The following is a 57,671-nucleotide window of genomic DNA, read 5'->3' as shown; positions in this document are numbered from 1 at the left end:
GCGCACGAAGAACTCGAGCTGCGCCTTGGTGCTCTGGCCGCGCGGCATGCCTTCTTCCACCGCCGCGATGATCTCGTCGTACCAGTCTTCGATCACCCGCACGCAAAGCTCGCGCTTGCCGTGGAAATAGGTGAACACCGTGGCTTCGGAGATGCCCAGGCGCTGAGCGATCTCGGTGGTGGTGGCGCGCTCGTAGCCCATCTCGGCAAAGACTTCGCGGGCCACGCGCAGGATGTCGCGGATGCGTTGCTCCGCCTTGGCGCTCGCGGGGACGCGGCGCCGCACCATGATGTCGTCCATCGACGTGTTACCTCGCTTGCCGGAAGCCGGCGATTATAGTGCGGCGCAGCATAAAACAGATGCCCGGGCACGCCTTGGGGCGCTGCTCGCCTCCGTCACGGGATTGTAATTGATCTTTACTCAACTCATGGTTGCAATTTTTCGGGTCTGCGTGTACTTTTCCAGTCAACGCCACTGCCCCGATGCTAGATAGGACGGGACGAGGGCCAGAATATATGCGCACTCCCCGACTTGAGCCACACTCAACAAAGTTGAACAAACCTCAAAAACGGGATACGGACAATATTGCGACAGCGCTTTGGAGACGAGTATGACGATGCAGGGTGCGGCTAGCCCAACGATCTTGCCCATTGGCGGGCTCTCCCACGTCAGGGGCAGTACCGACATTCCCTTGTCCGAGCTGACGGTGCCGGCGCTGCTAGCCGAAACCGTAGCGCGTTTCCCGGATCGCGAGGCGGTGGTGTTTCGCGAGCAGGGCATCCGCTGGAGCTGGCGGGAATTTGCACAGGTGGTGGATGCCATGGCCGGGGGCTTGCGCCTGCTGGGCCTGGAGCGCGGGGACCGCATCGGCATCTGGTCGCCGAACCGGGTGGAGTGGCTGGTGACGCAGTTCGCCACCGCACGCCTTGGGCTGGTGCTGGTGAACATCAATCCGGCTTACCGCCTGGCGGAGCTGGAATACGCGCTGAACAAGGTGGGCTGCAAGGCGATCGTGGCGGCGGAGTCGTTCAAGACGTCGCGCTACCTGGAAATGCTGCAGACGCTGGCGCCGGAGTTGCAAAGCTGCGAGCCGGGCGCGCTGCAGGCAGCGCGCTTGCCCGCGCTGCGCTGGGTGATCCGCATGGGCGGCGAGCGCACGCCGGGCATGCTGAACTACGATGCGCTGCTCGCCCATGGCACGCATGCCCTCACCGGCGAACTGGACGCGCTCACCGCGCAACTGGACCGCTACGACCCGATCAATATCCAGTTCACCAGCGGCACCACCGGCGCACCCAAGGGCGCCACGCTGACGCACCGGAACATCGTCAATAACGCGCGCTTCATCGCCATGGCGATGCGCTTCTCCGAGCAGGACAAGCTGTGCATCCCGGTGCCGTTCTATCACTGCTTCGGCATGGTGCTGGCCGTGCTGGCCTGCGTATCCACCGGCGCCTGCATGGTGTTCCCCGGTGAGGCGTTCGAGCCGGCGGCAACCATGGCGGCGGTCAGCGAAGAGCGCTGCACGGCCTTGCACGGCGTGCCGACCATGTTTATCGCCCAGCTGGATCATCCGGATTTTGCCAAGTACGACTTCTCCACGCTGCGCACCGGGATCATGGCGGGCTCGCCCTGCCCCATCGAGACGATGAAACGCGTGATCTCGCAGATGCACATGGCGGAAGTAACGATCGCCTATGGCATGACCGAGACCAGCCCGGTTTCCTTCCAGAGTTCCACCACCGACCCGCTCGACAAGCGCGTGACCACCGTGGGGCTGATCCAGCCGCATCTTGAGGTCAAGCTGGTGGACGGCACCGGCGAGATCGTGCCCGTTGGCGAAAAGGGCGAGCTGTGCACGCGCGGCTACTCGGTGATGCAAGGCTATTGGGACGACGAGCCTCGCACCCGCGAGGCGATCCGCGATGGCTGGATGCACACGGGCGACCTCGCCACCATCGACGCCGAGGGTTACTGCAACATCGTCGGCCGCGTGAAGGACATGCTGATCCGCGGCGGCGAGAACGTCTACCCCCGCGAAATCGAGGAATTCCTGTTCCGCCACCCGAAGGTGCAGGCGGTGCAGGTGTTTGGCGTGCCGGACCCCAAGTACGGCGAGGAAGTCTGCGCATGGATCGTGCTCAAGCCGGGCGATACGGCCACCGAGGACGATATCCGCGCCTTCTGCCGCGACCAGATCGCGCACTACAAGATTCCGCGCTACATCCGCTTTGTCGACGAAATGCCCATGACCATTACCGGCAAGGTGCAGAAGTTCGTGATGCGCGAGCGCATGACGCTGGAACTGGGGCTTGGCGACAAGACCACGTGACGACCCAACCGAATCCCATCTGACATCGGGCCGCCGTCTGCCGCGGCCGTACTCCACTAGATAGCGAGCACTCAACCATGAACGAACTCCCCGGCCTCAATTTCCACCTCGGCGAAGACATCGACATGCTGCGCGAAACCGTGCGCAACTGGGCGCAGGCCGAACTGGCGCCGCGCGCCGCAGAGATCGACCGCACCGACCAGTTCCCGATGGACGCCTGGAAGAAGATGGGCGACCTTGGCGTGCTCGGCATCACGGTGGCGGAAGAATACGGCGGCGCCAATATGGGCTACCTGGCCCACATGATCGCCATGGAAGAAATCAGCCGCGCCTCGGCATCGGTCGGCTTGTCGTACGGCGCGCACTCCAACCTGTGCGTCAACCAGATCCACCGCAACGGCACCGCCGCGCAAAAGGCCAGATACCTGCCCAAGCTGGTCTCCGGCGACTGGATCGGCGCATTGGCCATGAGCGAGCCCAACGCCGGCTCCGACGTGGTGAGCATGAAGCTGCGCGCGGACTTCAAGGGCGACCACTACGTGCTCAACGGCACCAAGATGTGGATCACCAACGGCCCGGATTGCGATGTGCTGGTGGTCTACGCCAAGACCGAGCCGGACCTTGGCGCGCGCGGCATGACCGCCTTTATCGTCGAGAAGGGCATGAAGGGTTTCTCGGTGGCGCAGAAGCTGGACAAGCTCGGCATGCGCGGCTCGCACACGGGCGAGCTGGTGTTCCAGGACGTGGAAGTGCCGGTGGAGAACATCCTCGGCGGCGAGAACCTGGGCGCCAAGGTGCTGATGAGCGGCCTGGACTATGAGCGCGCCGTGCTCTCCGGTGGCCCGGTGGGCATCATGCAAGCGTGCATGGATGTCATCACCCCCTATATCCACGACCGCAAGCAGTTCGGCCAGAGCATCGGCGAGTTCCAGCTGATCCAGGGCAAGGTGGCCGACATGTACACCACCTTGCAGGCAGCACGCAGCTACCTGTACACGGTGGGCAAGAACCTGGATTCCTTGGGCAAGGAACACGTGCGCCAGGTGCGCAAGGACTGCGCCGCGGTGATTCTCTATACCGCCGAGAAGGCCACCTGGATGGCCGGCGAATCCGTGCAGATCCTGGGCGGCAACGGCTATATCAACGAGTACCCGGTGGGCCGCCTGTGGCGCGACGCCAAGCTGTACGAGATCGGCGCCGGCACCTCGGAAATCCGCCGCATGCTGATCGGGCGCGAGCTCTACGCCGAAACGGCCTGAGCGTCCAGCCGACGCCCCCGCGCCCACAGCACAAGCCACAAGAACAAAGACCCGAGATCCGACACCTTATGCCCACGCTCGAAACCAAACTCAATGCGCGCTCGGAATCCTTCCGCGCCAATGCCGACGCCATGCAGGCGCTGGTCGCCGACCTCAAGGCGAAAATCGCCAAGCTGGCGGAAGGCGGCGGCGAGGAGGCCCGCGCCAAGCACCTTGGGCGCGGCAAGCTGCTGCCGCGCGAGCGTGTGCAGCAACTGCTGGATCCGGGCACACCGTTCCTGGAGCTGTCGCAGCTCGCCGCGTACGACATGTACGACAATGCGGCGCCCGGCGCAGGCATCATCACCGGCATCGGCAGCGTGGCCGGGCAGGAATGCGTGATCGTCTGCAACGACGCGACCGTCAAGGGCGGCACCTACTACCCGCTCACGGTGCGCAAGCACCTGCGCGCGCAAGAAATCGCAGAGCAGAACAACCTCCCCTGCATCTACCTGGTGGACTCGGGCGGCGCCAACCTGCCTAACCAGGATGACGTGTTTCCGGACCGCGACCACTTTGGCCGCATCTTCTACAACCAGGCCAACCTGTCCAAGCAAGGCATTCCGCAGATCGCGGTGGTGATGGGTTCGTGCACGGCCGGCGGCGCCTATGTGCCGGCCATGAGCGATGAATCGATCATCGTCAAGAACCAGGGCACCATCTTCCTGGGCGGCCCGCCGCTGGTGAAGGCCGCCACCGGCGAGGAGGTCACCGCCGAAGACCTGGGCGGCGCCGATGTGCACACGCGCCTGTCGGGCGTGGCCGATTACTTTGCGCAGAACGACGCGCATGCGCTGTCGCTGGCGCGCAATATCGTGCAGCACCTGAACCGCCGCAAGCCAGACCAGATCCGCCTGCACGAGCCGCTGCCCCCGCGCTATCCGGTGGAGGAGCTGTACGGCGTGATCCCGACCGACACGCGCAAGCCCTATGACGTGCGCGAGGTCATTGCGCGCATCGTGGACGACTCGGATTTCGACGAGTTCAAGGCGCGCTACGGCACCACGCTGGTGTGCGGCTTTGCGCGGATCTGGGGCTATCCGGTTGGCATCATCGCCAACAACGGCATCCTGTTCTCGGAGTCGGCGCTCAAGGGCGCGCACTTTATCGAACTGTGCTGCCAGCGCAAGATCCCGCTGGTGTTCCTGCAGAACATCACCGGCTTCATGGTGGGCCGCAAGTACGAGAACGAAGGCATCGCGCGCAATGGCGCCAAGATGGTGACGGCGGTGGCGACCGCGCAGGTGCCCAAGTTCACGGTGATCATCGGCGGCTCGTTTGGCGCCGGCAACTACGGCATGTGCGGGCGCGCTTACTCGCCGCGCTTCCTGTGGATGTGGCCAAACGCACGGATCTCGGTCATGGGCGGCGAGCAGGCGGCCAGCGTGCTGGCCACCGTGCGCCGCGACGGCATCGAGGCCAAGGGCGGCAGCTGGAGTGCGCAAGACGAGGACAAGTTCAAGCAACCGATCCGCGACCAGTACGAGCACCAGGGTCACCCGTATTACGCCAGCGCGCGGCTGTGGGACGACGGCGTGATCGATCCCGCGCAAACCCGCACGGTGCTGGGCCTGGGCCTGTCGGCGAGCCTCAACGCGCCCATCGGCGAGATGAAGTTCGGCGTGTTCCGCATGTGATGGCAAGCGCCCCGGATAACAGATCGCACCGCACCGTACAGGACACCAACATGGAATTCACCACGCTTACCGTCACGGCCGCGCAGCACGTGGCCACCGTCACGCTGAACCGGCCGGACGTGCGCAACGCCTTCAACGAAACCGTGATCGCCGAGCTGACCGGTGCGTTCCGCGCGCTCGGCAGCGAGCCCACGGTGCGCGCCATCGTGCTGGCTGGCAATGGCCCGGCCTTCTGCGCCGGCGCCGACCTGAACTGGATGAAGAAGATGGCCGGCTACTCGCACGACGAGAACCGGTCTGACGCGCTCACGCTGGCGCAGATGCTGCACACCATCTGGGCCTGCCCCAAGCCGGTGATCGCGCGCATCCACGGCGACACCTATGCGGGCGGCGTGGGCCTGGTTGCCGCCTGCGACATCGCCGTGGCCGCGGAGACGGTGAATTTCTGCCTGTCGGAAGCGCGCCTGGGCTTGCTGCCCGCCACCATCAGCCCCTACGTGATCCGCGCCATGGGCGAGCAAGCGGCACGCCGCTACTTCATCACGGCCGAGCGCTTCGGCGCGGCCGAGGCGCTGCGGCTGGGCTTTGTGCATGAGGTGGTGCCGGCCGACACGCTGGACGCCAAGGTGAGCGAGATCGCCGCCGCGCTGGTGGCCAACAGCCCCAATGCCGTGCGCGAGAGCAAGCGGCTGGTGCAGGAAGTGTCCGGGCGCGCCATCGACGATGCGCTGCTGGCCGATACCGCCGAGCGCATTGCCGCGATCCGCGCGTCGGACGAGGGCCGCGAAGGGGTGCGCTCCTTCCTGGAGAAGCGCTCTGCGTCCTGGCGTCCCGCCTGAGCCAACGCACCCAGCCAATCCTGCGCATCCGCCGCGCGGCCACCGCAGCCGCGCCGCCAGAACCAGAAAACTAGGAACAGTCATGTTCAACAAGATCCTGATCGCCAATCGCGGCGAAATCGCCTGCCGCGTGGCAGCCACCTGCCGCCGCCTCGGCATCCGCACGGTAGCCGTCTACTCCGACGCCGACGCCAACGCGCGCCACGTGGCCCTGTGCGACGAGGCCGTGCATATCGGCGGCGCGGCAGCGCGCGACAGTTACCTGCGCGGCGACCACATCATCGAGATGGCCAAGGCCACCGGCGCGCAGGCCATCCATCCCGGCTACGGCTTCCTCTCTGAAAACGACGGCTTCGCAGACGCTTGCGCCGAAGCCGGCCTCGTCTTTATCGGCCCGCCGGCATCCAGCATCCGCGCCATGGGCAGCAAAAGCGCGGCCAAGCGCCTGATGGAGGCGGCTGCGGTGCCGCTGGTGCCCGGCTACCACGGCGAAGATCAGGATCCCGCCCTGCTGCACCGCGAAGCCGACCGCATCGGCTACCCCGTGCTGCTCAAGGCCAGCGCCGGCGGCGGCGGCAAGGGCATGCGCGTGGTGGAAGCCAGCGAAGGCTTCGAAGCGGCGCTGGCGTCCGTGCAGCGCGAGGCCAGCGCCAGCTTCGGCGACGACCGCGTGCTGGTCGAGAAATACCTGACCCGCCCCCGCCATATCGAGATCCAGGTCTTTGCCGACACGCACGGCAACTGCGTCTACCTGTTCGAGCGCGACTGCTCGGTGCAGCGCCGCCACCAGAAGGTGCTGGAAGAAGCGCCGGCCCCCGGCATGAGCGAGGAACGCCGGCGCGCAATGGGCGAAGCCGCCGTTGCCGCCGCGCAGGCGGTGGGCTACGTCGGCGCCGGCACGGTGGAATTCATCGCCAACCAGGACGGCTCGTTCTACTTCATGGAGATGAACACCCGCCTGCAGGTGGAGCACCCGGTCACCGAGATGATCACCGGGCAGGACCTGGTGGAGTGGCAACTGCGCGTGGCCTCGGGCGAGCCGTTGCCGCTCAGGCAAGATCAGCTTCAAATCCACGGCCATGCACTGGAAGCCCGCGTCTACGCCGAAAACCCCGACAAGGGCTTCCTGCCCTCCACCGGCACGCTGCGCTACCTGCGCACACCGGCAGCGGTCACGTTCGCGCTGGGCCAGGACGGCAATGGCCCGGCCGGCGTGCGTATCGACTCCGGCGTGCGCGAGGGCGACACCATCAGCCCGTACTACGACCCCATGATCGCCAAGCTGATCGTGTGGGGCCGCGACCGCGAGGAAGCGCTGGCGCGCATGGCGCAGGCGCTGGCCGAGTATCACGTGGTGGGCCTGTCGACCAATATCGTCTTCCTGCAGCGGCTGGTGACGTCGCAGGCGTTCCGCACGGCGGACCTCGACACCGGCCTGATCGAGCGCAACCAGGCAGCACTATTCCCGCCGCCCGCGAAGGTGAGCACCGACGTCATTGCGCTGGCCGTGGCGGCGTTGGTGGATGCACAAACCCGCGCGCGCCGCGTGGACCCGGCCGACGCGCACTCGCCCTGGCAGAACGCCGGCGCATGGCGCCTGAACGCAGACGCCACCAGCCAGTTCCGCCTGCGCACCGGCGAAGGCGAAACGCTGGCCAGCCTGCGCAGCGATGGCGGCAAGCAATGGCTGAGGGTAGGCGAGCAGACCCTGCCCTTCCACGCCGCCAGCCTGGCCGGCAGCCACACACTCGACCTGGGCGAGCGCACGGTCAAGGGCAACACCCATATCGAAGGCGACGCGCTCTACGTGTTTAGCGGCAAGCAGCAAGCCCGGCTGGAAGTCATCGATCCGCTAGCCCATGCGGGCAGCGCCGACGCCGAAGGCGGCAAGCTGGTAGCGCCGATGCCAGGCCGCATCATCGCGGTGATGGTCAAGGCCGGCACCGTCATTGGCAAGGGCGATCCGCTGATCGTGATGGAAGCCATGAAAATGGAGCACACCCTGACCGCGCCGGCCGACGGCGTGGTGCAGGAGGTGCTTTATGGTATCGGCGACCAGGTGCAGGATGGCGCTCAGTTGGTCACGTTGGAAGATGGGGTGGTTTGAGTGAATGCGGGACTTTAGGGGGGGGGCAGTTTGTATCCCCGCTGACTGTGGCCCCGCTGACTGTGGCCCCGCTGACGCGGGGAGACAAGCAGCAAAATCGTACCCAGACCGAAACCCCTACCCCCGCCTCAAACCCTCGACAGGATCCGCTTCAAAAGCCTCCCATAGCGCATCGCGCCGTTGCAGCGCCTTGATGACGGCCGGCTGTCGCAACTGTGCAACCGCCGAGACCAGCGCATTACACAGGAAGAAAGCCGCCGTATAAGAGTCGAAAGGCGACGCATTGGCCGTGCGCACCAACAGATGGTGATCCGACAGCGGCACCAGTGGCGCGGCCGGACTGTCGCAAATCGCGATCACGCGCGCACCGCGCTCGCGGAAGGCGCGCGCGATGCTCACCGGTGCGCTGGAATACCGCCGGATACTGAAAGTCAGCAGCACATCTTCCGGCTCCACCCACAGCATGGCATCCGTGGCCGTCACCGCGCCCGCGCCCAGTTCCTGGACCTGTGGCCGGCACATATTCAGATGCAACGCCAGCCAGGCGCCCACGGGCGCGCTGTTTTTCTGCGCCAGCACGAACAGCCGCCCGCGCGGCTCTGCCAGCAGGCGCGCGATCGCCTCGAAGGCGGCCATGTCCAGCCCTTCGTGGGTGGCCGACAGGTTGTGTTGATCATGCAGCAGCGCATCGTCCACGCAAGCGCGCAGGGTGCGCTTGCCACCGATCGTGGCCGGCGCGCGCTGGCCGGCGGTGGGCAGCAGCGCCGTCACGCTGGCCCGCGCCTCGCGCTGGGCATCGCCATAGCTGGCATAGCCCAGCTTGGCGAACAGCCGCACCACCGTGGAAGCGCTCGTGCCGTGCTGGGCAGCCAGCGCGGTGGCCGATTCCAGCAGCGCATGCGGATAGTCGCGGCCCAGCGCATCGGCCAAGGTGCGCTCGCGGGCCGTCAGCGTGGCCGCCTCGCGCGCAAGGCGCTCGAGCAAGGTAGCGTCACGTGAGGGAGTCTCCTGGGCATGTTTCATGGTGTTGACACGTTGCAATGCGTATTGCATGATCATATCACTTTTGCAATGAACGATTCAGTCCTACATCAAGCAAGGAGCAAGCGGTATATGGCGGACAACGCAGCGGATAGCGACATGCATGCCCAGGCGGCAAGCGGGGTGATCGATTGGCTGGGCGGCCAGCAGGCTGAAATGCAGGCGCTCTTGCAGCGCATTGTCGACATCGACAGCGGCAGCCGGCAGGAAGCCGGCGTGACGGCCGTGGCAGAGGTCCTGCGCGCGCACCTGGAGGCCGCCGGCATTGCGGTCACGCTGCATGCCGTGCCCGGCTATGGCGTGTGCCTGGATGCGCTGGTGCCTGGTGCCGGCGATGGCGCGCCAATCCTGCTGATGGGCCATATGGACACCGTATTTCCGGCCGGCACGGCGGCGCGCCGTCCCTTCCGCGTGGAGGACGGGCTTGCCTACGGGCCCGGCGTGGCCGACATGAAGTCCGGCCTGGTGATGAATGTGTTCGTGGCCGAGGCCCTGGCGCGCTGCGGCGGCAACGCCTTGCCGGTGCGCCTGTTCTTTTCCTGCGACGAGGAGATCGGTTCCGGCGCCACCCGCGAACGGATCATGGACGTGGCGCGCGGCGCGCGCGCCGTGTTCAACGCCGAGCCCGGCCGCGTCAGCGGCAACCTGGTCACAGGGCGCAAGGGGTCGATGGTGGTGGAGTTCGAGGTGGAGGGCGTGGCCGCGCACGCCGGGGTCAACCATGCCCAGGGCGCCAGCGCGATCGACGCGCTCGCACGCAAGATCCTGGCGCTGCATGCGCTGACGGACGCCGAGCAGGGCATCACCACCAATGTGGGCTGTGTGAAGGGCGGCATCGTGCCCAATATGGTGGCGCCACTGGCGCAGGCCGAGCTCGACGTGCGCTTTACCACCGACACGGACATCGAAGCGCTGGTCGAGCAGGTGCGCGCGATCATCGAGGCCGAATCGTTGCCGCGCACCAAGGGCAGGATCACCGAGATGCGCCGCACCCGGCCGATGACTCAGACGCCCGCGGACCTGCTGGCGCTGTACCAGCGCGGCGCGCAGCGCCTGGGCTTCACGGTAGACGGCGAGTTCACCGGCGGTGCAGCCGATAGCGGGCTCACGTCCTCGGTGGGTACGCCCACGCTGTGTGGCACCGGCCCGGTGGGCGGCCATGCGCACACCGTGCGCGAGTACTCCGAGCTTGCCACCTTCGTGCCACGCGCGCAGGCGGTGGCGCTGGCCATCCTCGCCCTGCGCTGAGCCGGCGCACTGCGCCCGCACCCGATTTCTAACTACTGTCACCACACTGCCATGCCGAACGTGCCATTCTCTCGCCGCCATTTCCTCCGCACCGGCCTCAGCGTAGCCGCGCTCGCGTGTGCCGCGCCGCTGGCCGCGCAAGCGCAAGCGCAGGGCGCCTATCCGTCGCGCCCCATCACGCTGGTGGTGCCCTTCCCGCCCGGTGGTTCGGTGGACATCATGGCCCGCCAGTACTCGGAGCCGCTGTCGCGCATCCTCGGCGTGCCGGTGGTCGTCGACAACCGCCCGGGCGCGGGCGGCTCGGTCGCCACGCAATCGGTGGCGCGCAGCAAGCCCGATGGCTATACGCTGGTGGTGTCCTCCCAGAGCAGCCACCTGGCCAACCCGCTGACCCAGCCAAAGCTGGGCTATGACCCGATCAAGGATTTCGAGAACATCGCCATCCTGGGCCGCCAGCCCAACGCCCTGGTGGTGCATGCAAGCCTGCCGGTGCGGACTTTCGCGGAGTTCCTGGCCTACGCCAAGAAGAACCCGGGCAAGCTCGACTACGGCAGCGGCGGCGTTGGCAGCATGGGCCAGCTGAATGTGGAAATGCTCAAGGCCAGCACCGGCATCTACGCCACGCACATCCCCTATCGCGGCGGCACGCACCTGATCACGGCCGTGCTGAGCAATGAGGTCCAGTTCATCCTCGACAACCTGGTCATCATGCTGCCCTACATCAAGGAAGGAAAGGTGCGTGCGCTGGCGGTGGCTTCCGAGCAGCGCCTGCCGCAGCTGCCCGACGTGCCGACCATGGCCGAGCTGGGCTATCCGCAGCTCAACCTGAGCTCCTGGACAGGCATTGCCGCACCTGCCGGCACGCCCGAGCCGGTGGTGCAGAAGCTCTACCAGGCGGTGCGCCAGGCTGCCAGCGACCCCGCCATGCAGACGGCGCTGCGCGCGCGCGGCGTGTTCCCGCCCGAGGAGATGGCACCGGCCGCCTTCGAACGCATGATGGCCGACCGGATGGTCCGTTACGGCGAAGTGGTCCGCAAGGCCAAGATCTCCGCCGATTGAGGGCGCGGGATTGAGGGCGCGGGATTGAGGGCGCGGGACAGGGCTGGACTAAGGCTTGACGGTGGCCACCCCGCCCTTGTCTTCCATGCCGCCCGTTGCCGTCGCTCCGCCCGCGCGCAGCATGTCGATGACAAGCTGCATGGCAGGCGTGGGCGGACGGCTCTTGCGCAGCACCAGCCCGTAAGGCGCAAGCCGGCCATGCAACGCGACCGGCAGCGTGGCGATCATGTTCAGGTCTTCGTAGTAGCGGGCCACCGAGGTGGGCAGCACGGCGAGCATGTCGGATTCGCGCAGCACGGACAGCGTGGTGAGGATCGACGAGGTCTCCACCGTGCTCACCGGCGGCGGCACGCGATTCTCGCGGAAGGTCTGGTCGATGATCTGGCGCATCGGGCTAGGGTGCGGCTGGATGATCCACGCGTACTCCGTCAGCGCGGCCAGCTTCAGTTTGCCGCGCTCCGCCGCCGGATGCCCCACGCGGGTGACGATCGACAGCGCCTCTTCCCCCAGCGTCTCGAACGACAACTCCTCCGACGGCCAGCCATCGGGGATGCGGCCCAGCACGATATCGATCTGGTCCTGCTGCAGCGCGTGCACCAGCACGTCGCTGGTATCGATCTGCACGATGATGTGCAAGCGCGGATGCGCTTGCTTGAGCTTGACGATCACGTGGGTGAGCAGGTCCGGCGCCGGCGCCATCACCGCGCCCACGCGCACCTTGCCCACATCGCCGGCCTGGATGGCGACAAGCTCCTCGCGCAGTTCATCCATGTCGGCAAAGACCACCCGCGCGTAGCGCATCACCGCCTTGCCCGATACCGTCGGGTCCAGCCCGCGTGCGTGGCGCGTAAAGAGCGATACGCCGAGCACGTCTTCCAGCTCCTGAAGGGACTTGGTAGCGGCCGGCTGGGTCAGGGCCAGTCCTTCGGCCGCCTGGCGCAGCGAGGGCGACTCCGAGAGCGCCAGCATCAGTTGCAGGTGCCGCATGCGAAGGCGCTTGCGGATGGATGCGCTGGATGGGATCGATGGAATGCTCACCGCGATAATCTCCGAGAATAGGCGGATCGAGATTTCCGCTATTTTGCTTATCGCGAATTCTCGCACGGCGCGGGTGGCGGCAAGAACGGAGCGCCGCGTCAGGCGAATGCCGCACTTCCTGCCCGCGGCGGCGCCTGCCCAAGCCCTCTTCCTGGCGGTTTCGCTTCATTTCAACGCATTTAGCCTCAGATTCCAGGCTTGCGCAGGGGTTTTCGGGCATACTGGTCGATTCCCTCCTATTGCGAAGCCGGCGTTCTGGCTTCCCCCCTCGATGCCCGGCTACCAAACCAAGCAAGAGAGCATCGCCGTGACCGGCGTCGCCGACCTGGTCATTCGCTCCTTGCTGGACAAGCAGCAGTACTCCGACCCCCTCGGCGAAGCCGAACGCATGGGCATTTCTTCCGCCATGTGGCCGCTGTTCGGGCTGCTGTGGCCGTCCGGCGCGCACCTGGCCGCGCGCATGGCGCTGCGGCCGGTGGACCCCACCGAGCGGGTGCTGGAAATCGGCTGCGGGCTGGGGCTGGCCAGCCTGGTGGGGCACCGCAGGGGTGCCGACGTGACCGCCAGCGACTGCCATCCGATGGCCGCCGCCTTCCTCGCGGAGAACGTACGCCTGAATGACCTCGCGCCAATGAAGTACCGGCACGGGCACTGGAGCGCCGCGGAGCACGAGCAAGATACCCCTGCTGGCGCCGGCCCCTCCCCCGCCGGCGTCCACGGCCATTTCGACCTGATCATCGGCAGCGACCTGCTCTACGAGCGCGATGCCAATGCCAACCTCGCCCACTTTATCGGGCGCCATGCCAGCCCCACGGTCGAGATCTGGATCATCGACCCCGACCGCGGCAACCGGCCCGCCTTCAACCGGCAGATGGCCGAGCAGGGTTTCGCGATGCGCGAGGAAAAGCTCGACCGCGTGGCCGCGCCCGGCGTCGATGCCTACAAGGGCCGCCTGCTGGTCTACCGCTGGGCAGCGCCGATGCCGCCCGCGCCGTTGCTGGAAGCCGCACCCATCGCAACGATCGCCACCGTCGCCACCATCGCCCTACACTAGCTTCAACCCATCGGCAGGCACGTCGCACACCAGCATGTGCCCCGGCGCATGGGTGATGCACAGCGGCGGGCGCGCCATCATGGCCGCCGCCTGCGGCGTGACCCCGCACCCCCAGAACACCGGAATCTCCCCGGCCAGGATCGCGGTCGGCTCGCCTTCGTCCGGGCGGCCGATGTCCGCGATGCCGATCGCAGCGGGGTCGCCCATATGCACCGGCGCCCCGTGCGCCCCCGGCAACCGGGCGCACACGGCCGAAGCGATGGCTGCCTCTTCCGGCGTGTAAGGCCGCATCGACACCACCATCGGCCCATGGAAGGCGCCGACGCGCGTGGTCTGGATGCTGGTACGGTACATCGGCACGATCTTGCCTTCGTCCACGTGCCGCACGCGCAAGCCGGCGCGCTCCAGCGCGTCCTCGAACGACAGCGAGCAGCCCAGCACAAAGCCCACGAAATCGTCCTGCCAGAGCGTGCTGATATCGTCGCGCTCCTCCACCAGTTCGCCATGGCGCCACACGCGGTAGCGCGGCACATCGGTGCGCAGGTCGATATCGCCGCCGAGCATCGGCACCGCCGGGCTGCCCGCTTCGGTCATGCCGATCAGCGGGCATGGCACCGGGTTGGCCCGGCAGTACCCGAGAAAATCCCCGGCCCAGGCCTTGGGCAGGATCATCAGGTTGCCCTGTCCATGGCCGGGCGCCATGCCGCTGGTATTGCCGTTGTACCGGCCACTGCGGATGCCGGCGCGGGCGCCTTCCGGCGTGGCGGCCCAGCCGGAAGCAAGCCCGGCCGCGGCGTGGATACCTGCTTGCATCTCAATGCTCCGGTTGCGCTCCGTCATCAGTCGAGGGCCTGGCGAGCGGTTTCCTTCACGCCCAGCAGAGCCAGCAGGCTGACTGCCGCGCCACCCATGAGCAGGTAGGCCGGGCTGAGCAGGTTGCCGGTGCTGCCGATCAGCGCGGTGGCCACATACGGCGTAAGCCCGCCGCCGAGGATGGCGCCGATGTTGAAGCTGAATGCCATGCCGGTGTAGCGCACGCGAGTCGGGAACTGCTCGGCATAGGTCGGGTAGCCGACGGACTGCACGATGGGCATGGGCAGCGCCACCACCATCATGGCGAGGAAGGCCAGGCCGATGCTGTGATTGTCCATCAGCATCATCATCGGCAATACCAGCACCATGTAGGCACAAAAGCCGATGGCAAGCACCTTGCGCCGGCCGAGCCGGTCGGACAACCCGCCCCACAGCGGCATCAGCATGGCCATGGTCAGGCTGACGAAGGCCATGATCCAGTACACCGTTGCCTTGTCGTACTTGAGATAGGTGGTCATGTAGATGTTCATGAATACCAGCCCCACCCAGTAGCCCACGTTCTGGCCGAAGGACAGCAGCACCACTTTGACCACGGCGGGCATATGCGCGGTGAAGACTTCCCTGAGCGGCGCCTTGGGCGGCTCGCTGTGTTCCTGGAACTGCTTGAAGGCCACGGACTCTTCCACGCGCTTGCGCACCATCGACGAGATCACCACCATCGGGATCGCCATCAGGAACGGAATGCGCCAGCCCCATGCCTGCATCTGCGCGGGCTCCAGCAAGCCGGTGGTGATGCCGCACACGGTCGCGGCCAGCGCGCCGCCCACGGCCACGCCCACCGGCGTGAAGGCGCCGTAGAAGCCGCGCTTGCCCTTGGGCGCGGATTCGGCGACATAGGCGGCCGCACCGGTGACTTCGCCGCCGGCGAAGAAGCCCTGCGCAAGGCGGATGGCCAACAGCAGCAGCGGCGCGACGATGCCCGCGCTGGCGGCCACCGGCAGCAGGCCGATGATGCCGGTGGCAATGCCCATGCCAATCACGGTGACCAGCAGCACGGCACGGCGGCCAACGCGGTCACCCAGGCGCCCAAGCACGATGCCGCCGATCGGGCGCATCAGGAAGGCGCTGCCGAACACGGCCAGGATGGCCAGCAGCGAAGCCGTGGCGCTGTCGCTAGGGAAGAACAGCGGGCCGATGGTAGAGGCCATATAGCCGTACACGCCGAACTCGTAATACTCGATGGCGGTACCGGCCGCGGCGGCCATGGCAGCTTTGCGGGCGACGGCATTGCCGGTTGCCGGCGCCGTGGCAGGGGTGGATGCCGGCGCCGTGTCGGGCATCGGCAGGGATGAGGTGGGGGCGTTGGACATATTGTCAGTTTCCAGGATGCAACGGGGTAGAAAATCCAGTCCAGGCGTGGTGAAACCCCTGGATGAACCAGCGCTGAAGCACGAATACCTGCCGCGATGGCCGCCCTGTGCCTGAAACCTGCTGGCGCACAGGGCGGGCTCGCGTCTTGTTTTTATTTCCGGAGAGCTAACCACCTGCCGGGAATCTCGGGCCTTTAAAGGCCGCCGGGATTCATGCTTCATCGATTACACCGGATACTTTGCAACAAGCATGCCAGCGTCAATTTCGTTAAAAACACGGAATTCCGGGCGTTATGATTCCTGACTAAAAAAAGCCATCTGACTCGGGGATTCAGTGCGCCCCGCCGCACCACAACAATGAACCTATCGTCCCGCCTGGGGCATGGAACGCACCGAAACCGGCATCGTTCGCAGCCAGCTGGTGATTAACCTCCCAACCCACGGGATCATTGAGAAAAAGCCAGGCCGTGCGGCCCGGCCGACGCCACAAAATCAATGTCAGCGGCGAATTTACAGCTTTATCGACAGCGCGATTTCAATCAACAGGAATAAAGCTGCCCAATACCTGGCCTTCTTCCACCACTTCACCTTCGGCCACGCAATACGATTCGATATAGCCAGCCGATCCGGCCTCAAGCGGTATTTCCATTTTCATGGATTCGATAATCAGCAGCGTGGCATCCTTTACCTGCATCTCGCCGGGCTGCGCCACGAGCTTCCAGAGGGTGCCGGCGGTGTCTGCCACGACGGATATGGGGGATTTTGTGTGGGGCATATTCTGTTTTTCCGTAGCTATCGTGATTGCGGTGCGCGCACCGTGATGCCCTGCGCCTCCAGCGCGGCGCGGATGCGGCGGGCAAAACCCGCCGCGCCCGGCTGGTCGCCGTGGATGCAAAGCGTGTCCGCCCGGACCGGCACGTCCACGCCGCCGAGCGAGCGCACCACACCGTCGCGCACCATGCGCAATACCTGCGCGATGCAAGCCTCCACGTCGGTGATCATGGCGGCGGGATGGCTGCGCGGGGTCAGCGAGCCATCGTCCTGATACGTGCGGTCGGCAAAGACTTCCTGCGCCACCGCGAGCCCGGCCTCGCGCGCGGCCGTGACCAGCGCGGAGCCGGCCAGGCCGTAGAACACCAGCGACGGATCCACATCGCGCACCGCCTCGCACAGCGCGCGCGCCATGACGTCATCGCGCGCGGCCTGGTTGTACAGCGCGCCGTGCGGCTTCACATGCGCGAGCCGGCTGCCGGCCGCGGCGGCAAACGCCTGCAGGGCGCCAACCTGGCAGACCGTGATGTTGTAGATTTCCTCGCGGCCAAGCTGCATGGCGCGCCGTCCAAAGCCTTGCAGATCCGGAAAGCCCGGATGCGCGCCGAGCGAGACGCCGAGCGCAGTGGCGGCGCGCACGGTGGCTGCCATGGTCTGCGCATCACCCGCGTGAAAACCGCAGGCGATGTTGGCGGAGGTGACATGCGGCAGCACGGCCGCATCGTCGCCAAGGCGGTAGATGCCGAAGCTCTCGCCCATATCGCTGTTGAAATCGATCTCAGCCATGCGCGTGCTCCCCTGCCGTTGCCGTATCCATCGCTTCGAACACCGCGTCCTGCAGCATGGCAAGGCGCTGGGCTTCGCGCAGATCGATCAAGGCAAAGCGCACCGCCTCGCCCGGCATCTTTTGCGCCAGGCGCGGCAGGTCCACCGCGCACACATGGGCAATCTTGGGATAGCCGCCAGTGGTCTGGCGGTCCGCCATCAGCACGATGGGCTGACCGTCGGGCGGCACCTGGATCGTGCCGAAGGCCACGGCCTCGGACAGCATCTCGGCAGGCGCGGCCAGCGCGAGCGGCGAGCCTTCCAGGCGATAGCCCATGCGGTCCGATTGCGCGCCGATGCGAAACGGCTCGCTGACCAGCGCGTGCCTGGCGGCGTCGGAGAAGCACGCCCATTCGCGCCCGGCGACGATGCGCAGGGGCTGATCGGGTGCGGTGAGGACATCGGCCGGAAACGTCGAAAACGCCGGAAACGCCGGAAACGCCGGGGAACCGGCATCGCGGACCGGTGCGGGCACGCCGCCACGCAAGGCAATGCGCTCGCCCTTGCGCAACGGCTTGCCGGCCGCGCCGCCATAGCCGCCGCGCACAAAGGTGCTGCAACTGCCCATGACCGGCGTCAGCGCAAAGCCGCCCTGCACCGCAAGGTAAGCGCGCAAGCCGCTGCGGCGCTTGCCGAAGGCCAGCACCGCGCTTGCGGCGACGGGCACCGCACGGTTCATCGGCATGGGCGCGCCGTCCAGCGTGGCATCCAGATCCGCGCCGCACACCGCGATCACGGCCGGCACATGGAACCGCAGCGTGGGGCCCATCAGCGTGATCTCCAGCGTGGCTTGCGCCGCGGCGTTGCCGGCCAGCGCGTTCGCCAGCCGGTGGGCGCGCTCGTCCATGGCGCCATTGGCCGGCACGCCAAGTTGCTGGTAGCCGTTGCGGCCGAGATCCTGGAAGGTGCTCAACGCACCGGGCTTGATGACTTCGATGCTCATGGTTGCACGCCTGTGTCCGCCAGCATGGATTCAAATACGTCGGAAGAGATCGGCACGAAGCGCACACGATCTCCGGCTGCCAGCAGGCACGGCGACGCGCGATGTGGGTCAAACAGCGCCACGGGCGTACGCCCGATCAGGTTCCAGCCGCCCGGCAAGGTCATGGGATAGATCACGGTCTGCCGATTGGCCAGGCCAATCGAGCCCGCCGCCACCGCGGTACGCGGCGTGCTGCGGCGCGGCGGCGAAAGGCGCGCATCGAAGCGGCCCACATAGGGATGCCCCGGCGCGAAGCCCAGCATCAGCACATCGACCGGCTCGGCGCCATGCAGCGCGATGACCTGCTCGGGCGACAGGCCGCAGGTGGCGGCCACATCGTCCAGGTCGGGGCCGTGCTCGCCGCCATAGCAGACGGGAATATCGATCACCAGCGGCGCGCCCGCGTTTGACGACAGCCCTTCGCGCACGAGTTCGCCGATCATGGCCGAGAGCGCCTCGAACGGGGCGCTGGTCCCCGTCACGCGGGCCACGGCAATGGGCTGGTAGTGCACGCCCACGGTGGTCAGGGCGGGCACGATGTCGGTCACGCCGGGCAAGGCCGCAGCGGCGATCCGCACCGCTGCCGCGCAGGCTTGGCGGTTGATGGCGATATCCGCCACCGTGCCGAACTCGACAATCAGGCAGCGATCGCCGGACGGCGCGATCCGCCAGGACGCTTGCGCGGCCGGTGCGGCCGGTGCGGCGTGTTGCGTGTCCTGCGCGATCATGCCCGCACCTCCACGGCGGATGGAGCGGGCACAGCCACCGGCGCGGCGGACTCGCCCACCAGCACCGCCAGTTCGCGCTCCACAAAACCGGTATCGACGCGGCCGGCACGGAAGTCCGCATGGTCCAGCACGCGGCCAAGGAATACAGCGTTGTGCCGGATGCCTTCGATCACGGTTGCACCGAGCGCCGCCTGCATGGTGGCGATGGCGGCTTCGCGGTCGGTGCCATAGGCAATCAGCTTGGCGATCATTGGATCGTAGAACGGCGTAATGGCATCGCCCTCGCGCACCCCGGTGTCCACGCGCAGCCCGGCCATGCCCGCCGGAAGGCAAAAGCGCGCCAGCTTCCCCGGCGATGGCATGAAATGGCGCGCCGGGTTCTCGGCATACAGCCGGCACTCGATGGCCGCGCCGGTGCGCCGGATCGCATGCTGCGCGCAAGGCGCGAGCGTGCCGGCGGCGAGCCGGATCTGCGCCTGCACCAGGTCCCAGCCGGTGATGGCCTCGGTCACGCCGTGCTCCACCTGGATGCGCGTGTTCATCTCCAGGAAGAAGTACTCGCCGCTGTCCGCGTCGAGGATGAACTCGACCGTGCCCGCGCCGCTGTAGCGCTGGTGCGCGGCCAGCGCCACCGCCGCCACGCTCATGCTGGCCAGCACGGCGGCCGGCACATTGGGCGCCGGGCTTTCTTCAATGATCTTCTGGAAGCGGCGCTGCACCGAGCATTCGCGCTCGAACAGGTGCACCGCCGTGCCGTCACCGAAGCCAAACACCTGCACCTCGATATGCCGGGCGCGCGGCACGTAGCGCTCCAGGTAGATGCTGGCGTCGCCAAAGGCCTTCAGGGCCAGCGCCTGGGTGGACGCCACCGTGGCCGCCAGCGTGTCTGGCCCGTCAACGCGCTTCATGCCGATGCCGCCACCACCGCCGGCGGCTTTGACCAGCACGGGATAGCCAACGCGCTGGGCCTCGGCGTGCAAGCGCGACAGGTCGTCGGGCAGGAAGCGGATACTGCCGGGCAGCACCGGCACGCCGCACGCGGCGGCAATATCGCGGGCGCGGTTCTTGTCGCCCATGTTCTCGATCGACTCGACAGACGGGCCGATCCACCGCATGCCTTGCGCTTGCGCCGCACGGGCAAACGCGGTGTTCTCGGAGAGGAAACCATAGCCTGGGTGCACGCCATCGGCGCCATGCGCCGTGCCCGCGGCGAGCACCGCTTGCACATTCAGGTAGCTCTGCGCCGCCGGCGCGGGACCTACCGCGACAGCAACGTCGGCCATCTCGCAGTGCAACGCGCCGGCATCGGCGGCGGAATGCACGGCGACGGTTTCCATGCCGAGCGCCTGCGCGGCGCGGATGATGCGGCAGGCAATCTCGCCACGGTTGGCAACCAGGATTCTTCGCATATCGACTAACTCTTGCAGCTACTGCGTGGGGGCGATGCACGCGGGGCGGGCAAGCCCTGCCCCGCGTGCGGCGGCCGGCCTTGTGGCCGGTCTCACTCTGGTCTGACGTGGATCTGGTGCGGATCTGGCGCGGATCCGACGTTGGTGTTACTTGGCGAACAGCGAAGCGATATTGGCGAAGGCCTTGAGCTCCAGCGCATTGCCCGACGGGTCGAGGAAGAACATCGTGGCCTGCTCGCCTACCTCGCCCTTGAAGCGGATATGCGGCTCGATGATGAACGACAGGTTGGCGGCCTTGAGCCTGTCGGCGGCGACATGCCACTGGTCCATCGGCAGCACCACGCCAAAGTGGCGCACCGGCACGGCATCGCCGTCCACGGCGCTGGTATGGCGGTGGCCCGCTTCTTCCGGCGCCAGGTGGGCCACGATCTGGTGGCCGTAGAAGTTGAAGTCCACCCAGTCCGGCGCACTGCGCCCTTCGGGGCAGCCCAGCAGGTCGCCGTAGAACTCGCGTGCGGCGGCGATGCTGTGGACGGGGAAGGCAAGGTGGAACGGGGCGAGGACGGGAGTGATTTCGCTCATGGCGCTTGGGGATCGATGTGTCGTGTGTGGGTCGGATCTTGGCCCGCCGCCGGCAACGCGCCGGCCAGTGAACCAATGAGGGAAAGTCTAGGCATGGCAACCAATTAAAAAAAGCGATATATTTTTGACCTTAGCTACACGAAAATTGATGAATCGATCATGCTGCGCGAATTCAAGACCTTTATCGCCGTAGCCCGGCACGGCACCTTTGCCAGCGCGGGCGCGCGCATCGGGCTCACCCAGTCGGCGGTCAGCGCGCAGATCCACCGCCTCGAGCAAGAGCTTGGCTTCGCCTTGTTCGACCGCACGGGCCGCTCGGCGCGGCTGAACGCCGCCGGCCGGGAAACCCTCGCGCTGGCGGAGGAACTGATGGCGCTCTACGCGCGCATCGGCGAGCATGGCGGCGCCACGGAGCGCAGTGGCATGGTGCGGGTGGGCTCGATCGCCTCGGCCCAGGTGTCGTTCCTGATCGACGCCATGGCCGCCTTCCGCGCCGAGCTGCCCGGGTGCAGGATCCGCGTTGTGCCGGGCGTGTCCCTGAACCTGCTTGGCCAGGTGGATGCGGGCGAGATCGATATCGCGGTGATGATCCGGCCGCCCTTTGCGCTGCCGTCGGAGCTGGAGTGGCGCACGCTGGTGATGGAGCCGTTCGTGCTGCTGGCGCCGGCCGCGATGGCGGGCCAGGCGTGGAGCGACGCGCTGGAATCCGCGCCTTTTATCCGCTATGACCGCAGCTCGTTCGGTGGCCGGCTGGTCGACCAGTTTCTGCGACAGTCGCGGCTGGCGGTACAGGACGCCATCGAGCTGGACGAACTGCAGGGCATCGTGCAACTGGTCGCGCGCGGCCTTGGCGTGGCGCTGATTCCGCAAACGGCGGCGCAAGGCCCGTGGCCGCACGGCGTGACAGCCCTGCCGCTTGGCGACGATACCTTTCACCGCGAGATCGGCCTGGTGGAGCGGCCGCGCCATAGCCGTCAGCCGGTGGCAAGCCGGCTCGCCGAGTACATCAGCGAGGCGGCGTCGGGCTACAAGGTGTAGGCCGGCGCACATCCCGCCCGCCGCCTTGCACGCCGTCGCCACCCTCCAGCGCGGCCCGTGGCCGCCTGACACGCGAGGCGCAAGGTTGACCCCTCGTTAGGGGGATATGGGTTGCACCCGCATCCCGGCGTAATCTCTGCTCATGATTGGCACGCTGAATCCACCCGACGCGGCATGATGATGTCTCGCCCGGGTCATGCAGGCTTGCCTTATAAAAACAGAGAGGTACCAGGGAATGCATAACGATAGCGACGCAAAGTCGCCTAGCGCCAATGGGGTCAATAGGGTCAATAGGGTCAATGCGCGCAACGCTGGTGGATTCACTGCCAGATTCATCCGGCCACAAGTGCGTGAGATGGTGATGGAGGTATCCGCGCGCCTGTGCGTCGCCCTGCTGCTGAGCCTGTTCGCCTATAGCGCCTACGCGCAGTGGCGGCTGGCGCCCGAGCGCATCACCTTGCTGCTGCTCGTGGTTGCCACGGTGCTGACCGTAGGCTTGTCGCTGTTCTCGCGGATCCCCGAAAAACGCGACATGCGCCCCTTGAGCTTTGTACTGTCGATTGGCGGCAGCTTCTATTATCTCGGGATCGAGCTCGACCCCGGCGTTCGCCTTGTCCCCGAGACTGTCGGCGCCACGCTGGAAATCACCGGCATCCTGTTCCAGCTATTCGCCAAGCTATCGCTGCGCGGCTCCTTCGGCATCCTGCCCGCCAATCGCGGCGTGGTGTCGCGCGGCGCGTACCGGCTCGTGCGCCACCCCATCTATCTCAGCTATCTGGTGACAGACCTTGGCTTCCTGCTGGCCAACTTCGGCTGGCGCAATGCACTGCTCTACGGCGGCCTTTATGCCTTGCAAACGGGCCGGGTGTTCAGGGAAGAACAGCTCCTGGGCCAGGATCCCGCCTATCGCGCGTATCAGGCCAATGTGCGATATCGCGTCATTCCCGGCGTGTTTTAAATGGCGGCCGGGATTACCGGGCTCGCCACTCCTGATTGGGAAAATTCTAATATCGGATGCCGAAATATCTAAATACCCGAACACCGGAAAGGCAACGATGATCATAGCCAAGGATCTGGGAGGATCGATTGCTCCCCGATTCCTGCAAAGGCCCGCCGATCGCGGACATCCGCCAGACCGGCAGGCCTCACCATCGAAGTGCTAAAGGAGAAGGAGACCCTAATGATTCCACGGCTAGTATCAACGGCCAGCCTGGCGCTGCTCGCATTTTTCGCTGCCGGCAGCGTCGGCGCGCAACAGCAGCCGATGAATGCAAAGGAAGCCAAGGCAAAATTCGCGGAAAAGTTCGCTGCTGCCGATACCAATCACGACGGCAAGCTGACGAAAGAGGAAGCGGAGGCGGGCATGCCCGAGGTCTACAAGAACTTCGACGCGATCGACGCCAAGAAAAAGGGCGAGATCACGCAGAAACAGATTGGCGCGTACTGGGCGGCCAAGTCCAAACAGCGCGCTGCGGCGCAAAATCCGGGAAGCCTGAATTGAGCTGACGGCGCTGGCCCTTGAGGCAGGGTCAGGGCGAGTTCCCTGGCGTGCTGGCCAGAACCAGGCCAGTGCCGGGGAGCTTTAATATTTATCCAATGATGGATGGTATGGATGGTCCCTGGCTATATTCCAGTCAGGTCAGGAGGTTGAAGGCGAACCCTAGCGCAATCGCGCCGCCTAGCGCTTCCACTGCCGCCAGCGCGAGAAGGTTTTTCAAAACGAATGCATCGTCCTGCTTGGTCACCATGGTGTTGTCTCCTGAAGTAGGAATCCACGGCTAGACACTTGTGGAAAGCACGGCAGTATCTGTTCCACACGCCAGCCACGTCTCAACGCGCTTTCAGTAGACCGCAACGCGGCGCCGGCGAAAAGCTGGCATAAACCCCTATTCAGGCCAGCGGGCTGGGACCGCGCGCGCAATCAACGTGCTTTCCCAAGCCCTCACCTCTGCCCCTGCTGCAGCACGAAGCCCTGCTCCCGCACCGCTTGCGAATCCAGCCCGATCTGAACCTTGAATTCCCCCGGCTCGGCGGCGTACTCCAGCCTGGCGTTGAAGAACTTCAGCTTGTCCTCATCAAGGGAAAAACGCACGACGCGCTCCTCGCCTGCCTTGAGCATGAGCTTGTGGAAGTCCTTCAGCTCCTTCACCGGCCGCACCACGGATGCGGCAACGTCCTGGATATAGAGCTGGACCACGGTTTCGCCATCGCGCTGACCGGTGTTCTTCACCGTCACGCTCGCCTCGATGCGGCCACCGCGCTGCATGGTGGGGCTCGACAGCGTGATGCCCGACACGTTGAAATCCGTATAGCTCAGTCCGTAGCCGAACGGGTACAGCGGGCCGGACGTTTCCTCGAAGTATTGCGAGGTGTAGTTCGGCGGCTGGCCCGGCACGAACGGGCGCCCGATACGCAACTGGTTGTAGTAGGTGGGGATCTGCCCGAGCGAGCGCGGGAAGGAAACGGGCAGCTTGCCCGAAGGGTTGTAGTCGCCAAACAGCACGTCGGCAATGGCATGGCCGCCTTCGGTGCCGGCGTACCAGGTCTCGAGCACGGCGTCGGCATTGTCCTTCACCCAGTTGATGGTGAGCGGGCGGCCGTTCATCAGCACCACCACCATCGGCTTGCCGGTGGTCTTGAGCGCCTTGAGCAGCGTCTCCTGGCTGCCCGGCAGCGACAAGCTGGTACGACTCGAGGCTTCGTGCGACATGCCGCGCGACTCGCCCACGGCCACCACGATCACGTCGGCGCCTCGCGCTGCCGCCACGGCTTCGGCAATCATGTCTCCCGGGGCGCGCTTGTCCTGGACAATCTCGGGCTTGTCCCAGTTCATGAAGTTCAGGTACCCGACCACGCCAGCGTCATCGGTCACGTTCGCGCCGCGGGCATAGACCACGCGGCCATTGCCGCCGAGCGCGTCGCGCACGCCTTGGAGCAGCGTCACCGTCTGCGCGGATTTGCCGGCAGCCGACCAGCTCCCCATGGTGTCGACAGGCGCATCGGCCAGCGGCCCGACAACCGCGACCGTGCCGGACTTCTTCAGCGGCAGCGTGCGCTCGCGGTTCTCGAGCAGCACCAGCGACTTGCGCGCGGCGGCGCGTGCGGCCTCCCGATGCAGGCGGCTCGGTGCGTCGACGTCCGCCGGGTCCTGCTCGGCGGCGCCGATGCGCTTGAAGGGGTCCTGGAACAGTCCCAGGTCGTACTTGGCGCCCAGTATCTCGCGCACCGCGTCGTCAATGACGCGCATGGGCACTTCGCCGGATTTCACCAGCTCGGGCAAGTGATCCCGGTAGGCGGAGTCGTGCATGCTCATGTCGACGCCGGCCATGATGGCGAGCTTGGCGGACTCGCGCGCATCCTTGGCCACGCCATGCTTGGTCAGCTCGTCGATGGCCCCGTGGTCGCTCACCGTGATGCCTTTGAAGCCCCAGCTCTTGCGCAGCAGGTCCCGCAGCAACCATGTGTTGGATGTGGCCGGCACGCCGTTGATCGAGTTCAGCGCGATCATGACGCCGCCGGCGCCGGCATCGACGCCGGCGCGGTACGGCGGCAGGTAGTCCTGGTACATGCGCAGCGGGCTCATGTCGACCGTGTTGTAGTCGCGCCCGCCTTCCACCGCGCCGTACAGCGCGAAGTGCTTGACCACCGCCATCACGCTATCTGCGTTGGCCAGGGAGGTCCCCTGAAAGCCCCTGACGCTGGCCTGCGCGCACAGCGAGACCAGGTACGGATCCTCGCCAAACCCTTCCGACGTGCGGCCCCAACGCGGATCGCGCGAGATGTCGACCATCGGCGCGAAGGTCATGTCCAGGCCGTCCGCGCTGGCTTCGATGGCCGAGACGCGCGCGCTCTGCGCCACGGTTTCCATGTCCCAGCTCGATGCCAGGCCCAGGCTGATCGGGAAGATGGTGCGCTGTCCGTGCACCACGTCGTAGGCGAAGAAGATGGGGATCTTCAGGCGGCTGCGCTCCACCGCCGCCTGCTGCATCGGCCGGTTGTCCTTGCGCGTCACCGAGTTGAACGTGCCGCCTACCCGGCCCGCCGCGATCTCCTTGAGCAACTGGGGCTGGGGCATGTCCTCGCCGATGCTGATCAGGCGCAACTGCCCGATCTTCTCCTCCAGCGTCATCCGTCCTATGAGATCGGCGACGAAGGCATTCTTGTCGCCGGCGGCAGCCGGCGCGGTGCCGGCAAGAACCGGCGAACAAACCAGGCTGGCCGACAGGGCCAGCGCAGAGAGCATTCTCATCTGAGTGTGATCCAGGTGGCGCGACACGGTGGCTGCCCCGCAGGTGATGCGTGTTTCCTGCCTGGCAGGCACGCGAAGCGAAATACGCTATCGTTTATCTTTCAGCACTGCGAGCGCAGTTTACCGCCACTACACTATCTGCTGCCGCAGCATGTGACGCGGCAGCCTTGCTTAACCTGTTTTTCTGGAGAGATTCGTGGTTCTTGCCGCCTTCGCCGCGTCGTTTCGTAACAAGATGCAAATCGCCTTGCCAACGCTGCTGGCCGCCGGGGCGCTGCTGGCGGGCAGCCAGGCCAGCGCGTTCTCCCTGGACGACGTGGTGCCCCGCGCCAAGACCCTGGCCGACAAGCCCTATGCCGCGCCGGTCAGCAACCTGCCCCCGGTGTTCAGCCAGATGCAGTTTGCCGACTACATCAAGATCCAGCCCCGGCGCGACAACCTGGAGTGGAAGGACCAGGGCACGCCGTTCCGCCTGGGCTTCTACCACCAGGGCATGCAGTTCGGCAGCCCGGTACGCATCAACGAGATCGTGGGCGGCGCCGTCCATGAGATCAGGTACGACCCCGCGCGCTTCGACTTCGGCGACCTGAAGCTGGACAAGTCCGCGACCGGCAACCTCGGCTATGCCGGCTTCCGGGTGCTCTACCCGATCAACCGGGCCGACAAGCTCGACGAGATCATGAGCGTGCTGGGCGCCAGCTACTTCAGGGTCATCGGCAAGAACCAGGTCTATGGCCTGTCCAGCCGCGGCCTGGCCATCGATACCGGGCTGCCCGTCGCAGAGGAGTTTCCGGCCTTCCGCGAGTTCTGGATCGAGCGGCCCGACCCACAGGACAAGCACCTGGTGTTCTATGCGCTGCTCGATTCCCAGCGCGCCACCGGCGCCTACCGCTTCGATCTCTATCCCGGCGAGGATGCGGTCCTCAAGGTGCAGGCGCGCATTTTCCTGCGCGGCCCCGTCGCCAAGCTGGGCGTGGCGCCGCTGACCAGCATGTTCCTGTTCGGGCCGAACCAGCAGCGCGACCAGTACAACTTCCGCCCTGCCCTGCACGACTCCAACGGCCTTGCCATCCATACCGGCAGCGGCGAATGGCTATGGCGCCCGCTGAACAATCCGCGCAACCTCGCCATCAGCACCTTCCAGGTCACCAACCCCAAGGGCTTCGGCCTGCTCCAGCGGGGCCGCGAGTTTTCCTCGTATGAAGACCTGAAGGACCGTTATGACCTGCGGCCAAGCGCCTGGATCGAGCCCCAGGGCGACTGGGGCAAAGGCAAGGTCGAGCTGGTGGAAATCCCCACGCCCGACGAAACCAACGACAACATCGTCGCGTTCTGGACGCCGGACCAGTTGCCGCCCAAGGGCCAGCCCCTGAAGGCGGACTACACGATGCACTGGACCCTTGACGAGCGCGCCCTGATGGACAAGGACCTGGCCTTGGTCAAGCAGACACTGCGCTCCGCGGGAGAAATCACGCAGGCCAACCTGATCCGCCACCTGGATGGCAGCACCGGCATCGTGGTCGACTTCGAAGGCCCCGTGCTGGCGAGCCTCCCCCCGGGCACGCAGGTAGGCGCGCAGGTCAGCGTGAGCAGCAACGCCGAGATCATCGACAGGGTGGTGGAACCCAATCCCGTCATCAAGGGCTGGCGGCTGAACCTGCGGATCAAGGTCAAGGATCCGAAGCAGGTGGTGGAAATGCGCGCGGCGCTGGTGTCCGGCGACAAGACGCTGAGCGAGACGTGGAGCTACCAGATGCCGCCGTATTCGGTCGGCGGCAAATAGTACGGGTAATACGAAATACGACCGCCGGTTGCGCCGTGCCGCCCCCCGTCTTGCGCCTGGCGTCCCGGCTCAGGCGAGCGCGCCGCGGGTCGCCGGCATCACGGCCTGGACCGACGCGGCAAAGCGCTCGACGATGCGGTCGATATCCTGCGCCGTGCAGATAAACGGCGGCGCAAAGAGCACGTGGTCGCCCCGCACGCCATCCACGGTGCCGCCCATCGGATAGATCAGCAGCCCGTTGTGCATGGCGGTGGACTTGAGCCGGGCATGCATCTTCAGGGCCGGGTCCAGTGTCGCCTTGGTCTCGCGGTCGGCCACGAACTCCACGCCGACAAAGAGGCCGCGGCCGCGGATGTCGCCCACGTTGGGGTGGTCGCCCAGCGTTTCGCGCAGCCGGGCGCGGAGCTGCTCGCCGCGCGCCAGCACGTTCTCCAGCAGAAGGTCCCCGGTGATGGTGCGCTGCACGGCCAGCGCCGCCGCGCACGCCGTGGCATGCCCGATATACGTGTGACCATGCTGGAAGAAGCCGCTGCCGCCCACCACCGCGTCATAGATGCGGCTGCTCGATATCATCGCGCCGATCGGCTGATAGCCCGCGGCCAGGCCCTTGGCGATGGTCACGATATCGGGCACCACGCCATCCTCCTCGCAAGCGAACAGGTAGCCGGTGCGGCCCATGCCGGACATGATTTCGTCGAGGATCAACAGCACGCCGTACTTGTCGCAGACGGCGCGAATGCGCCTGAGATAGTCCGCCACCGGCGGCACCGCGCCGGCGGTCGCGCCCACCACCGTCTCCGCCACGAACGCGGCGACGCTCTGCGGGCCGAGCTCGAGGATCTTGGCTTCGAGCTCGTCGGCCAGGCGCTGCGCGTACTGCTGGTCGGTCTCGCCCGCTTCCTGGTCGCGGTAGGCGTAGCACGGCGCCACATGGTGCGCCGGCACCAGCAGTGGCAGGAACGGCTCGCGGCGCCATGCATTGCCGCCAATGGCCAGCGCCCCCAGCGTGTTGCCGTGGTAGCTCTGGCGGCGCGCGATGAAGTGGCGGCGCTGCGTTTGCCCGATCTCCACGAAATACTGCCGCGCCAGCTTCAACGCGGCCTCGACCGCCTCCGAGCCGCCCGAGACAAAGTAGACGTGGTTCAGATCGCCGGGCGCCGCTTGCGCCAAGGTGCGGGCCAGTTCTTCCGACACTTCGGTGGTGAAGAACGATGTATGCGCATAGGCGAGCGAGTCGGCCTGCTGCTTGATCGCCTCGATCACCCTGGGATGCCCGTGGCCCAGGCAGGACACCGCGGCCCCACCCGAAGCGTCGATATAGTGCTTGCCGTTGCTGTCAATGATCTCGATGCCCTTGCCGGCGACTGCCACGGCAAGCGTCTGGCGGGGATTGCGGTGGAATACGTGGGTCATGATGTCTGGTGTGGAAACTGAATCCATGCAGGATCGGCCAATGAAGCGCTGCCGGCACCGGCGAAGTATAAGAAAGCGCGCCCGGTTATGCAACATTTGTTTCTTTACAAATGAACGAGATTCACTCGATTCAATCTGCACCGCGCCGCGCCGCAGCCACGTCCAGTGCGTCGTGTGACCAGTTGTGCAACAATCGTTACATCCGTCAATCAGGACACCACCCATGCCTACCGAAGTCTCCATGCCGCCGCAGAGCCTGGATGAACTACTTGTTCATCTCCGGGAGAACTTCGCCACACTCAGTACGCAGTTCCAGGGCGGGGCGCGCTACCTGCTCGATCATCCGCAGGAGATTCCCATCCTGTCCATGCGCAAGATTGCCGCGAATGCAGGTGTCCAGCCGGCCACCCTGGTGCGCCTGGCGCAGTTCCTTGGCTTCGAGGGCTGGCAGGGCCTGCGCGAGCTCTTTGTCGAGTCGATCCGCGGCGGCCCGCAGCCCTACGCCAAGCGTGCCAAGAAGCTGGTGCGCGAGAGCGGGTCAAGCCGGATGCTCACGGAAATGCTCGACGCCCAGCACCGCAACCTCGACCTGACCGGGGCCAACAATGCCGAGTCGATGCCGCAGGCTGCCGACCTGCTCAGCGGCGCGCCCAATGTGTATGTGGCGGGCTTTCGCTCGTGCTACCCCATCGCGTTCACCCTGCACTATGTGTATCGGCTGTTTCGCCCAACGGTGCACCTGATCCGTGGCGATGCGGGCACGCTCGAGATGGAGTTGCGCGCCCTGACGGCCAAGGATGCCGTGGTGGTCGTGAGCTTTGCGCCCTACTCGCAGGAAAGCATCCGCGTGGCCGATGCCGCGCGCGAGGCCGGCTGCCGCGTGGTGGCCCTGACCGACAGCACGGTGGCGCCGATTGCCTTGCATGCCGATTGCACGCTGCTGTTCTCCATCGACAGCCCGTCGTTCTTTCCCTCCATCACGGCCGGCGTGGCGGTGGCGGAAGCCCTGGTCGAGCAGTTGCTTGCCAAGAAGGGCAAGGGCGCGATCAAGGCGCTCGAACTCGCCGAAGGCCAGTTGCACCAGACCGGCGCCTATGTCCCGGCCAGGCGGGGCTAGCTGGACGGACATGCGCCAGGCGAGCTGGCCTGGCCGCAGCCGGTCCGCTCACAACGCAAGGCACTTGCCCCGTATCACCCAGGGTGGCGGCGTTCTTGACAACGGTCAAGGTGGCCGCCTCCTGGTACGGGATTACTCAAACGCTTCGTCGTTGGGCTGGTCGTAAGCCTTCTTGACCGCGGCGCTCATCGGGAACTCGAAATTGATGTTCTTTGGCGGCACTGGCTTGCTGAACCATTTGTCGTACAGGCCCTTGATCTCGCCGCTCCTCATCAGGCCGGTGATCACGCCGTCGACCAGCTTCTTGAACTCGGGATCGTCCTTGCGCATCATGAAGCCGTAGGCCTCGAACGACTGGGGCGTGCCAACCACTTCCCATTCCGCCGGGTTCGGCGCCAGCGTTTTCGCGCCCGACAGCAGCACGTCGTCCATCATGAAGGCGGAAACGCGGCCCGATTGCAGGATCAGGAACGACTCGCCGTAGTCCTTGGCGCTCTGGATCGTGATGTTGGCCTTCTTGTCGTCGTTGAGCTTGCGCAGGATCCGCTCGGACGTGGTGCCCGCGTTGGTGACCACGGCCTTGCCGCCAAGGTCCGGGAAGTCGTGCACCGGGCCGCCCTTCTTGACCAGCAGGCGCGTGCCGGCAACAAAGAAGGTGGTCGAGAACGCCACCTGCTGCTGGCGCGCTTTCAGGTTGGTGGTGACCCCGCACTCCAGGTCGACCGTGCCGTTCTGGACCAGGGATATGCGGTTCTGCGACGTGACCGGCACCATGCGGACCTCAAGCTTGGCCAACCCCGCCTGCTTCTTGACCTCGGCCACCACCTTGTCGCAGATGTCCTGCGAGTAGCCGATCACCTTCTGGTTGCTGTCGTAGTAGGAAAACGGGATCGAGGTGGTGCGATGCCCGATCGTGATCGTCCCCGACTCCTTGATCCGAGCCAGCGTTGGGCTGGCAGCCACATCCGAGGCCTGGACCGCCCCCACGCCAAGCATCGCTCCCAGCATTGCCAATCCGAGGCAGGTAGCTTTCACAGCTTTCATTTATCGCTCCTTGTTTAGCAGACATGCGACGGGCCATCGCGTTTGAATACTATTCACTGAGCAACAACTGTTCCATCATGGATAACCATGAAACATATGTATTTTTTTCGGGAAAAATGAAGTAACGGACGCATCGCGCACCAATAAGGCGCTACAAATGGTGCATGGCCGGCCTCGTTTTGAGGCAGGGCGGAACCAGCAGGCCTGCGCAACCAGGCGTAGCATGTCGCGCTCGCCTCTCAGCTTTTGATTCCGCCTCATGCGTTCCATGCGATCCCTGCCGCCTCTCGTCACCCTGCGCGCGTTCGAGGCCGCCGCCAGGCGCCTGAGCTTCAGCCTGGCGGGGCAAGAACTTTTTGTGTCACAAAGCGCCATCAGCCACCATATCCAGCGCCTGGAGAACGACCTGGGCGTGACGCTGTTCGAGCGGCGTGCCCGCGCGGTTGCGCTGACACCCGCGGGGCAGGCGTATTACGCCAAGGTACACGCGGCGTTCGAGCTGCTGCGCGACGGCACCGAGCAAGTACGGGCGCCCAGCACGGCGCGCACGACGCTGACCGTGGGGCTGCTGGCGTCGTTTGGCACGCGCTGGCTGGCGCCGCGCTTGCAGGCGTTCTCGCTGGCGCATCCCGGCATCGACCTGCAGTTGCGGCCCGATATCGGCCTGGCCGATGTGGCCGGCGGCGAGGTCGACGTGGCGATCCGCTACGGGCGCGGCGCCTGGCCGGGCGTGCAGGCGCAGCAACTCATGCCGGAGCGCCTGTCGGTGGTCTGCGTGCCCGGCCTGATCGCCGGGCCGGACCGGCCCGCCAAGCCACAGGACCTGCTGCGCTTTGCGTTTTTATCGTCGCATGCCCGGCAGCCGTTCGAGTGGGACGCCTGGTCGCGCCGCTTTGGCCTGGACCTGAGCCAGGCGCAGACCGTGCATCTGCACGACTACAACATCGTGGTGGAGGCAGCGCTCGCCGGCCAGGGCATCGCCATGGGCCGCCACCGCCTGATCGCCCAGCAACTGGCCAGCGGCGCGCTGGTGCAGGCCCTGCCCGACGCGGTGCTGGATGATCCCGGCATCGGCTGGTGGCTGGTCGCACCGCGCGGCGCGCTGGGCGAGGCCGCATTGGCGTTCCGTGGCTGGCTGATGGCGGTGGCCGCCGAGGATGCGCTGGACTACGCCTGACGCCACGTAGCGCCGCGTGGCGCCGCATGATCACCCACGGATTAGTTTTGCTCATGTGTGGCGGGGCAAGAATTGATTGGTTTCCCGGCCGCCAAACCGATAGGATGGGCCTTCCCAATCTCTTTCCCGCGCACCCCCCATGACTCTCTCCCTCTCCGCCCGCGTGGCTGAACTCGGGCTGACCCTCGAAGCCGCGGCCGCGCCCGCTGCCAACTACGTGTCGTTCGTGCAGGACGGCAACCAGCTCTTTATCTCCGGCCAGATCTCCCGCGAACATGGCCAGGCCGCGTACCTGGGCCGCCTGGGCGACAATATTTCGGACGAAGACGGCGTGCGGGCGGCGCGGCTGTCGGCGCTCGGCATCCTGTCGCAGATCGCCGCCGCCACGGGTGACCGGCTCGACCGGGTGGCCCGTGTGGTACGGCTGGGCGTGTTCGTGGCTTGTACGCCGGACTTCAATCGCCAAAGCGCCATCGCCAACGGTGCGTCGGACCTGATGGTGCAGGTCTTCGGCGATGCAGGCCGCCATGCGCGCAGCGCCGTGGGCGTGGCCTCGCTGCCTGCCGGCGTTGCCGTGGAAGTCGAGGCGGTCATCTCGCTGACCTCGGCCTGAACCGAACGCGCATCACAGGAGCCCCCATGCCAGCCCCCCTCACCGTTGCCGCCATCGACGCCCTGCGCGCCCTTACCCCGGGTGCGCAAGGCACCACGCATTTCAACCACGGCGGCGCCTCCCTGCCGTCAGCGGCCACGATCGAGGCGATCTACAGCCACCTGCAGCGCGAGGCCACGCTGGGACCGATGGAAGCCGGCGTCGCGGCGCGCGAACAAACGGAACGCGCGCGCACCCTCGCCGCGCAACTGCTCAACGCGCAGCCGGCGGAGATCGCGCTGACCACGGGCAATTCGCCCGGCTGGGGCGCCGCGTTCGCCGCCCTGGGAGCCTGGCAACCCGGCGACCGGATCCTGGTCGGGCGCCACGAATGGGGCGGCAACCTGGCCACCATGCGACTCACGGCGCAGCGCGCGGGAGTGTCGATCGAAACCATTGCGTCCGATCACAGCGGCGCGGTGGATCCCGAGGCGCTGGAAGCCATGCTGGACGACCGCGTGCGCCTGATTGCGCTGACCTGGCTGCCGGCCAACGGCGGGCTGATCAACCCGGCAGCGGCCATCGGGCAAGTGGCGCGGCGCCACGGCATCCCCTACTTCATCGACGCGGCGCAGGCGGTGGGGCAATTGCCGATCGATGTCACCCGGTTGGGCTGCGACGTGCTCAGCGGCGCAGGGCGCAAGGCACTGCGCGGCCCAAGGGGAACAGGCCTGCTGTATGTGCGGCAGGACTTCCTGCCCCGGCTCACGCCGGCATTCGTCGACACGTACTCCGCGCCGCTGGACGCGGACGGCGAGCCGGTGCTGCGGGCCGGCGCGGCCCGCTTCGAATCGGCGGAAGCATCGATGGCGCTGCGCTGCGGCCTGGCCAACGCCTTGCAGGAAGCGCTGGAGATCGGCCTTGAAAACATTCGTGCGCGGATCGATGCCACCGCGCAGGCGCTGCGTGTGCAGCTGGCCGGCATACCCGGCGTGACGGTGCTGGACCAGGGCCACGAGCGCTCCGGACTGGTAGCGTTCAACCTGGCCGGCCAGGACCCGGTCTCGGTGCAGCGCAGCCTGGCGGCGCAGGGTGTGGTGATCGGCAGCAACGGCGTCGCCTATACGCCCCTGGATATGCACGCCCGCGGACTCAGCCAGATCGCCCGCGCCTCGGTCAGCTACCTGACCACCGAGGCGGAGATCGGGAGGTTGGTGGAGGGCTTGCGGGCGCTGGTGCGTTAGGGCGCAGCTAGCCCGATATCCAGGCCGAGCCAACTCACGGACCCACTTGCGCGTCAGCGCTCGCGCAGGCTTTCCTGTCCGTATTCCATCAGCGGGCTCAGGAAGTATTCGATCACCCGCCGCTTGCCGGTTTTCACCTCGACTGTCACAGCCATGCCCGGCGACAAGTGCACCTCGGTGCCGTCGACGTTCATTGTGTTACGTGTCAGCCGAACCCGGCTGGAATAGATCAGACCGCGCTTCTCATCGTTCTGCGCATCGTGCGACACCGAGGCAACCGTGGCGTGGATGGTGCCGTACTTGGTGTACTGGAAGGTTTCGATCTTGGCCTCCGCGACCTGGCCGGCGCGCACGAAGCCAATGTCTTTGTTCTCGATGAAGGCCTCGACCTCCAGCGCGTCGTCCGTCGGCACGATCACCATCAGCGGCTGGGCTGGTGTCACCACTCCTCCTACCGTATGCATCGCCAGTTGCTGCACGGTGCCATCGACAGGCGCCACCAGTGTCATAAGCCGGGTGCGGGTCTGCGCCTTGAGCAACTCCTGCTCCAGGCTGGCCGCCTTCTGTTGGCCATCAGTGAGGGATTCCAGAGCGATCCTCCGGGTTTCTGCGCGCAGGGAAGTGCGTTGCTCTCGTGCTTCGCGCAAGGAGGCCTCGATTTCCCGCAGGCGGCTGCGCTGGACGGCCAGGTCGGCCTCCTGTTCAATCCGCACCTGCTCACGTTCGAGATAGCCATGTTGGGACACGAAGTTCTTCTCGACGAGCGTTTTGTAGTCGTGGGCGCGCTGCCGCGCAATGACCACGGTCTGCGACAGCTTTTCCACCGTGGCCTGGGTCGATCGGATCTCCGCCTCGCTGCGGGCGATCTCGGCTTCGATGCGGGCGAGCTTGGAGCGATATTCAAGATACTGGCCGTCCAGCAGGCGCTGCGCCTCTGCCCGTTTGCCGGAATCGGCCTCTTTGTCATCAAGCGGGATCACCTTCCCGGCCTCCAACGCGTGCATCAGTGCTTCGGCCCGCTCCACTTGTAGCCGGGCGACCTGCCGATCGCTGCTAATACGGTCGGTATCGGCCTGGGCAGAGGTCGCATCCATCTCCAGTAACAGGTCACCAGCCTTCACAGCCTGCCCGTCGGTGACGTGGATGGCTTTGACCGCCGCCGCCTCCAGCGGCTGGATGACCTTGGTGCGATGATTCGGAACGATCTTGCCCTGCGCGGTGGCCACTACATCCATCTTGCCGAATAGGGACCACAGCACCGCCAGCAATGCGAACGCCATCAGCAGCCACATGGCCGCGCGCGGTGCGGGAGAAACCGGGCTTTCCTGCAATGACAAGGCTGCCGGCAGGAACTCTGCCTCATGCGCGGTGTACCCCCGCCCCTCAAGTTCGCGGCGCCGCTGCCAGACATGGGTCAGAATTTGCACGTAGCGCTGGATCAGGTCCCAGGCCGCCTGTAGTTGGAGTTTCATCGCTCACCCCTGTTGCAGGCTATGCAGGCGCGCGTACAGACCGTCCGGACGCTGTACCAGGTCGGCGTGGCTGCCGGATTCCGCGATCTGCCCCCGCTCCATCACAATGATGCGGCTGGCGTCGCGCACCGCCGACAGCCGATGCGCGATGATCATCACGGTACGCCCCTGGCAAATGGCCCTCATATTGTCCTGGATGACGCGCTCGGATTCATAGTCGAGCGCGCTGGTGGCCTCATCGAAGATCAGGATGCGCGGGTTGGTCATCAACGCTCGGGCAATGGCAATGCGCTGGCGCTGGCCTCCGGACAGGGTCGAGCCATGCTCACCTACCATGGTGTCGTAGCCTTCCGGCAACTCGCTGATGAAATCGTGAGCGCCGCCAAGTTGCGCCGCCCGCATCACAGCCTCCAGAGGTGCGCCGGGGTCCGTCAAGGCAATATTGTCTCGAATGGAGCGGTTGAACAGGACGTTTTCCTGGAGCACCACGCCGATCTGGCGGCGCAGCGAAGAGGCATCCGCCAGACCCAGGTCTACGCCGTCGACCAGCACGCGGCCGCGTTCCGGCACATAGAGGCGCTGCACCAGCCTGGTCAGCGTGCTCTTGCCCGAGCCGGAGCGACCGACGATGCCGATCACCTCCCCGGGGCTCACCGCGAGACTCACACCGCGCAGGACTTCCGGAGCATCCGGCCGGTAGCGGAACGCGATATCGTCAAATTCGATCTGCCCGCGAAGCGGCGGCAACGCGCTGCGGTTGCCGGCCGCTTCGGTGCGGGAGTTCAGGATATCGCCCAGGCGCTGGACCGAAATGCCGGTCTGCTGGAATTCCGTCCACAGTTGGGCAAGCCGCATGACGGGCTGCGCCACGTGGCCGGCCAGCATGTTGAAGGCCACCAACTGGCCCACTGTCATGCTGCCGTCGATCACCAGCCTGGCCCCGAAATACATCGTGGTGACGGTGACAATCTTGCCGATCAACGTAACGCCGCTGCTGGCAAAGGTGCCGATGGTGGCGGTCTTGAAGCTGGCCGAGACGTAGCCCGCCAGCTGGTTGTCCCACTTGCGGGTCCATTGCGGCTCCGCCGCCATCGACTTGACCGTGTCGATGCCACCGATGGTCTCCACCAGGAAGGACTGGTTTTCCGCGCCACGGTTGAACTTCTCCTGCAGCCGGATGCGCAGGATCGGCGTCACCGCCACCGACAGCAACACGTAGCAGGGCAGCGAAACCACCACGATCAGCGTGAGCCATCCGCTGTAGTACAACATCACGGCAAGGAAGGCCACGGAAAACACCAGATCCAGCACCAGCGTGATAGCGTTGCCGGTCAGGAAACTGCGGATATTCTCCAGTTCGCGCACACGGGCTACCGAATCGCCCACACGCCGCGCCTGGAAATACGCCAGCGGCAGCGACAGCAGGTGTCGAAACAGCTGCGCCCCCAGTTCCACGTCCATGCGGCTGGTGGTGTGCGCGAAGATGTAGCTGCGCAAGCCCGTGAGCGCCACCTCGAAGAGGCTCACCACCAGCAGGCCGACGGCGATCACATCGAGCGTGGTGAAGCCGCGGTGTACCAGCACCTTGTCCATCACTACCTGAAAGAACAGCGGAGTGACCAGCGCGAACAGTTGCAGCACCAGCGAAACCAGCAGTACCTCACCCAGCAACCTGCGGTATTTGACGATCGCCGGAATAAACCACGTGAAGTCGAACTTGCCCAGCCCGCTGGCCAGCGACGCGCGAGAGGCGAACAGGATCAGCTCGCCAGACCAGCCTTGCAGGAAGTCTGCCAGGGGCTGAATCTGCGGCCGCTCGACCGCGGGGTCGTGGAGCAGAACGCGCCCCCCCGCGATGTCGGCCTGCGCCAGCACGACGAATCGCCCGTCCGCGAGGATGGCGACGGCTGGCAGCGCCGTGTGGGAGAGCCGCTCAGGTGCCGGGCTTGCGCTCTTGGCCGACAATCCCAGGCGCTTGGCCGCCAGCAGCATGTCTCGCTTCGAGAAGGCTTGTCCGGCGGAGCCGCATTCATGGGCAAGCTGGTCTGGGTCGGTGGCAATGCCATGAAAGCGCGCCAGCATCACCAGGCACAGCAGGCCCGAATCCACGGCATGGGATTCAGGCGTCGGGACCGGAGATCCCCCGCCGGCGGTGTCATTGGAAATCAGCATCAAACAACCAGGAGGTGCAAAGCGGATGCGCCCTGCTGCCCCAAGACAGGGGCGGCGCGAGCAGCGTATGGGAAATGAAGGATGAAAAGGATGAATGACGGGCTGACTGGGCCGGCCCGTCAACGTGGCTACTTCCAGTTCGCGGCCAGCACTGGCGCCAGCGCGCTCTGGTAGCTGGCCGGCAATGTGGTCTGGCCGGCCCCGGGCGGCGCGAAAGCGGCCATCGCGGTGACCAGTTGGTCCACTTGGCTATCCAGCAAGACCTTGCCATCGGCTGTCTTGAACTGCTCGATATGCTGGGCATTCTCCCAACTGCTGCCCTTGTGCCAAAAGTCCCAGTCGCGGATGGTCACTTTGTCGCCCGTGCCGATGACACTGACTTCAAGATCCCACAGGTTGGCCTTCCTGAACCAGAGCTGATCCGCCGCGATGCCCCCGCCGAATTGAAGCACATCGGTGTTGCCCGCAGTGGTATCGAAATCGTCGATCGTGTCCTGTCCAGCACCGCGGTCGAGCCGATAAGTATCATTGCCTTTCCCACCATACAGTGCATCGTTGCCCGCGCCGCCGTCCAGCACGTCGTCGCCACGCCCCCCATACAGCCGGTCTGCACCGCCCCCGCCGTTCAGCACGTCATCGCCGTCCTCTCCGTTCAGGACGTCATCGCCGTCCCCGCCGCTCAGGACATCATCACCGCCCGTGCCCGACAGGGTAACGTTGCCGCGCAGACCATTGATCGTCTGGCCGGCAGAGAGATCGTCGGCCGGGTCATCGATTCCCTCGACGTCGCCTGGCCCGAGCGTCCGCGTAATCACAATGATGTCAAAGACATTCGAGGCGCTCGCCCCGGCGAGATCGGTGGCCGATATGCGCAGGGATACCTTTCCCGCCCGCGATGGCGTACCTTGAAAGGTTCTCGTCCTGGCATCGAAGGTAAGCCAGGCCGGCAGCGCCGTTCCGTCTGCCAAGGTGGCTCGGTAGGTGAGCTGGTCCCCTGCATCGACATCGGTAAAGGCATTCGCCGGGACGGAAAATCTCAGTTCTTTTCCCTGGGTCACCCGTGGGGCCACGATGTAGTTCGGCGGCGTCGGCGCATCGTTGGTGTTCGCGACATTGACATCAAAGACGTCGGAGACACTAGCACCGGCCAAATCGGTCGCGATCACCTTGATTGAGATCGAGCCCACATCGTCGTTGGTCGGCACGCCGCTAAAAGTGCGCGTGGCCGCATCGAAACTCAGCCAGCCTGGCAGCGCCTTGCCATCGGCCCTGGTCGCCGTCAGTTTCAGTACGTCCCCAACGTCTGCATCTGTGAATGCACTGGCCGGCACGACGAAGCGGAACAACGCATCTTCCGTCGCACTCTGGTCCGCGATCGGTGCCGAGACGATCGGCAAGTGGTTGGGCCGCACGCCCATCGTCGCTGTGCTCAGGACAGTACCATCCGCGAACTCGATGCGTTCGACAGCATGCCCCGCCGTCGCATTCCAGCCCGATACGACCTGCTGGCCATTGGCAAGCTTGAGGACCATACCCAGGTCATTGTGCTCGATCGTCACATCGGCAACGGCGATGCCAGCCCCGAATGCGATGGTGTCGGTGCCACCGCCTGCCGCGAGGTCTTCGATAATGGTGTCCTGGCCATCGCCCAGCCTGAACACATAGCGGTCGTCGCCTGCGCCCCCCTTCAGCGTATCGTCGCCAGCAGCGCCGACCAGGGTATCGTTGCCCGCGCCGGCGTCCAGAACGTTCTTCCCCGCATTCCCGATCAGGACGTTGTCCGCGCCATTACCCGTGGCATTGACCGCAGCCGAGCCCGTCAGCGTGATGTTCTCGACATTGGCAAGTGCTGCGATGGACCAGCCATTCGCCGAAATGACCGTGTCATTGCCTTCACCCGCGTTCTCGATGATGGTGTCGCCGGCCTGGTCGACCACATAGGTATCGTCGCCCACCCCACCGACCAGCGTGTCGGCGCCCTGACCACCATCGAGCCAGTCATTGCCGGCACCACCAGTCAAATGGTTGTTTGCCGAGTTGCCACGCAGTTCATTATCAAGCGCATTCCCGATGCCATTGATGGCCGAACCGACCAGAATCAGATTCTCGACATTGGCCGCAAGCGTCTGATCGACCGTGCTGACCACCGTGTCAATACCTTCTCCGGCGTTCTCCACGACAACATCCCCTGCATTGTCGACGAGATAGGTGTCGTTGCCGGCGCCGCCCGCCATGCGGTCCGCCCCACCGGCGCCATCGAGACGGTTGTCGGCGGCGTTGCCGGTCAACTGGTTGGCCAGGCTGTTGCCGGTCGCGTTGACAGCGGCCGTCCCCGTCAGGACCAAGTTCTCCAGATTGTCGGCCAGTGTGAAGGAAACCGATGACTTGACCGTGTCGACGCCTTCGTTCTCGCGCTCGATCACACGGTCGGCACCATCGTCGACGATGTAGGTGTCGTCGCCGGCATGGCCGACCAGGGTATCGGCACCGCCGGCGCCATCCAGCACGTTGTTCTCCGCATTGCCGACGATTCGGTTAGCCAGCCCGTTGCCAGTCCCGTTGATGGCGCCCGAGCCCGTCAGCTCCAGTGCCTCGACCTCGTCGGCCAGCGTATAGCTGACGCTGGACTTGACCAGATCGTAGCCGCCGCCACCCAGTTCGACAACCGTGTCGCCTGCGTTGTCGACCATGTAGGTGTCGTCTCCAGTGCGGCCTTCCATGCGGTCCGCCCCCGCTCCTCCATCGAGAATATTGCCGCCGCCGTCGCCGATCAGGACATCGTTGGCCGTGGTGCCCTGGATGACCGGTACGACCGCAGGCGCCGCCGCGAAGGCGTCGAACACATTGGGCGCAGCTCCCGCAACCGGCAGGCTCACTTCCGCCGGCTGCGGCATTGGCGTCGCGTCCGCGCTGCCGGCGAAAATAAAATGACCCGCATTGAGCGCGGCCGGATCAACCCCATACAGGTGGACCACGATCGCCTGGCTGCCGTTGCCGGCCAGCACTCGCGTGATGAAGGCGCCGTTGAAGTTGAAGCTCTTCGAGATGGTAAGTTGGTTGAAGCTGGTCACCCAGTTGAATTGGCTCAGGTCGATACGGTCCGCGCCAACCTCGAAATCTGTAATGAGGTTCGACGCGGTGACATCGAAGTCAATCATGCCGAAGCCCATGGCGCCTCCGCCATCGGCCGCCACCAGGAAGCGGTCGGCGCCCGGTCCGCCGATGCGTACGCCGGCGCCGGTCACACCCGTGGCAAAGTTGATGGATCCCTGATCGCCGTCGAGGACCAGCACGTCGTTGCCGGCCCCGCCGTCCAGCGTATCGACGCCGGCTCCGCCGACAAGTCCATCGTTGCCACCGTTGCCAAGTAAGGTGTCATTGCCCCCCAGGCCGAAGAGGGTGTCGGGGCCAGCGGTACCCGCCAGCAGGTCGTCACCTTCGGTAGCCGCCCCCGTGCTCCCCGCGAAACCCACCTGCCAGCGCTGCAGGCCGGCCTGGTCAGCGAAGAACTGGAATTGCCCGGCCTTAAGTTGACTCAACTGAACGTTGCGCAGCCACAGTGTCTGATCCTCACCCAGATCCAGGCGGACATCCGCGCCAACCTGGGTGCGGGCAAGGGAAGCAAAACTCAGGCCGCCGAAGCCGACAAGGGCAATCGTCTCCGCCACGCTCGCGCTGGCTCCAGCGCCAAAGTCGAGAATCGTGTCCTGCGCACCGGCTTCCCGGCCGATCACGAACAGATCGCTGCCCGCACCGCCCGACAGGGTATCGTTGCCGAGCCCGCCGTCGAGCGTGTCCTGGCCGTCCCGCCCGTCGAGGGTGTCGTCCCCGCGACCACCCATCAGAATGTTACTGGCGGCGTTGCCAATCAGCGTGTCGTTGAATTCGCCACCCAGCACGTTCTCGATCTGGCCAGAATTCTGGATATGCAACGCGGCTCCAGCCACTGTCGCGGTGCCAGCGGTCAGGTCGATCCGGCTGGCACTGGCAACGGCGGCCACATTGATCGTGTCACGTCCGCCATCCGTGTCGTTCAGCGCATTGCGACCCGCAACGGTCGCGAGTTGGGCGTACTCGTTGGTATAGACATAGTGGTCATTGGCCGTGCCGCCTGAGCCGAAGACGTTGAAGCTCCAGTTGTTAAGCGTGCCGGTCGCACCGGTGGCCGTGTCAGTCACCTTGATCGTCCAGGTGCCGTTTGGATCTTCGCCACGATGCCGAGCCGTGGAAAAGACATAGTCCAACGTGTTGGAGCCGTTGAACGTGGCGTCCCCCGCGCTGGTTGCATCCCCAATCTTCTTGCCGGGGCGGTCCATCAGGATCGACTCGGTACCGGAGGGCGAAACCAGTTTGAGGATGAGGTCGCCCGGCCGTGCGTGGGTGAGGCTCACGCGGATCTCGACATATTCGGCGCGCAAATCCGCGCCGCTCACGGCCAGCGCATGGCTGACGCCGCTGGCGCCGCCATCGGGAATAGCCAGCGCAAGCGCCCCCGACGCCGGCGCCGTGCTCAGTAGCCGTTCGTTCGAGTAGGTCTGCTGGTTGATCCAGGTTTCCGCCAGGCGTACGGCCGCGCGCGCGTCCACCTCGCCATAACCGTAGTCATGGCTGACGTGCATGCCGCCGCCATTCCAGCCCTTGCTGCCATTGGTCTGCCAGGTGGCGTCCGGGTCACTCACCTTCCTTGCGGCGAGGGCGAGGATTTCCTGCACGTCACGGTAGCCAAGGTTCGCGTTCGCCTCCAGCATCAATGCCACGATGCCGGAGACGATCGGCGTGGCAAAGCTGGTACCCTGCACCGTTGCGCTGTCGGCGCCGAATGTCGAGCCGTTCTCGTTCTGTTGCAGGCGGTTGGTCGAAGCGATATTCGAACCCGGCGCGCTGACCAGCAGGTTGGCGCCCGGATTGGAGAACGGCGTGCCGCCGACCTGCAGGGCGCCAAGGTCGGTGTTGGCGTTGATGGCGCCCACGGCTGTCACTGTTCGCGTGTTGGTCAGGTTCGTGTAGTTGGCATTGCCACCGTTGACGCGGTCATTGCCGCCTCCGGCGACAATGACCGTGCCCAAGCCGTTGCGGCCGTTCGCCACGGCGGTGCGGTATGCCTGCGGCATGAGCCCGAGGTTTGTCGGTGTGAACCGCGCATCGAAGTTCGCGGTGGCACCCCAACTATGGTTGACCACATCGTACTCCTTCATGCGGTCCAGGCTGGAGAGGTCCTTGCTGTCGAGCCAGTGCCCGCCCAGGGTGGCGCCATAGGCCACGCCCACGCCGCCTTCGCCGTTCCTTGCAGCCACCATCACGCCGGCAACCAGGGTGGCATGCTCGCTGTACTTTCCATCGCTGCCTTCACCAGCCATGCGGCCGGGTGCAGTCTCCGCCAGCCATTGGGCATCCAGGTTGGCTTTGAGGTCGGGATGATGCGTATCGAGAATCTCCTTGGTGGTCCCGAAAGGGCTCGTCGTCTCGAACTCTCCGATCCGTACACCCTTGCCGCTGTAATCCCTCCACACGGGCAGGATGTTGGCGTCGGATAGGTACCACTGGTCCGCCAGCGCCGGATCGCTCGGCATGTCCGGGGTACGCAAGGTCACGGCGGCACGCATGACGGCACGCTTGCCGGTGCTATCCTGGACCACCATGGCAGCCGTGTTGCCCTTGCTGTCCACGACCGTGTATTTGAAGCCCATCATGCCAGTGAAGCCGGCATCGGGCGTAAACAGCACGTCGCCGGACTGCGTGATGCGGGCTGTGCCTCCCAGCACGTCGAACAGTTCGCTGATGCGCAACGTATCGCCTTGCCAATCGATGTCGTTGGCCAGCAGTTGCTCCTGCGCCAGCAGGTGAGCGGCCGTGCGGCCCAGCAGCGCGCCGCTCTTGTCACGCGTCAGCACGTCCTTCACCGGCAGCGGGTTGTCCAGCCCGGGATCGTTTTCCCCGGGGATGTCGACCAGCGACACATCCTTGAAATTGGCCTTCTCGATATTGCGGAGAAAATCGGTACCGTCGCGTCCAGCGACCGTATCGCTGACCCACACGCCCTGATCCGTACGGGTAAAGCGATACTCGCTGTAGCTGCCGGAGAGTTCGACGACATCGGTGCCGTCGCCTCCATCGAGGATATCGTCGCCCGCCCCTCCCTTGAGGATGTCGTTGCCAGCGCCGCCCGAGAGCGTATCGTCGTCCAGCCCGCCGTCAAGGTAGTCGTCGCCGAGTCCACCCGCAAGGATGTCGCGGCCGCGATGCCCGCGCAGCACATCGTTGCCGGCACCGCCGTCAATCTGGTCATCGCCGGCGTCGCCGTTGATGGCATCGTTGGCGCCACCACCGATCAAAATGTCGTCGCCGTCGCCACCGCTCATGAATACGCTGCTGCGGCCACCACCAATGAACACATCGTTGCCCCGCCCGCCCTGGGCAATTTCAATGCCGCTCTGGGCCAGGTTCAAGGTGACACCTCTGTCGCCGACTACTTGCGCGATATCGGTACCGGCGCCCCCCTGGACATTCGTGTCTTCGGCATCGATCAGCAACACGTCATCCCCGGCGCCGCCGTCGAGCGAATCCTTGCCGGCGCCCCCCGCCAGCCAATTGTTGTTGGCGTCCCCCTTGATAAGATCGTCGCCCTTGCCGCCGACCGCGCTGCGCACGCCTTTCTCCGCCACATCGATGGTCTCGCCTGCTGCGTTACCTGCTACGTAAGATGAGGTCGCGGCAGCTCCCGCACCGCCCTCGGTCGATACAACTGTGCCCGCGCCACTGGCGGCGAAGGTATGGCCGTTCGGATTCGCCAGGAAATTGGCGGCAAGCGCCTCCCTGGTCTGGCCGTTCTGCACGAACGTCCCCTGTGCCAGCACTTCGTTGCCATCGCGCACGGCACCGCTCTGTGCGGTGTTGGCAAGGTTGATCTGCGTGATGCCCAATTCGCTCAACGTCTTCAGCTCGGACGCTTCGCTGGCATCGACCACGCCATTGCCATTGGCATCGTTCCAGCTCTTGCCATCATGGTTGCTGTCGACCCAGACCTTGACCGCGCCCCACGAGGCATCGCGGCTGTCGAAGACGTTGTCGTCGTTGCTGTCCAGGCTCTTGAGGGCCGCGAAACCATCGCGGAATGTCTTCGCGCCAGCGGCGCCGTCGGAGCCAGCCGCACCGCCGTAGTACTCGGACAGCGTCTCGCTGATATTGTCGATCCTGCCGTTGTTGTTGCGATCGACGACGACGATACCGTCTTCCTTGCTGACCCAGCCGGTCCGTTCCAGGCTGCCGCCGTCGTTATCCGTGTCGAACAGCACCGGGTCGTTGACGTAGCTGGTCAGCCTGACGCCGTCGCCATTCAGGTCCAGAACCAGCGGGTCGGTAGGCAGGGTGACACGCGCCTGCGAGTTGGCTGTGTTGAGGAAGATACCCTGAACAGGCGTGCCCGACAGACCGAAGCTGGCGTTTTGCCCGGCCACGCTACCCCAACCATAAGCGCCATTGGCAGCGGCGACTCGATCGATGACGGGGCCAACGAGGTTGCCATTGCCCGGCCGCCAGCCGTCCGACAGGATTTGCGTGAAGGCGGCGTTGGCGGTGTTGTCCTTGATGCCGTTGACGAAGCTGTCGTCGTTCAGCTTCTTGGGATCGGTGGTGATTTGCCAGCCGCCGCCACTGCTCACCAGCCCATCGGCAACAGCCGCTGCGTTGGCCTGCGGGTCGGCGGCGCCTTCTCGTTCGGCAGCACTCAAGGTGCTGGTGGTGAGATCAAAGATGTTTGTCGTGGCCCCTGTCGGCGACCAGGGTTCGTATGCGACCGATTGGGCAGTCGATTGACTCCCGTCCCAGGTAGTCTTGACGACACGGCCATCATCGTAGCGGATCGTGGTCAACGCCGTGCCGTCATCAAAGCGCTGGTCTTCGACGATGTGTTTGATCGATCCTTGCCCGTCTCGCATGGTTGTCGTGTAGATCCCGCCGGACTCCACGGTTGTGCTGCGCGCGAGGAGGTTGCCGGCACGGTCATACTCGGCTTGCGAGCTTTGTCCAAAGATGCCGTAGGTACGAACAACACGATGGTCAAGATAGCTAAGGGTGACCTGTTCACCACCTTCTGGCAGGCGAACCAGGTCCCAGTCGACCACCCCGCCTGGATCGCTGTAGGCATACGCAAGCTGCTTGCGAATCGAGTCCGCTTCACCAGCCGTCAGGCCAAATCTGATGTCCAGCCCTTTGGAATAGTCTTCCCAGTAACCCACAGTGCTTCGGGAGAGCAGGCCTGTTCCGTTCTCTACGACGTAGTCCTGCAGCGCAGCACCTGTCTTGCCCAGCTTGCGGCCTTGTTCCTCGACCTGGAGAATGAGAGACTCCGGCCCGGTCATCGTTCTTCTCTGCAGGCTAGTGAGCTGGGCATCGGCCCCGCCGTTCTCGCTGCGCATGGCTTGAATTCCTCTATACCACCCCAGGAGCTCCACTTGCATACGCTCCGTCACAACAGCAGTGAATCGGTCTGCCCCCTTGAGCTCCGATCGGTACGTTAGATCGTCAACCAATCGCTGCGCATCTTCCAGGCGGGCCACACGGAAGTAGTGGTCCATTTCATGCGCAAGCGTTCCCAGGGCCGATATGGGAAACGATATGCGAGTAAACCAGGCTGGGTGCAAGGCGATTATGTACTTGTTGTCTCCGTTCTTTTTCGGAACGAAGAACGCTCCTGCGCCGGTCGTCGTCAGTTCTTCATCTGTGGCAAGCCGAATTACCAGGTCATTGTTGGACGCGGCATGCACGAAGTACGCATTCAAATCTGTGTTTTTATTGATGCGATCGATCATGCCCTGCAGACCTGACTGGCTAACGCCATTCTTGCCCATCAGGCCTTCAAAAATTGGATTACCGCTGGAAAACTGTTGCATCCTTCACCTCACTTTCAGGATAGAAATTTCTGTACGTCACACGGGTCCAGCAGCCGCCTGTGAAACCAAGCTGCAGTTCATTCATGGGGTTCGCACCTTTGGCATAGACTGAATGTCCACCCGGACCATGCCGATCCCAATCCTCCCTCGGTAGGGGGTGTATCAGCGGGATAATTACCGGATCCACGTACAGGTCGAGATACCCTTCCACGGCGCGGCTGTCGATGCAGTCCCGCTGGGCCCTGATTTTGATCTCGACCTCAACGCTTCGCCCAGGTTGCTTGTCACGTTGAGTCCGGCCGTTGTAGGAGTACGAGCCAGTCCAAGCGGGATTGACAAGGATCCCTTGTGGCAGCAGGTCTTCCCAAAAGCGCAAGTCCTTGGTCCCGTCGGGCATATCCGTGTAGCGAACCACCCGTTTTCCACCCGCCACATGCAAGGCGTCATAGATCGCGTGACGGCCCACATATTGATCCGGCCTGTCCATGATCTGCAGAATCCCCGCAAGCAGTTCTCGGACTTCCGGCCTCAGGCGTCTGGCGCTTTCCTCCTTGGAGTAGCCGAGTTTCGCACCAGGGATAATCTCGGGTGGAATGCCGGGGACGTCCAACATCCAGCTTCGCCGATTGCGATCCTCTTGCCCTGTGCTTGGGTTCCTGCTGCCAGTGCCTGGCATGGCATCCGCCGCCTTATTGGCAACGTTGGCGTCTGCAGAATCCATACAGTCTTTGTTCATCAGCAGGGTGAGCGCAGGAATCACCCCCGCATTCACCAGTTCGAGCCCCTTCCGGCAGAGCGCCCTGTTCTTCTCTCGCTCGCTCGCAGCATCATTGGTGGCCTGCGTGTTCTCCGTGCCCGCGTCGGCGCCGCTCTTGGCTTGATACGTGGCCGAGCATCCGCCGGCGAAGAGCACTGCCAATAAAGGCACGACCACAATGCCGCCAGCGCGCAAGCCTTCGAAGCGGCTCGCGCACCTGAGCCACATGGCGTTCATGTTCATAACCATTCCTGTTGGGTTGCCGCGAAAATGCAAACCGGATTGCACGGAATTGAATTGCTTACGCGATACGCCCGCCATGCAGCGTACGCACGGCCAGAGAATCCGACGAAATCGAATCTCGCAGGCTACGGCGTCACGGCAGCGGCTGATCACAACCTGGATGAGAGGCTACTAGAAAACCTCAACCTTTGTATTCAAGAAAATTCTGCTTTTTACGGCGTCGGGTTCTGAAAAATGTCTCAATGGAACCGCGCTTCCGCCCAGACCTTGACCACGCCCCGGGATGCATCCTTCCTATCGAAGTCCCTGTGTGTTTCTGTCCGGCAGCGCCATTGGTGGCGACCGGATTGCCGTAGTACTCGGACAGCGTCTCGCTGATGTTGTCGATCCTGCCGTTGTTGTTGCGATCGACGACGACGATGCCGTCTTCCTTGCTGACCCAGCCGGTCCGTTCCAGCCTGCCGTCGCCGCCGTCCAGGTCCAGCACCAGTGTGTCGGTCGGCAAGGTGACGCGCGACAAAGGCCCCAGAGGTTTCGGAGCCCTTATGTTGGTCTTCGCCGGCAAGAGCGAATCGGGTAATCAAGCTCTGCGGCAATATGTTTGTACCAAGGGACCCAAGTGGGTATTTAATATCGCCAGCAGCAATTATATTTCTAGAGAAATCTGTACAAAATTTTAATCCATACCCAAGTACACATAACGCTCTTCTGCCACCACCCCAGAAATTTTAGTCGGATCAACTTTCAGCGTAGCACTATAATATTTGGACATTATTTACCACTCACCTTAGAAACATCAGACATGGAAACGGGATCTATCACGTAGGCGACTTTTCCGCCGACCTTGTCAATCAGTATTATTTTGTTCGGCCTCGACACAAGCAACTGATCGAGAAGATATGCAGAAAAACAAACGGCATCCTCCTCCAAAACGCGAACATCATAGAATTCTTTGTATTTCCAATCGAATAACGATGGCGTTTCATATTTAATATATGCGCTTCCGCCGCCAGCCACCAACTCCCTAGCCACGGGCAAACTGGCTCCGGCCTCTTCCTTGACACAACCGTGAAGCACCCTGTTTTTATTTGCATATATCCATGTTGTCTCAACTTTTCCAGTTCTATATGAAGTATACAACCCCAAAAACAAGAATAAAATAACCAAAACAACGATCAACCAAGAGCAGAACCACCGAATAAACTCATGATTATCGACAAACCATTGCCACTGTTTTTTTGAAAGCATATTTTTATTATTTAAATGAGAACCGAGTTTCCACCCGGAGCCGATTCCGATCTCACACCTATTTCCGGTGCAGCTCACAAATCGAGAAGTCGCACCCGCAATCCCTTCCCACGAGCCTGGAACTAGTGGCCAGACCAATTCTTAGCGCAACACGATACAATCGGATCACCGCTGGAAAATTGTTGCATCTGCCACCTCACTTTCGGGATAGAAATTACCAAATGTCATATGCGACCAACATCCGTCTATGAAACCAAGACGCAATCCATTTAAAGGGTTTCTTCCTGTGACATAGGCTGAATGTCCACCCGGGCCATGTCGATCCCATGCCTCCCTCGGTAGGGGGTGTATCCGCGCGATAATTCGCGGATCCACGTACAGGTCGAGATACCCTTCCACGGCGCGGCTGTCGATGCAGTCCCGCTCGGGAGTGATATCGATCTCGACCTCAACGCTCCGCCCAGGTTGCTTGTCACGTTGAGTCCGACCGTTGTAGGAGTACAAGCCAGTCCATGCGGGATTGGCAAAGACCCCTTGTGGCAGCAGGTCTTCCCGAAAGCGAAAGTCCTTGGTCCCGTCGGGCATATCCGTGTAGCGAACCACCCGTTTGCCACCCGTTACATGCAAGGCGTCATAGATCGCTTGACGGCCCATATATTGATCCGGCCTGTCCATGATCTTCAGGATCCCCGCGAGCAGTTCTCGGACTTCCGGCCTCAGGCGCCTGGCGCTTTCCTCCTTGGAGTAGCCGAGTTTCGCACCAGGGATAATCTCGGGTGGAATGCCGGGGACGTCCAACATCCAGCTTCGCCGATTGCGATCCTCTTGCCCTGTGCCTGGACTCCTGCTGCCAGCGCCGGGCTTAGCATCCGCCGCCTTACTGGCAACGTTGGAGGCTGCAGGATCCATACAGTCCTTGTTCATCAGCAGGGTGAGCGCAGGAATCACCCCCGCATTCACCAGTTCGAGCCCCTTCCGGCAGAGCGCCCTGTTCTTCTCTCGCTCGCTCGACGCATCATCGGCGGCCTGCGTGTTTTCCGTGCCCGCATCGGTGCCACCCTGGACTTGCTTCGTGGCCGTGCATCCGCCTGCGAAGAGCACTGCCAATAAAGGCACGGCCACAATGCTGCCAGCGCACCAGCCTTCGAAGCGGCTCGTGCACCTGCGCCACATAGCGTTCATTTTCATAACCATTCCTGTTGGGTTGCCGCGAAAATGCAAACCGGATTGCACGGAATTGAATTGCTTACGCGATACGCCCGCCATGCAGCGTACGCACGGCCAGAGAATCCGGCGAAATCGAATCTCGCAGGCTACGGCGTCGCGGCAGCGGCTGATCACAACCTGGATGAGAGGCTACTAGAAAACCTCAACCTTTGTATTCAAGAAAATTCTGCTTTTTACGGCGTCGGGTTCTGAAAAATGTCTCAATGGAACCGCGCTTCCGCCCAGACCTTGACCACGCCCCGGGATGCATCCTTCCTATCGAAGTCCCTGTGTGTTTCTGTCCGGCAGCGCCATTGGTGGCGACCGGATTGCCGTAGTACTCGGACAGCGTCTCGCTGATGTTGTCGATCCTGCCGTTGTTGTTGCGATCGACGACGACGATGCCGTCTTCCTTGCTGACCCAACCGGTCCGTTCCAGCCTGCCGTCGCCGCCGTCCAGGTCCAGCACCAGTGTGTCGGTCGGCAAGGTGACGCGCGACAAAGGCCCCAGAGGTTTCGGAGCCCTTATTAATATTTAGAAACTATTCACCACTTACCCTATAAACATCAGACATAGAGACAAGATCTATCACGTAGGCGACTTTTCCGCCGACCTTGTCAATCATTATTATTTTGTTTTGTCTCGACACAAGCAGCCTATCAAGAAGATATGCAAAAAAACAAACAGCATCCTCCTCTAAAACACTAACATCATAGAATTCTTTGTATTTCCAATCGAATAACACCCACAATCACTTCCCACGAGCCTTGAATTAGTGGCCATATCAACTCTTAGCGCAACACAATACAATCGAATCAACGATGGAAAATTGTTGCATCTGCCACCTCACTTTCTGGATAGAAATTACCAAATGTCATATGCGACCAACATCCGTCTATGAAGCCAAGACGCAATCCATTTAAGGGGTTTCTTCCTGTGACATAGGCTGAATTTCCGCCCGGGCCATGTCGATCCCATTCCTCCCTCGGTAGGGGGTGTATCAGCTCGATAATTACCGGATCCACGTACAGATCGAGATACCCTTCCACGGCTCGGCTGTCGATGCAATCCCGCTCGGGCCTGATTTTGATCTCGACCTCAATGCTCCACCCAGGTTCCTTGTAACGCTGAGTCCGGCCTCTGTAGAAGTACGAGCCTGTCCATGCGGGATTGGCAAAGATCCCTTGTGGCAGCAGGTCTTCGCGAAAGTGCAAGTCCTTGGTCCCGTCGGGCATTTTCGCGTAGCGAACCACCCGTTTCCCACCCGCCACATGCAAGGCGTCATAGATCGCTTGACGGCCCATATATTGATCCGGCCTGTCCATGATCTTCAGAATCCCCGCAAGCAGTTCTCGGACTTCCGGCCTCAGGCGTCTGGCGCTTTCCTCCTTGGAATAGCCGAGTTTCGCACCAGGGATAATCTCGGGTGGAATGCCGGGGACGTCCAACATCCAGCTTCGTCGATTGCGACCCTCTTGCCCTGTGCTTGGGTTCCTGCTGCCAGCGCCTGGCTTGGCATCCGCCGCCTTACTGGCAACGTTGGAGGCTGCAGAATCCATGCAATCCTTGTTCATCAGCAGGGTGAGCGCAGGAATCACCCCGGCATTCACCAGTTCGAGCCCCTTCCGGCAGAGCGCCCTGTTCTTCTCTCGCTCGCTCGACGCATCATCGGCGGCCTGCGTGTTTTCCGTGCCCGCATCGGTGCCACCCTGGACTTGCTTCGTGGCCGTGCATCCGCCTGCGAAGAGCACTGCCAATAAAGGCACGACCACAATGCCGCCAGCCCGCCAGCCTTCGAATCGGCTCGCGCACCTGAGCCACATGGTGTTCATGTTCATAACCATTCCTGTTGGGTTGCCGTGCAGCCGCCATATCGAGGACGAAAGGCTGGCGATGCAGGCCGGTTGGCTCGGAATTGAATTGCTTGCGCGATACGCCTCCCATGCAGCGTACGCACGGCCGGAGAATCCGGCGAAGTCGAATTTCGCAGGCTACGGCGTCACGGCAGCGGCTGATCGCAGTCTGCGATGAGAGGCTACTAGAAAACCCCGATCTTTGTATTCAGGAAAATTCTGATTTTTCAGCAGGGGATTCTGCAAAGTGCTTCTGCTTGCGAAAGATGGGTCATCGATGGAAGTTTTTTCTGCATCTTTGAACATATCCTCAGGCATGGCGATACGCACGTTCGCGGGAATTGGCCTGACTGTCGAGGCGGTACCGGATGCGACAACCTTGCTGAACTTACGCAAACAGCTGGTCGCGCACGATCTGACGCGAAAGCTGTTCGACGTTTCGCTGACACATGCCTTGCTGCACGGCCATGAAGACGATGCATTCAGCGACGCGGGCTGCGCCGGCGTTCACAAGCGCGACGATATGCAAGGCAAAAGCGTAAAGTGGCACGTGGCCACCAAGCACAGCAAGATCAACGCGATGCGCGATGGCGCATCGAAGGAATTGCGCATGCAGGTCAAACACACCACGCCCCGGATACGCACCCGCGTCGAGCATTCCTTTCATGTCATCAAGAATCTGTCTGGTCATCGTAAGGTTCGCTACAAGGGCTTGGCCAAGGATTCGGCACAGTTGTTCGGTCTGTTCGGCCCAGCCAATCTGGTGCTCGCAAAAACGGCGTTTTTAGCGTCTGCGGAGAGTAATCCGTCTTGGGCGCGCCAAGCGCGCCAGGAAGTGGGTCAATGCCGGTTATTCCGCCAGAAATCATCCTCAAACTGCATTCGCTTCCCCCATCGTGGAAAACAGATGCAAGGTGGGCGGCAAGGTCCGGCGCAAGTGCCCTTATCAGTTATTTCTTAGGGCTCCGATATCCCGATATCCCGATATCCCGATATCCCGATATCCCGATATCCCGATATCCAGGGCGATCCTATCTCACGGCCCCCTTTGCGCGTCAGCGCTCACGCAGGCCGCGACCCCATCGCTAGCCCCCAGTCCCGCCACCCGCCTTGTCCGCCGTGCCGGCACTTCGCAGCGTGGGTACAAGATCGTCCGGCGTCTCTACGTTGACTGCAATGGGTGGCATCCAGCGCAAGGTGCGCTTCGCGCTATCACGCGGGCCACTCAGGTAGGTGTGCCAGTGTGCCCGCCGGATGTGGGGGCGCGGGCCCGCGTGAGTCCAAGTATCATCACCAGCGCCAGCGGCATCATGGCCCACACGGCGCAGCGCGGCACCCAGGCGCGTGGCGACGTCCCAGCATACCGGTCGCTGCGCGGCGAACATGCGCACGCCCTTCTTGGTGCGCTTCGGCACCGGCCTCGTAGGCCGGGATGCACCATCCCCGATTTCGGCGGCTTCGCTGCACAGGTACAGGAGCAGCGAGAGAATGCGCGGCAGCAGCGTCGGCATATTTCGCTCAAAATCCGGTTCGACCGCCATGCCGCCCTCACGCATGCTTTGAAACATGCCGCGAATAGCCGCGCCCAATGTGCGACGGGTCAGATCGATCGGCCAAGTGAGCAGGCCGTCAGTGTAATTGAGCTGCAACATCAGCACCTCGCCGCCATCGCCGTTGTCCCACAGGTTGGCAAAGACGCCATAAACGGGAAGATGGTCCCAGTGCATGCCGGGCGTCTCAAGATAAACACACCATTCAGGCAAGTGCCGCAACAACGCCGCGGGCAATTCCCCTGTCACAGGCGTCGCGCACAAGGCTTCGTAGACCGTCGAGTCGATGCGGTAAATCCCCTGCGTCACGCGCCAGGCCGCTATTGTCGCCACAAGTTGCAAATGCGTGACCAGCCCCTTCGGCGTCGGGTCGCCTGGGCGCAGACCGAGCCTGCGCATCATCATGTTCCGAAGCAGCGTGTATGGAATGTAGTAGTGGTCAGGCCATCCCCGCGCCGCTGGATCACGCAAGGCGCGCAACTTGTCCGTTGTCGCCAACAGGCCAGGATAGCAGGTGCCGACGTGCGTGAGCCAGTAACCGGGATGCATCTTCGCTGCGTCGCCCGGTGCCGACGGCAATGCGGCAGGCACCTGCGGCTGCGGTGCGTGCGCTGCGTTGATTGAATTCGTCATCGTCTTTCGCCTCATCAGTGAAGCGGCACCGGCTTCATCCCGCGTGCCTTGACATCTGCAATCGAGCAGCCGCTTGCACCGTGGCCGGTCTGCCGAAGCCGCCGCCATGCTTGACGTCGCGACCGTAGACGGCAACGCCCACCAGCTCCAGCGTGCTGCCGCGCACCTCGATCCTCACCGGATCGGTCTTCTTCCACTGTTTCTTCGGCACCACCAGCTTCCAGACCGTCTCCTTGCCGGGGCTGCGGAAGAGCGCGATGACCCCGACATACTCCGCCTCGGCATGCATCGGCTCGCTCAGGCTCACGCTCGCGTCGGGGCGCAGGATGACGTCCTTGGTCGCCAGCAGATCGGGCTTGAGTAATTCGAGATCATTGGCCTGCAGTCGCGCATAGCTCAATTGCTCAAAGGCCTGCGGCGATTTCAGCTGGTAGATCCGCACCACCGTCGACAACGATTGCCCGGCGCCGTTTGTATTTAACGACGACCGGCTGGTCAGATCGAGGCTCATGGTCTTGACCTGCGTCGTGAAGGCCCATTTCGCTGCCTCCACCGTGCTGTCCTTTACGGCCTGGCCCACGCCGCAACCGGCTATATGGGTGGCAACCAGCAGTAGGGCGCCGTTTCGAAGCTGTCGCCTCATTGTGTTGATCCTCTTTGTGTAGCTGTAGCGTATTGCTGCGTTTCATTGACAGTGCGGGTTCAGCGTTGCGTTGGCTGCGCCGAGCTGTGCCCGCGCCAGTTGCCGAGCTGCACACGGGTGACGGCGTCGCTGGCGCCCGTGGCTTCGGCTTCGTCGGGCTGCCTGAGCTGCGTGGTGTAGCCCAGGCTCACCTGGTCCGAATTCAAGGCCGGCGCCGGCATCAGCGCCGGCCTCACATGCATCTCCAGATGCGCGTGCGCTTCATAGCCCAGGTAGAAGCGCAACAGCGCGGTCACCTCCCGGTGCATGGCACGGCCCGGCATCAGCCCCAGCACCGAGTCGCGCGCCTGCGGCGCGATCACCACGCGTACGGTGTTTGCGCGGTCATAAAAGCCGCGCCCGAGCACACAGCTCTCCCCCAGCGGCATCCGCTCGGTGGCGTCGAGGCGCACCCACACGGGGTAGAACTCCTCCACCGTGATGCGCGCGTCCGGCACGGCATGCTGCAGCACGCCGGCAAGGCCCTCGGCGGTGCGTGTGCGCTGGCTGGCCAGCCCCAGCATCGACAACAGCTTGCGTGTGGGGACGGTCTCTTCGGCACCCGGCCTGCCGAGGCCCAGCCCGAGCAAGCTCAGCAGGTAACACGACACTTCGTCTTGTCCGCCGCGCCGGAAGCCCACCGGATAGCGGTACTTGCGCGCGACGCGATAGAACTGCGTGACGATCCGGTGGTGAAACAGGTCCAGCAAGGCCGCCAGCGGCTCTGCCCCGTCGCGACGCTGGGCAATCTCGTCCACGAAGTAGGACGGCATGCGCGCATCCACGCCGTAAAGGCCCAGGAAGGTGGTCCGCACCACCGGTGGCCGCTCGGGGTGGTCGCTGTCGCACTCCACCGCGTCGATCTCCCGCCCCGGAAAGCCTAGCCGTCCGTGCGAGCGAAACCGCACGGGCTCGTTGGCCGGGGAATCGGTGGTGCCCAACGGCGGTTGCTGCGGCGCGGCCAGTTCGATCAGCTCGCAGAGCCGGAAGAAGTTCATCTGCGGCGCACGGGCGAGCAGCGCCGGCAGCAAGGCGCGCTCCTGCGCCTGCGTTGCTGTCAGTTTCGGCAGGCTCAAAACGGTGCCCCCTCGGCCTTGCTGTCGGGCCATGCGAGCCGCTTGCCGCTTGGCAGCGACACGATCACCAGCCGGGTGTACAGGTTCAGCGTGGCATAGAGCGAGAGGAACCGGTTGAGCATCTCGCCGAAGAGCTCGACGTCGCCCGCGCCGGCAAAGCGGGTGCTGTCCAGCACCACTTCGATCTCCACGCCGCGCAGCAGGCCGCCTTTAACGAGCTTTTGCAGGGGCCGGTGCCGCACGTCCGTGATGGCGTCGATGCGCCGGCGGTTCATCTCGCCTTCCGTCCAGTCGTAGAGGGCAAGACTGCCGCGCAGGACTTCGGCATCGAGCAGCGACAGGTAGTTTGGCGCCAGGTGCGACAGCACGCGCCAGTGGAAGCGGTCGGCGGTGGGCGGGTACACCGGCAGGGTCGGCGCCGTCAGGTTGCGCACCGCGCCGATATTGGCGAACCCGCCCCGCATACGCGTGATGCCGGCCTCGCGCAGGCCTTTGCGGGGCAGCATGCCGTTGGTGCCCGTGACCGACAGCGATAGCGTCTCCTGGGGCAGGGTCTGTTGCTGCTCCCAGGCAAGTCCGCCGAGCACCACCCAGGTGTCGAACCTGCCCGAGGGACCGCGGCGCACCCGGGTGTGGAAGTAGCGCTCGGGCATCTCATGGCGCAGCATGCCACCCCGGTGGCGAAAGGCGGCGAACGGCGCGTACTCGAAGCGCGCGCCGCTCGCTGCCTCGAAGCCGCGCACGGTATCGACCGAGTACGCTTCGACATGCTGCCCGTGTTGCTCCATGGCCCGCACCCGGTACTCGGTCTCCGTGTGCGTGACCGTGATCGGGTCGGCTTCCAGTTCGAACAGGTTGATGATGGGCGTGCAGAAGAGCCGCACGTTCTCCGCCGAGAAGCGCATGTCGTCGGGGAACGGCCTGGCCAGCACCACCTCCACGTCGAAGTGCCCGGCGCCCGGGGGAATGGCGGCCATGTCCAGCCCCACCAGGTCGACGAACATGAACTTCTCGGGAAAGGTGAAGTACTCCAGCAGCAGCTGGTAGCCACCAAAGGCATTGTCCGGCTTGGGCCACAGGCGCGCCTGCGCGTCGAAGCC

Annotated in this window: 43 protein-coding genes and 1 pseudogene (1 of these 44 running past the window's edge); 17 read left to right on the top strand and 27 right to left on the bottom strand. The window is 64.3% G+C overall.

The genetic code is table 11. From position 1 onward, the window contains the following. Positions 1 to 300, bottom strand: the 5' end (the start) of a protein-coding gene (locus A9975_RS01425; protein ID WP_150992768.1) for a TetR/AcrR family transcriptional regulator. Its footprint begins 402 nt before the window's first position; the window shows 300 of its 702 coding nt (coding positions 1-300); its start codon is at positions 298 to 300; its stop codon lies off the left edge, out of view. 310 nt (positions 301 to 610) lie between these two features. Between A9975_RS01425 and A9975_RS01420 the strand changes: the two genes are divergently transcribed. From A9975_RS01420 to A9975_RS01400, 5 genes are all read left to right on the top strand, one after another. Beyond that, positions 611 to 2,332 carry an AMP-binding protein gene (locus A9975_RS01420; protein ID WP_183031072.1) on the top strand — a complete coding sequence of 574 codons (1,722 nt, stop codon included), beginning with the start codon at positions 611 to 613 and terminating at the stop codon, positions 2,330 to 2,332. 77 nt (positions 2,333 to 2,409) lie between these two features. Further along, a complete protein-coding gene (locus A9975_RS01415; protein ID WP_183031071.1) occupies positions 2,410 to 3,591 on the top strand; it encodes an isovaleryl-CoA dehydrogenase in 1,182 nt (393 codons plus the stop codon). 68 nt (positions 3,592 to 3,659) lie between these two features. Beyond that, positions 3,660 to 5,267 (top strand): carboxyl transferase domain-containing protein, encoded by a 1,608-nt coding sequence (locus A9975_RS01410; protein WP_183031070.1) that lies wholly within the window; start codon positions 3,660 to 3,662, stop codon positions 5,265 to 5,267. Positions 5,268 to 5,317: 50 nt separating this feature from the next. Next, a complete protein-coding gene (locus tag A9975_RS01405) occupies positions 5,318 to 6,106 on the top strand; it encodes an enoyl-CoA hydratase/isomerase family protein (protein ID WP_183031069.1) in 789 nt (262 codons plus the stop codon). 82 nt (positions 6,107 to 6,188) lie between these two features. Next, on the top strand, positions 6,189 to 8,213 hold the full coding sequence (locus A9975_RS01400) for an acetyl/propionyl/methylcrotonyl-CoA carboxylase subunit alpha (RefSeq protein WP_183031068.1): 2,025 nt from the start codon (positions 6,189 to 6,191) through the stop codon (positions 8,211 to 8,213). 117 nt (positions 8,214 to 8,330) lie between these two features. On the opposite strand, the gene A9975_RS01395 is transcribed toward A9975_RS01400, so the two are convergent. Further along, positions 8,331 to 9,236, bottom strand: a complete 906-nt coding sequence (locus A9975_RS01395; protein ID WP_183031067.1) for a MurR/RpiR family transcriptional regulator — start codon at positions 9,234 to 9,236, stop codon at positions 8,331 to 8,333. A 90-nt stretch (positions 9,237 to 9,326) separates the two neighbouring features. Here A9975_RS01395 and A9975_RS01390 point away from each other — a divergent pair, with 90 nt between their 5' ends. Beyond that, positions 9,327 to 10,502 (top strand): M20 family metallopeptidase, encoded by a 1,176-nt coding sequence (locus A9975_RS01390; RefSeq protein WP_255503003.1) that lies wholly within the window; start codon positions 9,327 to 9,329, stop codon positions 10,500 to 10,502. A 51-nt stretch (positions 10,503 to 10,553) separates the two neighbouring features. Then, a complete protein-coding gene (locus tag A9975_RS01385) occupies positions 10,554 to 11,561 on the top strand; it encodes a tripartite tricarboxylate transporter substrate binding protein (RefSeq protein WP_183031066.1) in 1,008 nt (335 codons plus the stop codon). 48 nt (positions 11,562 to 11,609) lie between these two features. Here the strand turns inward: A9975_RS01385 and A9975_RS01380 are convergent, their stop codons facing one another. Then, a complete protein-coding gene (locus tag A9975_RS01380) occupies positions 11,610 to 12,548 on the bottom strand; it encodes a LysR family transcriptional regulator (protein ID WP_183031143.1) in 939 nt (312 codons plus the stop codon). 322 nt (positions 12,549 to 12,870) lie between these two features. Here A9975_RS01380 and A9975_RS01375 point away from each other — a divergent pair, with 322 nt between their 5' ends. Then, positions 12,871 to 13,653 (top strand): methyltransferase, encoded by a 783-nt coding sequence (locus A9975_RS01375; protein ID WP_255503002.1) that lies wholly within the window; start codon positions 12,871 to 12,873, stop codon positions 13,651 to 13,653. Here A9975_RS01375 and A9975_RS01370 read toward each other — a convergent pair. The 8 genes from A9975_RS01370 to A9975_RS01335 all read right to left on the bottom strand — a co-directional run bounded on the left by A9975_RS01370 (position 13,645) and on the right by A9975_RS01335 (position 21,133). Further along, positions 13,645 to 14,472: a putative hydro-lyase gene (locus A9975_RS01370; RefSeq protein ID WP_370563674.1), complete on the bottom strand. Its 828-nt coding sequence runs from the start codon at positions 14,470 to 14,472 to the stop codon at positions 13,645 to 13,647. The genes A9975_RS01375 and A9975_RS01370 overlap by 9 nt on opposite strands. Before the next feature lie 20 nt (positions 14,473 to 14,492). Next, positions 14,493 to 15,836, bottom strand: a complete 1,344-nt coding sequence (locus tag A9975_RS01365; protein ID WP_183031064.1) for an MFS transporter — start codon at positions 15,834 to 15,836, stop codon at positions 14,493 to 14,495. A gap of 535 nt (positions 15,837 to 16,371) precedes the next feature. Then, the gene (locus tag A9975_RS01360; protein ID WP_183031063.1) at positions 16,372 to 16,611 is read right to left on the bottom strand and encodes an acetyl-CoA carboxylase biotin carboxyl carrier protein subunit; all 240 of its coding nucleotides are present in this window, start codon (positions 16,609 to 16,611) and stop codon (positions 16,372 to 16,374) included. 17 nt (positions 16,612 to 16,628) lie between these two features. Beyond that, positions 16,629 to 17,393: a LamB/YcsF family protein gene (locus A9975_RS01355; RefSeq protein ID WP_183031062.1), complete on the bottom strand. Its 765-nt coding sequence runs from the start codon at positions 17,391 to 17,393 to the stop codon at positions 16,629 to 16,631. Next, the gene (locus A9975_RS01350) at positions 17,386 to 18,375 is read right to left on the bottom strand and encodes a biotin-dependent carboxyltransferase family protein (protein ID WP_183031061.1); all 990 of its coding nucleotides are present in this window, start codon (positions 18,373 to 18,375) and stop codon (positions 17,386 to 17,388) included. Before A9975_RS01350 ends, A9975_RS01355 begins: the two co-directional genes overlap by 8 nt. Continuing rightward, complete coding sequence (pxpB, locus tag A9975_RS01345; protein ID WP_183031060.1) at positions 18,372 to 19,142, bottom strand: 5-oxoprolinase subunit PxpB; 771 nt, start codon at positions 19,140 to 19,142, stop codon at positions 18,372 to 18,374. The genes A9975_RS01350 and pxpB overlap by 4 nt, the downstream gene beginning before the upstream one ends. Then, positions 19,139 to 20,551: an acetyl/propionyl/methylcrotonyl-CoA carboxylase subunit alpha gene (locus A9975_RS01340; protein ID WP_183031059.1), complete on the bottom strand. Its 1,413-nt coding sequence runs from the start codon at positions 20,549 to 20,551 to the stop codon at positions 19,139 to 19,141. The genes pxpB and A9975_RS01340 overlap by 4 nt, the downstream gene beginning before the upstream one ends. Positions 20,552 to 20,698: 147 nt before the next feature. Continuing rightward, on the bottom strand, positions 20,699 to 21,133 hold the full coding sequence (locus A9975_RS01335; protein ID WP_150986184.1) for a VOC family protein: 435 nt from the start codon (positions 21,131 to 21,133) through the stop codon (positions 20,699 to 20,701). A gap of 159 nt (positions 21,134 to 21,292) precedes the next feature. On the opposite strand from A9975_RS01335, the gene A9975_RS01330 reads away from it, so the two are divergent. The 3 genes from A9975_RS01330 to A9975_RS01320 all read left to right on the top strand — a co-directional run bounded on the left by A9975_RS01330 (position 21,293) and on the right by A9975_RS01320 (position 23,672). Continuing rightward, positions 21,293 to 22,171 (top strand): LysR family transcriptional regulator, encoded by an 879-nt coding sequence (locus A9975_RS01330; protein ID WP_150986183.1) that lies wholly within the window; start codon positions 21,293 to 21,295, stop codon positions 22,169 to 22,171. Positions 22,172 to 22,532: 361 nt separating this feature from the next. Next, on the top strand, positions 22,533 to 23,129 hold the full coding sequence (locus A9975_RS01325; RefSeq protein WP_309403563.1) for a DUF1295 domain-containing protein: 597 nt from the start codon (positions 22,533 to 22,535) through the stop codon (positions 23,127 to 23,129). A 222-nt stretch (positions 23,130 to 23,351) separates the two neighbouring features. Next, positions 23,352 to 23,672 (top strand): calcium-binding protein, encoded by a 321-nt coding sequence (locus A9975_RS01320; protein WP_183031142.1) that lies wholly within the window; start codon positions 23,352 to 23,354, stop codon positions 23,670 to 23,672. Between the two features lie 441 nt (positions 23,673 to 24,113). On the opposite strand, the gene bglX is transcribed toward A9975_RS01320, so the two are convergent. Then, a complete protein-coding gene (gene bglX / locus A9975_RS01315) occupies positions 24,114 to 26,414 on the bottom strand; it encodes a beta-glucosidase BglX (protein WP_183031141.1) in 2,301 nt (766 codons plus the stop codon). 241 nt (positions 26,415 to 26,655) lie between these two features. On the opposite strand from bglX, the gene A9975_RS01310 reads away from it, so the two are divergent. Continuing rightward, a complete protein-coding gene (locus tag A9975_RS01310; RefSeq protein WP_183031140.1) occupies positions 26,656 to 28,203 on the top strand; it encodes a glucan biosynthesis protein G in 1,548 nt (515 codons plus the stop codon). Between the two features lie 69 nt (positions 28,204 to 28,272). On the opposite strand, the gene A9975_RS01305 is transcribed toward A9975_RS01310, so the two are convergent. Next, entirely contained in the window at positions 28,273 to 29,616 is a 1,344-nt protein-coding gene (locus A9975_RS01305; protein ID WP_183031057.1) for an aspartate aminotransferase family protein, read from the bottom strand. Between the two features lie 223 nt (positions 29,617 to 29,839). Here A9975_RS01305 and A9975_RS01300 point away from each other — a divergent pair, with 223 nt between their 5' ends. After that, the gene (locus tag A9975_RS01300; RefSeq protein ID WP_183031056.1) at positions 29,840 to 30,733 is read left to right on the top strand and encodes a MurR/RpiR family transcriptional regulator; all 894 of its coding nucleotides are present in this window, start codon (positions 29,840 to 29,842) and stop codon (positions 30,731 to 30,733) included. 132 nt (positions 30,734 to 30,865) lie between these two features. Here the strand turns inward: A9975_RS01300 and A9975_RS01295 are convergent, their stop codons facing one another. Next, positions 30,866 to 31,777: a glutamate/aspartate ABC transporter substrate-binding protein gene (locus A9975_RS01295; protein ID WP_183031055.1), complete on the bottom strand. Its 912-nt coding sequence runs from the start codon at positions 31,775 to 31,777 to the stop codon at positions 30,866 to 30,868. 259 nt (positions 31,778 to 32,036) lie between these two features. On the opposite strand from A9975_RS01295, the gene A9975_RS01290 reads away from it, so the two are divergent. The 3 genes from A9975_RS01290 to A9975_RS01280 all read left to right on the top strand — a co-directional run bounded on the left by A9975_RS01290 (position 32,037) and on the right by A9975_RS01280 (position 34,790). After that, entirely contained in the window at positions 32,037 to 32,954 is a 918-nt protein-coding gene (locus A9975_RS01290; RefSeq protein WP_183031054.1) for a LysR substrate-binding domain-containing protein, read from the top strand. Between the two features lie 139 nt (positions 32,955 to 33,093). Beyond that, positions 33,094 to 33,567 carry a RidA family protein gene (locus A9975_RS01285; RefSeq protein WP_183031053.1) on the top strand — a complete coding sequence of 158 codons (474 nt, stop codon included), beginning with the start codon at positions 33,094 to 33,096 and terminating at the stop codon, positions 33,565 to 33,567. A gap of 26 nt (positions 33,568 to 33,593) precedes the next feature. Then, complete coding sequence (locus tag A9975_RS01280) at positions 33,594 to 34,790, top strand: aminotransferase class V-fold PLP-dependent enzyme (RefSeq protein ID WP_183031052.1); 1,197 nt, start codon at positions 33,594 to 33,596, stop codon at positions 34,788 to 34,790. A 53-nt stretch (positions 34,791 to 34,843) separates the two neighbouring features. On the opposite strand, the gene A9975_RS01275 is transcribed toward A9975_RS01280, so the two are convergent. The 9 genes from A9975_RS01275 to A9975_RS01235 all read right to left on the bottom strand — a co-directional run bounded on the left by A9975_RS01275 (position 34,844) and on the right by A9975_RS01235 (position 52,615). Further along, a complete protein-coding gene (locus tag A9975_RS01275) occupies positions 34,844 to 36,262 on the bottom strand; it encodes an HlyD family type I secretion periplasmic adaptor subunit (RefSeq protein WP_183031051.1) in 1,419 nt (472 codons plus the stop codon). Between the two features lie 3 nt (positions 36,263 to 36,265). Further along, on the bottom strand, positions 36,266 to 38,434 hold the full coding sequence (locus A9975_RS01270; RefSeq protein WP_183031050.1) for a type I secretion system permease/ATPase: 2,169 nt from the start codon (positions 38,432 to 38,434) through the stop codon (positions 36,266 to 36,268). A gap of 128 nt (positions 38,435 to 38,562) precedes the next feature. Continuing rightward, the gene (locus tag A9975_RS37875; protein ID WP_183031049.1) at positions 38,563 to 47,322 is read right to left on the bottom strand and encodes a putative Ig domain-containing protein; all 8,760 of its coding nucleotides are present in this window, start codon (positions 47,320 to 47,322) and stop codon (positions 38,563 to 38,565) included. Then, positions 47,300 to 48,322: a hypothetical protein gene (locus A9975_RS01260; protein WP_183031048.1), complete on the bottom strand. Its 1,023-nt coding sequence runs from the start codon at positions 48,320 to 48,322 to the stop codon at positions 47,300 to 47,302. The genes A9975_RS37875 and A9975_RS01260 overlap by 23 nt, the downstream gene beginning before the upstream one ends. A 181-nt stretch (positions 48,323 to 48,503) precedes the next feature. Continuing rightward, positions 48,504 to 48,887 carry a hypothetical protein gene (locus A9975_RS01255; RefSeq protein WP_183031047.1) on the bottom strand — a complete coding sequence of 128 codons (384 nt, stop codon included), beginning with the start codon at positions 48,885 to 48,887 and terminating at the stop codon, positions 48,504 to 48,506. A 206-nt stretch (positions 48,888 to 49,093) separates the two neighbouring features. Then, positions 49,094 to 49,570: a hypothetical protein gene (locus A9975_RS01250; protein ID WP_183031046.1), complete on the bottom strand. Its 477-nt coding sequence runs from the start codon at positions 49,568 to 49,570 to the stop codon at positions 49,094 to 49,096. Positions 49,571 to 49,735: 165 nt separating this feature from the next. Further along, entirely contained in the window at positions 49,736 to 50,758 is a 1,023-nt protein-coding gene (locus A9975_RS01245) for a hypothetical protein (protein ID WP_183031045.1), read from the bottom strand. A 181-nt stretch (positions 50,759 to 50,939) separates the two neighbouring features. Further along, a complete protein-coding gene (locus A9975_RS01240; RefSeq protein ID WP_183031044.1) occupies positions 50,940 to 51,263 on the bottom strand; it encodes a hypothetical protein in 324 nt (107 codons plus the stop codon). A 329-nt stretch (positions 51,264 to 51,592) separates the two neighbouring features. Then, a complete protein-coding gene (locus tag A9975_RS01235; RefSeq protein WP_183031043.1) occupies positions 51,593 to 52,615 on the bottom strand; it encodes a hypothetical protein in 1,023 nt (340 codons plus the stop codon). A 331-nt stretch (positions 52,616 to 52,946) separates the two neighbouring features. Here A9975_RS01235 and A9975_RS01230 point away from each other — a divergent pair. Beyond that, a pseudogene (locus A9975_RS01230) lies at positions 52,947 to 53,441 on the top strand (transposase); the annotation flags it as partial. Positions 53,442 to 53,715: 274 nt separating this feature from the next. Here A9975_RS01230 and A9975_RS01225 read toward each other — a convergent pair. The 4 genes from A9975_RS01225 to tssF all read right to left on the bottom strand — a co-directional run. Continuing rightward, positions 53,716 to 54,813: a hypothetical protein gene (locus A9975_RS01225; RefSeq protein WP_183031042.1), complete on the bottom strand. Its 1,098-nt coding sequence runs from the start codon at positions 54,811 to 54,813 to the stop codon at positions 53,716 to 53,718. A gap of 34 nt (positions 54,814 to 54,847) precedes the next feature. Continuing rightward, positions 54,848 to 55,456 (bottom strand): type VI secretion system lipoprotein TssJ, encoded by a 609-nt coding sequence (tssJ, locus tag A9975_RS01220; protein WP_183031041.1) that lies wholly within the window; start codon positions 55,454 to 55,456, stop codon positions 54,848 to 54,850. A 59-nt stretch (positions 55,457 to 55,515) separates the two neighbouring features. Next, positions 55,516 to 56,493 (bottom strand): type VI secretion system baseplate subunit TssG, encoded by a 978-nt coding sequence (gene tssG / locus A9975_RS01215; RefSeq protein WP_255503010.1) that lies wholly within the window; start codon positions 56,491 to 56,493, stop codon positions 55,516 to 55,518. 74 nt (positions 56,494 to 56,567) lie between these two features. Next, positions 56,568 to 57,671 (bottom strand): type VI secretion system baseplate subunit TssF (gene tssF / locus A9975_RS01210; RefSeq protein WP_183031039.1); only part of this gene is annotated, 1,104 nt, incomplete at its 5' end.

The organism is Cupriavidus sp. UME77 (genome assembly GCF_014170355.1).
In the GTDB taxonomy this organism is placed as follows: Bacteria; Pseudomonadota; Gammaproteobacteria; order Burkholderiales; family Burkholderiaceae; genus Cupriavidus; species Cupriavidus basilensis.
The sequence above is the reverse complement of the archived record's forward strand: the minus strand, read 5'-3'. Positions and strand labels throughout refer to the sequence as shown.

Bases quoted from the DNA above. Each gene is read 5' to 3' on its own strand.
- A9975_RS01420 (WP_183031072.1), top strand. From the start codon at position 611: ATGACGATGCAGGGTGCGGCTAGCCCAACGATCTTGCCCATTGGCGGG.
- A9975_RS01415 (WP_183031071.1), top strand. From the start codon at position 2,410: ATGAACGAACTCCCCGGCCTCAATTTCCACCTCGGCGAAGACATCGAC.
- A9975_RS01410 (WP_183031070.1), top strand. From the start codon at position 3,660: ATGCCCACGCTCGAAACCAAACTCAATGCGCGCTCGGAATCCTTCCGC.
- A9975_RS01405 (WP_183031069.1), top strand. From the start codon at position 5,318: ATGGAATTCACCACGCTTACCGTCACGGCCGCGCAGCACGTGGCCACC.
- A9975_RS01400 (WP_183031068.1), top strand. From the start codon at position 6,189: ATGTTCAACAAGATCCTGATCGCCAATCGCGGCGAAATCGCCTGCCGC.
- A9975_RS01395 (WP_183031067.1), bottom strand. From the start codon at position 9,236: ATGAAACATGCCCAGGAGACTCCCTCACGTGACGCTACCTTGCTCGAG.
- A9975_RS01390 (WP_255503003.1), top strand. From the start codon at position 9,327: ATGGCGGACAACGCAGCGGATAGCGACATGCATGCCCAGGCGGCAAGC.
- A9975_RS01385 (WP_183031066.1), top strand. From the start codon at position 10,554: ATGCCGAACGTGCCATTCTCTCGCCGCCATTTCCTCCGCACCGGCCTC.
- A9975_RS01380 (WP_183031143.1), bottom strand. From the start codon at position 12,548: ATGCGGCACCTGCAACTGATGCTGGCGCTCTCGGAGTCGCCCTCGCTG.
- A9975_RS01375 (WP_255503002.1), top strand. From the start codon at position 12,871: ATGCCCGGCTACCAAACCAAGCAAGAGAGCATCGCCGTGACCGGCGTC.
- A9975_RS01365 (WP_183031064.1), bottom strand. From the start codon at position 15,836: ATGTCCAACGCCCCCACCTCATCCCTGCCGATGCCCGACACGGCGCCG.
- A9975_RS01360 (WP_183031063.1), bottom strand. From the start codon at position 16,611: ATGCCCCACACAAAATCCCCCATATCCGTCGTGGCAGACACCGCCGGC.
- A9975_RS01355 (WP_183031062.1), bottom strand. From the start codon at position 17,393: ATGGCTGAGATCGATTTCAACAGCGATATGGGCGAGAGCTTCGGCATC.
- A9975_RS01350 (WP_183031061.1), bottom strand. From the start codon at position 18,375: ATGAGCATCGAAGTCATCAAGCCCGGTGCGTTGAGCACCTTCCAGGAT.
- pxpB (WP_183031060.1), bottom strand. From the start codon at position 19,142: ATGATCGCGCAGGACACGCAACACGCCGCACCGGCCGCACCGGCCGCG.
- A9975_RS01340 (WP_183031059.1), bottom strand. From the start codon at position 20,551: ATGCGAAGAATCCTGGTTGCCAACCGTGGCGAGATTGCCTGCCGCATC.
- A9975_RS01335 (WP_150986184.1), bottom strand. From the start codon at position 21,133: ATGAGCGAAATCACTCCCGTCCTCGCCCCGTTCCACCTTGCCTTCCCC.
- A9975_RS01330 (WP_150986183.1), top strand. From the start codon at position 21,293: ATGCTGCGCGAATTCAAGACCTTTATCGCCGTAGCCCGGCACGGCACC.
- A9975_RS01325 (WP_309403563.1), top strand. From the start codon at position 22,533: ATGGAGGTATCCGCGCGCCTGTGCGTCGCCCTGCTGCTGAGCCTGTTC.
- A9975_RS01320 (WP_183031142.1), top strand. From the start codon at position 23,352: ATGATTCCACGGCTAGTATCAACGGCCAGCCTGGCGCTGCTCGCATTT.
- bglX (WP_183031141.1), bottom strand. From the start codon at position 26,414: ATGCTCTCTGCGCTGGCCCTGTCGGCCAGCCTGGTTTGTTCGCCGGTT.
- A9975_RS01310 (WP_183031140.1), top strand. From the start codon at position 26,656: ATGCAAATCGCCTTGCCAACGCTGCTGGCCGCCGGGGCGCTGCTGGCG.
- A9975_RS01305 (WP_183031057.1), bottom strand. From the start codon at position 29,616: ATGACCCACGTATTCCACCGCAATCCCCGCCAGACGCTTGCCGTGGCA.
- A9975_RS01300 (WP_183031056.1), top strand. From the start codon at position 29,840: ATGCCTACCGAAGTCTCCATGCCGCCGCAGAGCCTGGATGAACTACTT.
- A9975_RS01295 (WP_183031055.1), bottom strand. From the start codon at position 31,777: ATGAAAGCTGTGAAAGCTACCTGCCTCGGATTGGCAATGCTGGGAGCG.
- A9975_RS01290 (WP_183031054.1), top strand. From the start codon at position 32,037: ATGCGTTCCATGCGATCCCTGCCGCCTCTCGTCACCCTGCGCGCGTTC.
- A9975_RS01285 (WP_183031053.1), top strand. From the start codon at position 33,094: ATGACTCTCTCCCTCTCCGCCCGCGTGGCTGAACTCGGGCTGACCCTC.
- A9975_RS01280 (WP_183031052.1), top strand. From the start codon at position 33,594: ATGCCAGCCCCCCTCACCGTTGCCGCCATCGACGCCCTGCGCGCCCTT.
- A9975_RS01275 (WP_183031051.1), bottom strand. From the start codon at position 36,262: ATGAAACTCCAACTACAGGCGGCCTGGGACCTGATCCAGCGCTACGTG.
- A9975_RS01270 (WP_183031050.1), bottom strand. From the start codon at position 38,434: ATGCTGATTTCCAATGACACCGCCGGCGGGGGATCTCCGGTCCCGACG.
- A9975_RS37875 (WP_183031049.1), bottom strand. From the start codon at position 47,322: ATGCAACAGTTTTCCAGCGGTAATCCAATTTTTGAAGGCCTGATGGGC.
- A9975_RS01260 (WP_183031048.1), bottom strand. From the start codon at position 48,322: ATGAACATGAACGCCATGTGGCTCAGGTGCGCGAGCCGCTTCGAAGGC.
- A9975_RS01250 (WP_183031046.1), bottom strand. From the start codon at position 49,570: ATGCTTTCAAAAAAACAGTGGCAATGGTTTGTCGATAATCATGAGTTT.
- A9975_RS01245 (WP_183031045.1), bottom strand. From the start codon at position 50,758: ATGAAAATGAACGCTATGTGGCGCAGGTGCACGAGCCGCTTCGAAGGC.
- A9975_RS01235 (WP_183031043.1), bottom strand. From the start codon at position 52,615: ATGAACATGAACACCATGTGGCTCAGGTGCGCGAGCCGATTCGAAGGC.
- A9975_RS01225 (WP_183031042.1), bottom strand. From the start codon at position 54,813: ATGACGAATTCAATCAACGCAGCGCACGCACCGCAGCCGCAGGTGCCT.
- tssJ (WP_183031041.1), bottom strand. From the start codon at position 55,456: ATGAGGCGACAGCTTCGAAACGGCGCCCTACTGCTGGTTGCCACCCAT.
- tssG (WP_255503010.1), bottom strand. From the start codon at position 56,493: ATGAACTTCTTCCGGCTCTGCGAGCTGATCGAACTGGCCGCGCCGCAG.